The following is a 55,635-nucleotide window of genomic DNA, read 5'->3' on the forward strand; positions in this document are numbered from 1 at the left end:
AGAGAGGTGATCGTCATCGAGAACCAAGATTTCGCACCCGTATTGACGGCAGTACCACTCAACGAACTCAAATCCAAACCGGCAGAGTCGATCCCGGTGAGCGACCACAATTGTTCCGACATCTCCCGCACGGACTCGTTCCAATAAGGCAAGGAACTTTGGTCTTTTGAAGTCGAGACCGCCGCCAACCTCTCCGACCACTTCGGCTCCAGGATAGAGGTTAACCAGTCTTGCAATCTGTCTCTCCAAGTCTGACTTTTGCCCTCGACTGCTGACTCGGGCGTACAAAACGACTCGTTTGTCCTTCTTGGGCGCTCTGATGTAGCTGTCGAGGTCATACCTTCTCGCCCTACCGGATGGTGTACGTGTTGCATGGATCCAGCCCTTCTGTTCCCATCGCCTCAAGGTGTGGAGACATACCCCAAAATAATCCGCCGCTTCTCTCGGTTTTACATATCTAGCCATGCTAAGCAGCCATACTGAACATACTGTACATTATTTTCAGTATAGTCCAGCGTATCATTGACTAGAGTCATGCTCTCAACTCATACTGCTGGCCATCCCAGCCCATCTCTACCCAAACAGGTGTGTCCCAAGCCCAGTTAATCATCAGAGGCTCATTGCCTTTCCCGTTCGACAATCGCAGCTTTCCATTGACGACTTGGATGGCTGAAGACTTCCATTGAACTTTGGAATAGTACCGACGCCGTCGAGGTGGACGGGCGTTGGGGTCGGTTTGGCGGCGTTCTCGCCAGGACTTCAAAGAGGCAAAGAAGCTTTGCACTACCGCGTCTGCACTGTGAGCATGAAGTGTATTCTCAGGGTCGTTGGGAAACCACCGCATTAGCGTGGAAGGTTTCAACCACAGTCCCTTCTTGCGGACAACCCGCCAAAAGTGAACGAGCACCTTTGAGTACAGCTCGCCTGCTGCCCTGCTCAACAGCTGCAGTTGCTCTGAGACGCCTAGCTTGAGCTTGCGGACAAGGTACATGCAAAGTTGCCTTTTCTGTCGAATAGCATCTTACAAAAGCCGCCCTAGAAGGGCGGGGCTTGTAACCCAGTTTTTTTGGTCATCGTTTTTATCCCAGCCGCTGCTCGGTTTCGGGATCGAACAGGTGGAAGCGATCCATGTCGAAGATCACTTCCGCCCACTGGTTGACGCGCAGCTGGGTACGGGGATCCACGCGGGCAATAAACTCCTGCTCGGCCAGGATCCCTTCTCGGTCGGTGGTGCTGAGATGGAGGATCACTTCATGGCCGATCAGCTCGGTGACGGAGACCTTAGCCCGCACCGGGGCAGGTTGGATCCCTGGGGGTTGGTAGTGGGGATCGTGGATGTTTTCTGGGCGGATGCCGAAGATGACCGACTTGCCGACGTATTGCCAATAGGGCTCTGCCTGGTGGGGCGGGATGGCCACGCGGAAGGCGCCGGTATCCACCCAGAGAGTGCCCTCCTGCTCCCGCAGCTTGGCCTGGAAGAAATTCATGGCGGGGCTGCCGATGAACCCGGCCACAAACAGGTTGGCGGGGCGGCTGTAGAGGGCCTGGGGAGTATCCACCTGCTGCAGGCGGCCATCCTTCATGACGGCGATGCGGTTGCCCATGGTCATGGCCTCCACCTGGTCGTGGGTAACGTAGATAAAGGTGGTGCCCAGTTGCATGTGCAACTTGCTGATCTCGGCCCGCGCCTGCACCCGCAGCTTGGCGTCGAGGTTGGAGAGGGGCTCATCCATCAAAAACACCGCCGGATTGCGCACGATGGCCCGCCCGACGGCAACCCGCTGCCGTTGCCCACCCGAAAGTTCCTTGGGCTTGCGGTTGAGCAGGTGTTCGATCCCAAGGCGCTTGGCCACCCCCCTAACCCGGCTTTCGATCTCCGCCCGTGGCAGGCCGCGCAGCTTGAGGCCAAAGGCCATATTTTCGGCCACGGTCATGTGGGGGTAGAGGGCATAGGATTGGAAGACCATGGCGATATCCCGATCCTTGGGGGGGACATCGTTCACCCGTCGATTGCCAATGTAGATGGAGCCGGCGCTCACTTCTTCCAAGCCGGCCAACATGCGCAGGGAGGTGGTTTTGCCGCAGCCGGAGGGACCGACGAAGACGAGAAATTCCCCGTCTTCGATGGCGATGTTCAGGTCGTGGACGGCAGTGGTGTCGCCGTAGCGCTTGGTAACGTGTTCGTAGGTCACGCTGGCCATGCTCTCGCTCCCCAGCCACTTCGCCCTCAAACTTATCCAACCCTAGGGGCAGAGGTCAAATCGGATCCCTGGGCTGGAGTAAGCTGGGGTCGCCCTCACCCCCAGCCCCTCTCCCAGAGGGAGAGGGGAGTTGAGGATCGAAAAGCCAAAAAACCCAAAAAGGTAGGCCACGAGCCTACCTCTGGGATCTGGATCTTGTTAAGCCAAAAGTGGCGCTCGCCTCCCCCCCTTAGGAGACAACGTTCACTTTGACCACTTGGGCTTTTTCGGAGTCCGCCTTGGGCAGAGTCAGGGTGAGGATCCCATCTTTGTATTCGGCTTTCACCTGATCGTGTTTGATCCGGTTCGGCAGCGGGATCACCCGTTGGAAGCGCCCGTAACGGAATTCAGTCCGGGTTACCCCTTTGTCTTCAGAGCGCTTCTCAAATCGCCGTTCCCCAGTGATGGAGACCGCTTCGGCTGTGACTTGGATATCCAAGTCGTTGGGGTTCAAGCCGGGCAGCTCCAGCTTCAGGGTAATGGTTTCGGGATCATCGTGCATCTCCACTGCCGGCATGAAGGCAAAGCCGTCGGCCTCGGTGGTGCGAGGGATCAGCCGGTCGAACATCCGGTTCATTTCCCGTTGAATTTCGTCAATTTCACGAAATGGATCCCAGCGGACAAGAGCCATAGAGCATCCTCCTCCTCTATTACTTTGCTTTTTTGACTTCCAGTTCGAGTTTTTAGCTTAGCTTTCGGGGCTCAACTTTAGAGGTATAAGCAAAACCTCTATGCTTCTAGTGTATTCAAATCCGTTCCGGGAAATGTAGGGTTTTCTGGAATGTTTCTTAGGTGTTTACCCTACAGGTTTATCCATCCAAAACCCTCTGGGACTCCGTATGTTTGGGGCGGCGATGGAGTTTTGTGGGTAACCACATACTGAGACCGGTGGCCACCATCACCAGCAGCCCCAGTCCGTTTAAGAACGGGTAAACCGCTTGCAGATCGAGGGGGCCCCACTGCCCTTTGTGGATTTGGATCAGCCAGTAGTAGTCGAAGTTTTGGTTAAGGCGGGCAATTTGATACAGGGATCCCGTTACCACCGTTACCACCAAGGGCAGAGCCAGGATGGGGGCCAGGGCGCGGTGGATCTGGCGGGCGAGTTTTCGAGGCGGGGCCATCAGGGTTTCTCCAAGGCTAAGGCCACCACCTTGCCATGGTAGCAGGGCAGCCCAAGCTGCCAAGCCCCCCTGGGTCTAGGGACGGATCCCGAGGGCTTCCTCCAGCTTGGGCATTTGCTCGCGGGGGATAACCCGCCCTTCGTCCTCAAAGCCGGGGATCTCGTGGAAGTTGAGGTAGCGGTACAGCTCGCCGGCAAAGGGCTGGATCTTGGTGGCGACGATCTCCCGGTATTCCTCAGGGGTAGGGATCCGGCCCAAGAGGGCGCAGGCGGCAGCCAGCTCGGCGGATCCCAGATAGACCCGCGCGTCTTTGCCCATGCGGTTGTTGAAGTTGCGGGTGGAGGTGGACATAACCGTGGCCCCGTCTGCCACCCGCGCCTGGTTGCCCATGCACAGGCTGCAGCCGGGCATCTCCGTCCTCGCCCCGGCAGCGGCAAAGGTGCCGTACACCCCTTCGGCGCGCAGTTGCGCCTCGTCCATGCGGGTGGGAGGACAGATCCAAAATTGGCGCACCTTGGCCCGCCCCTGGCCTTCCAAAATCTTGGCGGCGGCGCGGTAGTGGCCAATGTTGGTCATGCAGGAGCCAATGAACACCTCGTCAATGTGGATGGGTGTGTCGGGGTTGCCGGCCGCGTGCTGGGCGTGGACTTCGCTCAGGGTCATCACCTTGTCGGGATCGTTGGGGGCACAGACAATTGGCTCGGTGATGGTGCTGAGATCAATCTCGATGACGGCGGCGTATTCGGCGTCGGGATCCGCCTCCATCAGGGTGGGGTTGGCCAGCCAGGCCTCCATCTTGGCGATGCGCCGCAGCAGGGTTCTCGCATCCTGATAGCCGCGGGCGATCAGGTTTTTCAGCAGCACCACGTTGGAGCGCAGGTACTCGGCAACCGTCTCGACGCTCAGCTGGATGGTGCAAGCGGCGCAGTTGCGTTCCGCCGAGGCGTCGGTGAACTCGAAGGCTTGCTCCACCTTCAAGTTGGGCAGGCCCTCGATCTCCATAATTCGCCCGGCAAAGACGTTTTTCTTGCCCTGTTTCTCGACGGTGAGCAGCCCCCGCTGGATGGCCACGTAGGGGATGGCGTGGACAATGTCCCGCAGGGTGATCCCGGGCTGCAGTTCCCCCTTAAAGCGCACCAGCACCGACTCCGGCATATTCAGGGGCATCACCCCCATGGCGGCGGCAAAGGCCACCAGCCCAGAGCCAGCCGGGAAGGAAATGCCCAAAGGGAAGCGGGTGTGGGAGTCGCCCCCGGTGCCAACAGTATCCGGCAGCAGCATGCGGTTGAGCCAGGAGTGGATGATGCCGTCGCCTGGCCGCAGGACGACACCTCCCCGCGAGGCAAAAAAGTCGGGCAGCTCTTTGTGAACCTGGATATCCACCGGCTTGGGATAGGCGGCGGTGTGGCAGAAGCTCTGCAGCACCAGGTCGGCGCTGAAGCCCAGACAGGCCAATTCCTTGAGCTCGTCGCGGGTCATGGGGCCGGTGGTGTCCTGGGATCCCACCGTGGTGATCAGCGGCTCGCAACTGGTGCCGGGGCGCACTCCGGGCAGCCCGCAGGCTTTGCCGACGATTTTCTGGGCCAGGGTATAGCCCTTGCCCGTGTCGGCGGGCGGGGTGGGGCGAATGAACAGGGGGGAGGGATCCAGCCCCAGGGCCTGGCGGGTTTTGTCGGTAAGGGCCCGGCCAATCAAGAGAGGGATGCGGCCCCCGGCCCGCACCTCGTCGGGCAGCGTCACAGGCTGCAGGGAAAAGGTGGTGAGGACTTGGCCATCCTCAGAGCGGATAACGCCCTCGTAGGGGTAGATCGTCACTACCATGCCCGTCTCCAGGCAGGAGACATCGCACTGGATGGGCAGGGCGCCGGCATCTTCGGCGGTGGTGAAGAAAATGGGCGCGATCGTGCCCCCCAGAATCACCCCGCCGGCCCGCTTGTTGGGCACATAGGGAATGTCGTGGCCGATGTGCCAGAGCAGGGAATTAAGGGCGGACTTGCGGGAAGATCCCGTGCCCACCACATCCCCCACAAAGGCCACCGGATGGCCGCGGCGCTTCAGCTCGGCAATGGCTGCTATCGCTCCCGGCGCCCGCGATTCCAGCATGCTCTGGGCATGAAGGGGAATATCGGGGCGGGTGGTGGCGTGGGCGGCCGGGGAGAGGTCGTCGGTGTTGATCTCGCCGGCAATTTTGAACACCGTCGCCGTGATCGCCTCGGCCAGGGGCGGCCTGGCGGTGAACCACTCCCCTTCCGCCCAAGAGTGGAGCACCTGTCGGGCATAGGCGTTGCCCGCTTGGCTCAGCTCCAGCACGTCGTGGAAGGCGTCGAAAACCAGCAGCGTGTGGCTGAGGGCGCGGGCCGCTGCGGCGGCAATTTCCGGTCGCTCATCCTGCAGCAGCTCCAGCAACACCTGGACGTTGTAGCCCCCCAGCATCGTGCCCAAGAGCTCTACCGCCCGCAGGGGGGTAATGAGGGGCGAGTGCACTTCTTCCTTAGCCACAGCGGCCAAAAAGCCCGCCTTCACATAGGCCGCTTCGTCCACCCCCGGCGGGACGCGCTCTGTAAGCAGATGCAACAAAAAGGCCTCTTCGCCGGCGGGGGGATCCTTGAGCAGCTCGCACACCTGGCTGGTCTGGGCGGCGTTCAAGGGCAGCGGCGGGATCCCTTGGGCCGCGCGGGCAGCAGCATGTTGGCGGTACTCGGCCAGCATGGGGAGGATTCCTTAGGTCACTCGATGTGGGTATTCATTCTACCGCCAGCTCGGCAGCAACCAGCTCTGCCGCCTCAGGATAGCTCCGCCAACAGCTCTTTTTGGTATAGGCCAATACAAGCCTGGATCAACTCGTCCAGCTCCCCTTCCAAAATTGGCTCGAGCAGGAAGTTCTGGTTGAGGCGGTGATCGGTAACCCGGTTGTCTTTGTAGTTGTAGGTGCGAATTTTTTCCGAGCGCGATCCCGTTCCCACCTGCATGCGACGGGCGGAGCTGATGGAGGCCTGTTGCTCCTGCAGCTTCATCTCGTAGAGCTTGGCCCGCAAAATCTGCATCGCCCGCTGCCGGTTCTGCAGCTGGGAGCGCTCCTCGGTACAAAACACGCGGATGCCGGTGGGCTTGTGGAGGAGGTCCACCGCCGTTTCCACCTTGTTCACGTTTTGGCCGCCCGCCCCGCCGGAGCGCGCCGTCTTGATCTCGATGTCCTTCGGGTCGATCACCACCTCCACCTCGTCCACTTCCGGCATCACCGCCACCGTGGCCGTCGAGGTGTGGACGCGCCCCTGGGCCTCTGTCACGGGCACCCGCTGCACCCGATGCACGCCGGCCTCGAACTTCAGCTTGCTGTAGACCTGATCCCCGCGAATTTCCAGGATGGCCTCTTTGTAGCCTCCCATCTCTCCTTCCGAGAGGCTGGCCAGGCGCACCGACCAGCCCATCTTCTCGGCGTAGCGGGTGTACATGCGGGCCAAATCCGCCGCCCACAGGGCCGCCTCCTCGCCGCCGGTGCCGGCGCGGATTTCCAACATAATGTTTTTCTCGTCGTTGGGATCCCGGGGCAGCAGCAGCAGGGTCAGCTTTTCCTCCAGTTGTTCTTGGCGGACGCGCAGTTGCTCCAGTTCTGCCCTGGCCATCGCCTCCAGCTCTGGGTCGTCGGAAGCCACCTCCCGCAGCAGCTCTTCCGTCTGCTTCAGCTCGCGAGTGAGCTTTTGCCACTCGTGAAAGGTCTGGACGGTGGCTTCTAGGGAGGAGCGGGCCTTGGCAATCCGCTGCAGCTCAGCCGGATCGGTCGCCACATCGGGATCGGCCAGACGTACCGTCAGCTCCTGAAAGGTGGCTTCAACGTTTTTAAGCTGCTCGATGAGTTGAGCAGAGGCCATAGATCCAGTGTCAGCGAAGACTCACAGCAATGCCCAGCAAGGCAGAAAAGAAACTCAGATTGAAGCTCGGCTACCTAGCTTTCTTGCCGCCCATGCCGTACTTGCGCATGAACTTGTCCACGCGGCCTTCGCTGTCAATGATCTTCTGGCTGCCGGTGAAAAAGGGATGGTTGCCCGACCAAACATCGACCTTCAGCTCCGGCTTGGTGGATCCCACTGTCATCACCACTTCGCCGTTGCAGATGACTTTGGCTTCGGGATACCACTGGGGGTGTATTCCTTTTTTGGGCATGGCAATCTCCTCCTCTGGGCCTGTTCCTATACCCTTGTCTATCAACATCTAACTTGAAAAAGCAATGGCAGGGATCCCTAGCGCTTCGAGTACTGGGGAGCCTTGCGGGCCTTGCGTAGGCCATATTTCTTCCGTTCCACGGCGCGCGGATCCCGTTTTAGGTAGCCCTCTGTCTTGAGGGGGCCGCGGTTAGCCGGATCCACCTCGCAGAGGGCGCGCGCCACGCCCAACTTGATGGCATCGGCCTGACCGTGGACGCCGCCGCCATGAGCCCGCACCAAGATGTCGTAGGAGTTCTCTAGGCCGAGGAGCTCCAACGGCGCTTTCACACTGGCCAGTAGCGCCTCCTGGTATTGCAGGTATTGGTCGCCGGGCCTGTCGTTGATGATCAGCTTGCCGGTGCCGGGCACCAGGCGCACGCGGGCGACAGCCGTTTTGCGGCGTCCGGTTCCCCAGTAGACGGCTCGTTGGCTGCTGGCTGCTTGGGTCATACTTTGGCTCCTGGGATCGTGTGGATGGGGTAAACCTGAGGTTGCTGGGCCTCGTGGGGGTGGTGGGGCCCGGCGTACACTTTTAGCTTGGTGAATTGCCGCCGGCCCAGGCGGGTGTGGGGCAACATCCCCTTCACTGCTTTCTCAATCACCCGCTCCGGCAGGCGAGCTTGCAGTTGGGCAAAAGTCTCGACTTTCATGCCGCCGGGACGGCCAGAGTGGCGGCGGTAGAGCTTTTGGGTGCGCTTTTTGCCGGTGACCACCACTTTCTCGGCGTTGATCACGATCACGTAGTCCCCCGTATCCAGGTGAGGGGTGAAGTTGGGTTTGTGCTTGCCCCGCAGGAGCTTGGCCACAACCACGGCCAAGCGGCCGAGGCGCTGGTTGGCAGCGTCCACCAGATACCAGCGAGGGGTTAGAGTTTCGGGGGGAGGAACGGGAGTTGTGTTCATGGCAGCCAAGGATGACATCAACCGCAGAATGGAATGGACAAGAAAACGCCTAGGCCAGGGAAGAAACACACAAAGCCGCCGACCAATCGGGGGTTTTGGGCAACCCCTGCAGGGGCAAGGCCCAAAAGGGCGGCGAGTGAGCGAAGCGGCGGCCAAAGGGATCCCCAGCATAGCCCACATCCACCAGGCACAGCCCTTGCGGAGGGGCGCTGTAGCGGGTGCGCATCCGGCTCCAGTCGTTGTGTTGCCAGAGGTGGACAAATTGTTGTGGGCTGATCTCGCCACGGCCCACCACCTCCAGGGATCCCACCAGCAGCCGCATCATGCGGTAGAGAAAGCCGCTGGCCTGCACCTCGATGCTGATGAGATCCCCCAGCCGCTGGCAGAGCACCTCCTGCACCTGCACCCGCGAGTGGGGCCGGTCGGATCCCCGGCGGCGAAAGGCTTCTAGGCTGTGCTCGCCCAGAAGAGAGTTGAGGGCCTCCGCCATCGGCTCCACCTGCAAAGGCCAGCGCACCTGCCAGCTAAAGAGGCGCCAGAACACATCCGGCAGCTCCCGGTTCAGGATCAAGTAGCGATAGCGGCGCCAGCGAGCCGAAAAGCGGGCATGCCAGAAATCGGGCACCTGAGCGGAAGCCAATACCACCACATCTTCCGGCAGACAGTCGTTGAGCACCCGCGCCCACTCCGTCGGCGGGATGCCAGAGGTGGTGTCGAAGTGGGCCACCTGGCCCGAGGCATGAACCCCCGTATCGGTGCGACCTGCCCCGTAGAGGGCCACCGGGTGCCCGGCCCGCAACGCAATCGCCTCCTCCAGTACCCCTTGCACGGTGCGGTGGCCCGCTTGCCGCTGCCAGCCGCGAAAGCCGCTGCCGAGGTACTGAATTTTCAGGGCAATGCGACGGCTCTGCATGGGGCCTACACCAACTCGATGACCGCCATTTCTGCCCCGTCGCCCCGTCGACGCACCGTGCGCAGGATGCGGGTGTAGCCCCCAGGCCGATCGCGGTAGCGCTCCGGCGCTTGCTCAAACAGGGAGCGCACCAGCTCCTTGTCATAGATGTAGGCCAGGGCCTGCCGCCGCGCTGCCAGAGAGCCGTCCTTGGCCAGGGTGATCATTTTCTCAGTGGTGGCGCGAATGGCTTTGGCGCGGGCTTTGGTGGTCGTGATCCGCCCTTCCCGCAGCAGGGCCGTGGTCAGCGCCCGCATCAGGGCCTTGCGCTGGTCGGCGGGCTTGTTGAGGTGAGGGGTACGACGGCGGTGACGCATAGTAGCCTCTGCCTTTTATCTTGTGTCCTGTGGAGATGTTGACCGGTTTTGCCGCAGCGAGCCGGCAAGGCTCTACGTCTTGCTCCTTTCGCGGGGCAAGGTTAGGCCTAGGCGGTTCTTCAAAGCTTGCACCACCTCTTCCGCGGATTTTTGGCCGAAGTTTTTGATCTCCAGCAAATCCTCTTCGGTATAAACCAATAGATCCGCCACCGTATTGATTTGAGCGCGCTTCAGGCAGTTGTAAGCCCGTACCGAGAGCTGCAGCTCTTCGATGGGGATCTGGTTCTTCTGGTTATCCTCAGCTTGCCGGGGCTCTGGCGGGGTGTCGAAGCTGACCTCCTGCAGCGGCGAGAACAGGCCCACCAAAATGCGAGCCGCCTGGCTGAGGGCCTCCTGGGGGGTGAGGCTGCCGTTGGTCCAAATCTCCAAAATTAGGCGATCTTTTTCCAGAGATTGTCCCACCCGCGCCGCCTCAACGGTGTAGTTGACTTTGCGCACCGGCATGAAGACGGAGTCGATCTGGAGAAAGTCGATGGCCATCGATTTGCTGTCGGAGTAATCGACGGCACGGTAGCCACGTCCGCGGCCAATCATGAACTCCATTTCCAGGATCGCCCCTTCCGCCAAGGTGGCAATGTGATGGCGGGGGTTGATCACTTCCACCTCGCTGGGCAATTGCAGCTTCTCGGCGGTCACCTCTCCCGGCCCTTGTGCCACCAAACGGCCCACCTGCGTGTCGGGAGCGTTGGAGCGCAGCACCAGCTCCTTCATGTTGAGTAGGATCTCCATCACGTCTTCCCGCACCCCCGGCACCGTGGAAAACTCGTGGGTCACCCCGGCAATGCGTACAGCGGTTACTGCCGTCCCTTCTAGGTTGGAGAGCAACACCCGCCGCAGGGCGTTGCCCACCGTGATCCCTTGACCCCGCTCCAGTGGCCCCAGGGCAAATTTGCCGTAGTGAACGCCATTGGCTTCCTGATGGGATTCGACGCACTCGGTCTGGTAGGGAGCAGCACTAGAAGCGGCTTTGCTGCCCAGATTGTGGAGGGTTCGGCTGGTCTGCATCATAGAGTAGCCCCGTCCGTCTGGCTCAACATCTGTTTGGAGAACTTAGAAGACTGGAGGCCATGCCTCACATCCTGCAGGAGGGCAAGCCTGTCGCCAGCGCTTGGCCCGCCCTGGGGATCCCTTTAGACGCGCCGCCGCTTGGGGGGACGGCAGCCGTTGTGGGGAATGGGAGTGATATCTCGAATCAGGGTGATTTCTAGACCAGTGGCCTGCAGAGCGCGAATGGCGGTTTCCCGACCGGCGCCAGGGCCACTCACCATTACCTCAATCTGGCGCATGCCGTTCTCCATGGCCTGACGCGCTGCGCTCTCTGCCGCCATTTGGGCTGCAAAGGGGGTGCCTTTCTTGGCGCCCTTGAACCCCGTAGAACCTGCGGAGGCCCAAGACACCACGTCGCCATTGGGATCCGTGATGGTGACGATGGTGTTGTTGAAGGTGGACTGAATGTAGGCCACACCGTTGGGGACATTCTTCTTGACCTTGCGTCCGCGCCGTTGCTGCCGAGCCATGACCTGTGCGTCCTTTGAACAACTGTTTACATCCCGTTTTGCAGTTTGGAGAGGGTGGGAAACTCTGCCCGCCGCCCCAGCCGCGCCACTACTTCTTGGCGGGAGCTTTCTTCTTGCCGGCCACCGTCTTCCTGACCCCCTTGCGGGTGCGGGCGTTGGTGCGGGTGCGCTGGCCACGCACAGGCAGGTTCAGACGATGGCGGCGGCCCCGATAGGTGCCGATGTCGATCAGCCGCTTAATGTTCATCGCCTCCTGCCGGCGCAGATCTCCCTCCACCTGGTACTCGCCTTCTACCACTGCCCTCAAGGCGGCCACCTCGGCGTCGGTAAGGTCGCGGGTGCGGGTATCGGGGTTGATGCCGGTCTTCGCCAAAATTTGGCGGGAGCGGGTCAGCCCAATGCCGTAGATGTAGGTGAGGGCGATCTCGACTCGCTTGTCGCGTGGGATGTCAACTCCCGCAATCCGTGCCATGGTCGGTGGTACCTTTCAAACAAACTTAGATAAACTTGCTCCATAGGCCAGGCCGAGGTTGGCGGCGTGGAGCTTTGGCCGGAAGACGTCGCTGTTGAGGTGAAGAACCCAGAGTCTCCTCTCGCAAGAGAGGGGTTGCTTGATCTTCCGCGGCGGCAGCAGGGCCGTTTGGATCTGTTCCCCCCCGTCGGGCGCACTCCTCCATCCGCCCCTCTACCCCTGCCGCTGCTTGTGCTTGGGGTTGGCAGGGCAAATCACCATCACCCGGCCATGGCGGCGGATGACTCGGCACTTTTCGCAGATTCGACGGACGGAGGGCCGCACCTTCATGGTTTATCCTGACGAAACCAGCGAATATCCATTTTAAGGTCGCCGCGGCAGACTGTCAAAAATTGTTTGGGTTTTCTGACGTGAATCCAATAGGGAAGGGCGAGCAGGTTGGCTATGCTGGTTGGGCGCAGAAGCAGAGCAGGCGCGGTTGAGGAGCGAAGAAGGCGATGCGCTGGCAATGGCTGGTTGTGCTGATGAGCGGCGTGCTGGGCTTGGGATCCCCCGTGTTGGGGCAAGGGATCCCTTCGCCGGAAACAGGCTCTCCCGCTTCTGGGGGGAACCTCTCGGCGGACGGGAATGAACTGAGGACAGAGGGGGATTGGCTGTTGCCCTTGCCCAGCTCTGCCGATTGCCTCGATGCGGTGCCGGAGCGGGGCTGGCTGGCGGTGGGACTGTTGGAAGCGCAGGCAGTGGCGCTGCTGGATGGGGCGAGCGGGGATCCCTTGTGGCAGGTGGCGGTGGGGTTTGCCCCCGGCGTGGTGCGGGTGGATGCGGCACGGCAGGTGGTCTATGCCGCCGGCCCCCATGCTCCTGGGGTGGTGGGCCTCGATCTGCTCACCGGAGAGCTGCTGCAGGCCTACGGGCTGCCGGCGGGGGTTCTGGACATGGCTGTGGATGCGGCCAGGGGGCGGGTTTTCGCCTCCCTGCCCGCCGCCCAAAGCTTGGCGGTGATTCCCGCTCCGAACCGCCAACGGCATGGATCGGAGCCGCCGCAGGCCCGCAACTTGCCGCTGCCGGGGCCACCTTTGGCTTTGGCCTATGCCCCAGAGCGGGGATCCCTGTTTGTCGGCCTGGCTGGGGAGGATCCCCTCAGCCTGCTGGTGGTCAACCCCGACAATGGAGAGCTGCTGGCCCGCTGGCGCGGCGGCAACACGCCGGAAGCCATGGTCCTAGATGCGCAACAGCAGCGCCTGGTGGTGCTCAACTCGGGCAGCCAAGATCTGACGGTGCTGGATCTGGATCGCAGCGGCGAGGCTCTGCAGCGGATTGGCTTGGATTGGCGACCGACGCGGCTGGCCCTTTCTCCCGATGGCCGCTGGGCCTACGTGACCTCCCGCAACAGCGACCGCCTGCAAATCGTGGATCTGGAGGCGGGGCGATTGGCCGCCTCGCTGCGGCTGGAGGGGCAGCCAACGGGTCTGGTGAGGCTGGGCGATCGGGATCTGTGGGTGGTGGCGGCAGGGATCCCGGCTTTGCGGCGTCTGGTGGATATTGAGGCTCAAGTTGGCGAGCGCGAGACCGAGGCCCAGATCCCCTCTTCAGGCAACCGCGGGGTGGTGACGGGGCGGGTGCTGGACATTGCCGGCCAACCCGTCCAGACGGGGGTTTTGCGCCTGGCCGCCACCTCTACCCAACCCCAGCAGACGGTTCGCATCGCCGCCGACGGCACCTATGTCCTGCCGGAACTGCCGGCGGGGCTGTACCTGGTGGATGTGGAGGTGCCGGGGTTTCCGCCCACCAGCACCCAGGTGGAGGTGCGGGCCGGTTTTGTATCCAGCCAAGATATTCGCCTGCCGCCGGGGCAGCCGGCCCGCCAGCCGGAGGGCATTGGCCTGTTGCCGGATGAGCCGGTTTACTCGGATGAGCTGGCCCGCCACCTCAGCCTGGCCCTGAAGGAGTTACAGCCGCAGCGACCCGTGATCCTCCTCAAGGGGCCACTGGGGCCGGATCCCCGCTTTGAGCCGCTTTTGCCCCTCGTCCAGGATCTGACACTCTTGGATCGGGATGAGCGCTACACCGCCGACTTGGCCAAGCTGAAGGCCGTTGGCGATGCCCTGGGCTTGCGCTACATCCTCTTGACTCACCTGCAGATCTCGCGGGATTACAACCGCCAGGGCAGCCCGCTGCTGAATACGGCCTTGCGCTTTCTGGCGCCGACGGTGCCGGTGGAAATTCCCAATTTCACCCCCAACCAGTTGCGCAGCCGCGGGGTGGTGGTGGTGGTGGACTTGCAGCGGGATCGACCGGGGGATCGGGCTCGCTACTACGAGGCCTATGGCCGGGACGACGTGGGCGGGGATCCGCTGTTTGAAGATGCGGCGGCGGGCCTGTTTCGGCTGCAGGTGCGCAACATGGTGCCCGTCTTTATCCAACAATGGCAGGCCAACAATCCCTTTGCGGGGTGAGGATCCCTGCAGCAGGATTTTGTCTCTCCAGAACCCACTGCGATTAGGGGATGTCGCCATGCCTTTCTTCTTCCTCACTTCGCTGCGGCGCAGGGTCCGCTTGGGCAGTCTGGCTCTCTGGTGCTGGCTGGCACTGACTCCAGGAGCGCTGGCCCAGGCGCCGGCCACCCCCCTTCCCCGTTTCACGCCGCTGTTTCCTTCTCATAACAGAGATCAAGCGGGATCCCAGGCGCGGCTGGTGGGCCAGGTGAGCAACAGCCTGGGTCAGCCGGTGGCCGGGGCGCAGGTGCAGTTGGAGGGCTTGGAGAACCTCGATCAGCCGATCCAAACGGACGAGCAGGGGGCGTTTGAGCTCAACCAGGCTCCTGCCGGACGTTGGATGTTGACCGTATGGCACCCCGACTACGAAATAGTGCAACAGGAGATCCTGCTGCAGGCGGGCCTGACCACCCCTGTAGATGTGGTTTTGCAGGTGCCCATCCGGCCCCAACCCCGGCGTCGCCTCGGCGTTTTGGGAGTGGGAGGACTGGAGCACACCCAGCTTTTAGGCCAGCGCCTGGCCATGGAGGCAGTGCGCCTGGGCCTGATCCCCAATAGCGAGAAGGTGGTGCCCCTGGACAACCGCCGCCTGCAGCCGATTCTGCGCCAGGTGGGCTGGCCGATCTACGAGCTGTTTGAGTGGGATCGCCGCAAGCCGGAAGCGGTAGGCCAGTTTTTCGATTACCTAGGCCTGGAGGCCATCGTCATCGCCCGCGTCGATGTCCTCACCCGCCCGGCCTCGCCCACGGAGGTGAGCCTGCGCTCCCGCAGCCGCCTAGAGCTGTGGCGGTTTGACGAGCAGGGCAACCTCGTGGCGGAGGTATTGGCGGAGGCCAGCCGCGACCAGGTGGAGCGGGGCAACCTCAACGCCGCTGAGCTGGCGCAGCTCTACCAAATCCAGGTCACCCAAATCGCCGCCGAAATCGGATCCCGCTGGCAAGCCAATCACCCCCTGGCCTCCTACCTAGAACTGGCCCCAGGCGAGGCCCCACCCCCGCCCTCGCGCCTGGATACAGCGGTGGAGCTGGTCATCCCCACCCCTACACCCACTCCCTAGAGCTCGCCCCCTCCCGTAGCCCCAGAAGTGGGGGTTCCAAGCAGCCGCTGTCAGCCCTATGCCCCGCAAAGTCGGAGCAAATGGCTGTTCTCGAGATCCTCCAGCTCTTCTAGGGAAGTCCAAAGAAGGGGAGCAGGGGCTAAAGTAACACTGGGGATCCTCGCCGTTTGTTGTTGGCTGCTGCCCATGAGTTCCGAACCCAACCCTCTTGCCGAAGATCGAGATCTAGGCCCGGAAGGAGATGAGCTGTCGCCAGCGTCTTCCGAGGGCGTTGGTGGAGTGGGATCCGGCGATCCTCCCGCTGCAGCAGAGCTCGCCACTTCCTCGTCCGCTTCTGCCTTGGTCGGGATTTGGCCGGAGGGATCCCGCCGCTGGCTGCTGGGGGGAGCGCTCGCCATCTTTCTGGTGGGCCTGGGGCTGCGCCTGTGGCGACTGGCCGAGTTGCCGGCGCCGGTGTTCGACGAGGTGTACTTTCCCAAGTTCGCCCAGAACTATCTCGACGGCGAGCCCCTCTACGACGTGCATCCGCCGCTGGGGAAGTACTTCATCGCCCTCAGTATCCAGCTTTTTGGCCGCAACGAGTGGGGCTTTCGCCTGGCCACCGCCTTGTGCGGATCCCTGATCCCGCTCTTGCTGACCGGCTTGGCCTACCGCCTCACCTATCACGTGGGCTTTGCCCTGTTGAGTGGGGCCCTGCTGCTCACGGACGGGGTGTTTCTGGTGGAGTCCCGCTTTGGCCTGATTAACGTGTACCTGGTGGCTTTTGGCCTGGCGGCCACCATTCTGCTGCTAAGCGGGCTGGAACGCCGCGGTTGGCAACGGGCCGTTCACCTGACCGGCTCGGGGATCCTCCTGGGGGCGGCGGCTTCCGTGAAGTGGAACGGCCTCTGGTTTGCCTTCATGTTTGCCCTGTTGGGGATCCTTGTTTGGGCGGTGGTCTGGCTGCGCCCGCAGTGGATCCCGCGTCTGGGCATTTTGATCCAAATCCGCCACCTGCGCTGGTGGCACTATGCCTTTTGCTTTGTCCTTGCGCCGCTGGCTTTCTACGCCATCCAGTGGATCCCCCACCTGCAGCTCAACCCGCAGCAGGGGCTAGCCCTGGGTTGGAGCTGGACTGGGATCCAGAATTACTTTCGCTCTCTAGTGCTCATCAATCAGGCGGTTTACAGCGGGCACCTGCATGCCGATCTCGTGGTGGACGAAAACACCCCCGTTCACCCCTACTGCTCCACCAGTTTGCGATCCCTGGTGGCCTGGTTCCCGGCGCTGCGCCCTTGGCTGACCACCCCCTTGGCCTCGGCAGGAGCCTGGTCTTGGCCGATTATGGGCCGCCCGGTGGGCTACTACTTCGCCGCGCAGGGCGACCTGTGGCGAGTGGTCCACGGCCTGGGCAATCCCTGGCTGTGGTGGCTGGGGACGGGATCCATCCTGGTGCTGGTCTGGCGGGGGATCCGCCGCTTCCATGGCGTGGAAGCCTTTATCTTAATTGGCTATGCGGCCAACTACCTGCCCTGGTTTATCGTCAGCCGCTGCGTTTTCATCTACCACTACATGAGCGCTCTGGCATTTAGCACCCTGGCCCTGGCCTGGCTGGTGCTGCTGGGCTGGCAGAGCTATCGCCGCTTCTGGCGCGGGGCGAGCATCACGGCAGTAGCCTTGGTTTTGGCGTCTTTTCTCTTCTTTTTCCCTGTTTGGTTTGGCCTTCCCCTCAGCCCCGGCGGATTTTATGCCCGCATGTGGTTCCGACCCACCCCTGTGCCCCTATTCTGCTTCAGTCCCCAAGCCTGCGAGCGGGCCCCCCTGCGCCTGCCGCCCATTCCCGGCTTGAACTGGATTTGAGGAGGGCATGGTAAGCTTTGTGCAGTTTGTTTCAGGAGTAGCTGCGCTTCGTTGCCCAAAGGCGGGGTGCGGTTTGTCAAGCGCTTGTGGTGGAGGTAGTGGAAACCTATGGCTCGATCCTGCCCGCGTCCTGCCAACTCTCCCCGCCGTTACCCCGGGCAGCCGGTGCCTGTGGGCGTCATTGGAGTCGGCAACATGGGCCAGCACCACGCCCGCGTCTTCAGCTTGATGAAGGATGTGCAGGTCGTAGGGGTAGCCGATATCAATGTGGAGCGGGGTTTGGATGTGGCCAGCCGCCACCGCGTTCACTTCTACGAGGATTACCGCGACCTGCTGCCCCACGTAGCGGCAGTAGCCATCGCCGTGCCGACGGTTTTGCACCACGAGGTGGGCATCGCCTGCCTGGAGGCGGGGGTCCATGTGCTGATCGAAAAGCCCATTGCCGCCAGCATCGCTGAGGCAGAATCCCTGGTGAACCGCGCTGCCGATTGCAATTGCATTTTGCAGGTGGGGCACATCGAGCGTTTCAGCCCCGTTTTTCAAAAGCTGGGCCAAGTTTTGCAAAGCGAAGAGCCGCTGGCCTTCGAGGCCCACCGCCTCAGCCCTTACTCTGACCGGGCCAGCGACGTGTCGGTGGTGTTCGACCTGATGATCCACGACATCGACCTGTTGCTGGAGCTGATCCCCTCCCCAGTAACCCAAATTACCGCCAGCGGCAACCGCGCCTCCAAGCTGGGCTACCTGGACTACGTCACTGCCACCCTCACCTTTGCCAACGGTGCCATCGCCACCCTCACGGCCAGCAAGGTTACCCATCGCAAGGTGCGCAAAATTGCCGTCCACTGCAAAAATGCCCTGGTGGAAGCCGATTTTTTGCACAACGAGATCTCCATCTATCGCCAGGGATCCAGCAGCAGCGACTACGGCCAGGTGTCCTACCAGCGGGACTGCCTCATCGAGAAGGTTCACATCGAACCCATTGACAAGCTCCACGCCGAGCTGGAGCACTTTATCAACTGTGTGCGGGGGGGCAGCCAGCCGTCGGTGGGCGGGGAGCAGGCCCTGAAGGCCTTGAAGTTGGCTTCCGAGGTGGAGCGGATCGCCTTAGATGGATGCGCCTGGAGGGAGGCCAAACCCTGCCGCAGCTTTTTGTCTTAGCTTTGCCGCCGGCCTCCAGGCGGGGGCAGGTGGTATCTTCTGCCAGCCGGTCATGGGTGGGGAGGGCGAGGAGGGCAGAGGCTTTGTGGAGAGGCAAGGTCGGGCAATCGTGGTAGAAGAGGGGTTGGCCTTAGCAATCGGCGGCCTAGCGGCAGGGATCCTGGCCGGTTTTTTGGGCATTGGCGGCGGGACGATCTTGGTGCCCTTGCAGGTGAGCTTGGGGATCCCGCCGCTGCAGGCGGTGGCCACCAGCAACTTTTCCATTCTCCTCACCTCCTTGGCCGGCAGCATCCAAAACTGGCGCATGGGGATGCTGGATCCCAAACGGGTAATTTTGCTGGGGATCCCGGCTCTGTTTACGGCGCAGGTTGGGGCGATCCTCGCCAGTCGCCTGCCCGGCTATCTGCTACTAGCGGCCTTTGGGGTGCTGTTGCTGGCGAACATTTACCTGGTGGAGCTGCGCAAAACCGTGGTCGCCCACGCCCAAGCGTTGGAGAGGCCAGGGGTTGCTGCCGGGGGGACGGACGACGCTGGAGAACTCCGCGACCGCCCTGCTGCCGAGGGGCAGATGCCGCGGTGGCTGGCCCGCACCCTCACCGGTGGCGCTGCCGGCTTGTTGGCGGGGCTTTTCGGCATCGGCGGTGGCGTCATCCTGGTGCCCCTGCAGATCCTGCTGTTGCGAGAAACCCTCAAGGTGGCCATCCAAACCAGCTTGGGGGCAATTGTTCTCACGGCAACTGCTGCTACCCTCAGCCATGCGGGCCTGGGCAACTGGATGGCGAACGCGCTCGGCTTTGGAGATGGCACCATCCGCCAGAATGTGCTCTGGATCCCGGGCCTGATCCTGGGTGCAGGTGGGTTGGTCGGCGTCCAGATCAGCACCCGCACCCTGCCCAAGCTGCCGGATGAGATCGTCGGCCTGCTTTTTCGAACCTTTCTCGCCGGGCTTTCCCTCTACGTTTTTTGGCAAGCCTGGCAGGACTACCAAGCCCTGGACAACCAGTAGCAATTCCCAACTTCGACGCCTCACCCTCCCCTATTCTTTTAGCGTATCTGGGTCTAGGAGGGGAGGGAAAGGCTTCGGGATCCCCGCAGATAGCAAGTCGGGCCTGGCCGGCCTGTCCTATTCTGAGTTGCAAGGACGACGCTCGCTCGGCTTGCTGAGGTCGTGGACGGGGTAGCTGCCGAAAAGCTTCAGGGTTTCTGCGATCGCTTCCAGGGCAGCGATTACCTCTGCATCCAGATAGGGTTGGCCGACCGGATTCTCCAGATCGACAAAAAAGACATAGGTCCCCGCCGATTTCTTGGTGGGGCGCGACTCAATGCGCGACATATTGAGGCCCCGCTCTGCAAAGACTTGCAGCGGCTTTAGCAGCGCCCCTGGCACATTGTGGGGCAGGCTGAAGGCCAAGGAAGTATGGGATCCCCCTGGCGAGGAACGGCGACGGCCCACCACCCAAAAGCGGGTGCAGTTATCCGGGTGGTCGTTGATGGGACAGGCCAAAACCGGCAGTTGGTAGAGCTCAGCGGCCCGCTCTGAAGCAATGACGGCAGCGTTGGGCTGTGCTCGCAGCCGCTCCAATTCTTCGGTGGTGGAGCGGGTTGGAATCAAGGTCGCCCGGGGCAGATGGGATCCCAGCCAAGCCTGACATTGGGCCAAGGCTTGCGGATGGGAATAGACCTGCTCGATCTGCTCCAGCCGGGAGGCGCAGCCGATGAGGGCATGGCGGATGGGCAGGATCAGCGCCTGGCGAATGCTCAGCCCCTCCAGTTGCCAGAGGGCATCCAAGGTCATCGAGACCCCGCCCTCAACGGAGTTCTCCACCGGCACCACCGCCCATTCTTGCTCGCCCGCAGCCACGGCTGCCAAGCAGGCGCTAATGGTGGGGTAGGGCACCAGAGGATGGGACCCCTGGCTATGGAGATGGGGCTGCTCGGGACAGGCGAGCAGAGCGGCCAACTCCGTGTAGGTTCCAACAGGGCCGAGGAAGGCTACCGGCGCAGAGGAGACGATTAAAGCCATTCTTTAGTTTTGTTTGCGAGTGTCGCTAGGAGCCAGCTCTAACTCTACTGCCTCGACGTTGCGCTGCAGCGGGCAATCAGGCTCTGGGCAACGGGGATTTGCCGCCACTATCTCCATAGCCTTCCCCACCTCCCGCCGAATCAGGCTCTGCAACTCTTGATCTGCTTGGATGGCTTCCAGGGTGTATATGGAGCCTTCAAAACTGGTGGTGTAGCGGGGCTGGAGGTTGTTGAGGGCCAAGGCGGCGGCATCGTGACAGAATCTCTCACAGGAGCAGTAGCGCTGCTGGCTTTCCAGGAGCAGCAGCTCGTTCACCATCTCCAGAACAGCCCGCTCCATCTGATTTTCCAACCTCTTCAGAGGTTTGCGTGCCTCCATGGCTGCCTCCCGATGTCACTGATCCCGCCGCCAGTCCTCATTTTCCCAAAAACAGGACGGTTCTCGGCTTACTTCTGAGGCTGCTATATCCTTCACTACTTGACAAGTCAGGAAAAGCTACCCTACGTAAACTACCCGACTCCGACCGCCCCCCAACCCCCTGTATACGGGGGGCAGGGGGGCGGGGGGATATAGGGGGCTCCTGCGGTTTCTAGCTCAACAGGAAGAGAAGTGACCGCAAACCCCCAGGCGCCGACGCGGCCAGCTACAATTTCACCCCAACTCCTCTGCTGGCGGGAGTCAGTTCTCACTTGCTAGCCCCTCTACCAGAATTGAGGGGGGAGGTAGGGATCCGAACCCACGCTTAAAACCTCGCCTGCATTTGCTGCTACCATAAACCGCCCAACAAAAACGTGCCATAGCGTCAACGTCAGCTAGCTTCCCCGAGCACGTTGACCAGCACTCTCGGCAGGCGGGCAGAAAGTCCGCACAGCAGTTCATAGGAAATGGTGCCCAACTGATCCGCCCAATCCTGGATTGAGAAACCCGCACTCGCCAGATGGGGGCCCAGCAGCTCCACCACATCACCCACCTGAATATCCGGCCTCTCGGTGACATCCCACATGCACTGATCCATCGTGATCGTGCCCACCTGCTGGATCAGGCTGCCGCGCACCCACCCCCGCAGCCAGCCGGAAAGCCGCCGTGGGATCCCGTCGGCATAGCCGATGGCCAGTGTGGCAATGCGACTGGGGCGAGAAGTGACGTAGCGATGGCCATAGCTGACGCCGGTGTGGGCGGGTACGGTTTGGATGTGGGTCAACCGCGCTTTGAGGCGCAGGATCGGCCGCAACCCCGGCACCTGCAGGTGCGGGGCAGGAGACAAGCCGTAGAGGGCCAGCCCCAACCGCACGCGGGGATAGTGGAGATGGATTAGGGCGCCGGCGGAGTTATCCAGATGCAGGGGGGGCAGGGGATCCCCGGCCTGGCGGATCTGCTCCACCACCTGGGCGAAGCGGGCCTCTTGCTGGGCCATCACCGGAGAATCGGGCTCATCTGCCGTTGCGAAGTGGGAAAACAGGCTACAGCCTTCCAGCTCGGGGATCCGGCAGATCTGCCCCCACACGGCGGCGGCCTCTTGCCAGGGAATCCCCAGGCGGGTCATGCCCGTATCGACGTTGACGTGGACAGGAACAGGCCGCCCGGCCCAACGGGCCACCTGGCGCATCACGGGGATCTGCTCGGCCCGGGTGAGGCTGACCTCCAGCCGCGCAGCCATGGCCTGCTGCAGCTCGGCCCAGGTATTCAAAGCCCCCAACACCAAAATCGGGGCCTGGAGGCCGGCCTGCCGCAGCTCGATCCCTTCTGCCAGGGTGGCCACACACAACCCCTTGGCACCGGCAGCGAGGGCTATGGGAGCCACCAAGCGAGCTCCATGGCCGTAGGCATTGGCCTTGACCACTGCCCAGATCTCAGTGTCTGGCGACAGGCGCGCCTGCAACAGACGCAGATTTTCTCGCAATTGGGCTGCGTCAATTTCCACCCATGCCCGGCTGGTCAGCAGCTCCAGCTCTGGGTTGAAATCCGGCCAGAACCCCGTCTCGCCGACGGGATCCGCTCCCTGGGATCCCTGGCTCTGGGTCCACGAGGCGGACGCCGTGGCCAGGGGGCTATGCCCTGCCGTCGCCAGCGCAGAAGCGTCGTCCGGCGTGTGATCCACAGCTTCACCCCTCACACCAAGCCTATGATCACTGTCAGGTTTAGCGCAAAGTCCACCCGGGCGCCATCCACAGCAGCGGCACTTCCGGGATCCCGGCCACCTCGTGGCTCCCCAACAGTCGAGCGGGCCAGAGATTTTGCCCTTGCGGAGGCAGTCCTTGGCTCAATAGTCGCTGCAGGGCGCGTTGGAAGGGATCTCTCGCCGTTGCTGGCGACAAAGAGGGATCCCCGGTCATGCGCCGCAGATCTTCCACGGCTTCGGCATATCCTCCCAGGGCATCTACCAGGCCCAACTCCACAGCCTGCGCCCCGGTGAAGATGCGCCCATCGGCCAACTGGCGCACCCGCGCCTCATCCAAGCTTTGCCGTCGGGCGATCATCTCCGCATCCAGCACCTTTTCTGCCCCTTTGTCCGGCAAGCGCTGGCGTCCGCGGGCCACATCGCGAACGAACTGGTCGAGGGTATCCTCCACCAACTCTTGCAGCAGACGTTGCTCTTGGGGGGTGGCAGCCCGGAAAGGGGAAAGAATGTCTTTGTACTCGCCGGTTTTGAAGGTCTGCGGCTCTATGCCGTAGTTGTCGAGCAGTTTGCCAAAGTTGAGGCCGCTGATGATCACCCCTATGCTGCCGGTCAGGGTGCCCGGGTTGGCGTAGATCTTGTCGGCAGCACTGGCTACATAGTAGCCGCCGCTGGCGGCAACGTCTTCCATGACGGCAATCACCGGCTTGCCGGCTTCCCGCAGAGCCGTGACGGCGCGGTAGAGCTCCTGGCTGGATCCCACAGCCCCGCCCGGGCTGTTGATGCGCAGCAATACAGCCTTGACGGCGCGATCCTCGACAGCTTCCCGCAACTGATCTAAGGGAGAGGTGGGCAAACCTACCAAAGTCGAGCCCCGTGGCCCTCCTATCGTTCCCTCGATGGTAACCACCTCAATGCGATTCGCCCCTCGAGGGGCCTCTAGCCCGACGCCACCCCGAACCGACTCTGCGGCAGGTCGTGTGCCGCCAATAACAGCCGCAATCAGGCAGACCACCAGCAAGGAAGCGGCCAAAAGGCGGTTAAGCTGAGATCCCTGTGTCACAAGCCCCCCAATGTCGCTGACTCCGTTCTATCACCCGGCAAGCTCCTGCAACAGAGGGCAGGAGCCAGGTGGATCCAATCTCCACTTTTGCAAGTGGACGCTCCAACCCAACTCTTGACAAGGATCTCCCGTCTATTTAGGATAGATTCCCGTACTTTTCACCGCCAAAGCAGCTTCTACAGGCTAAAATTGTAGTCTGGAGCGGGCATAAATCAATTGCCCAGGCTCTTGCCGGAAGGCTGCATCTTGGGGCTTTAGCTCAGTTGGTAGAGCACTTCAATGGCATTGAAGGGGTCAGCGGTTCGAGTCCGCTAAGCTCCATTGGCCTGATAGCATCCGAGGCCCAGCAAATGGTCACTCCTTCCCTCCGACCGGAGGAGACGGCTTCGGCCATGGGATCCCCGCCTTGCGGGAGGTATCTGAGCCGCCGTGAGGCAACCCGGCCATGGTCGCCCCCCTTTCCCCGTATACGGGGGGAAGGGGGTACGGAGCGGGGCTCCTGCGGCTTCTAGCTGACGCTGCCTCAATCCCTTGCAGATCTGCGCCGATCCCTGGGCGAAGGGCCCCTGCCATTGGACAAAGATGCTCTAAAACGCCGCCTAGGGTGCAACTAAATAAAAAATGGTGCAAACTATTGGTGGTGGCAGGCTGGAGGGATCCCGGGCAGCGATAGTGTGTAGTGCGGGTGAAGCAAGGGGGGCAATCGTAGCAAGCTCTCAAGGCAACCCCAGGCCGCAGCTGACCTCTGGGGGGAAGGGAGACGTCTTCTGGCGAAAAAACGGCCAAACAGAGGTTCCGCTGCCAGCTCAACTCCCTGATGAGGAGCCCCCAAGACAAGAAGGGCGGCCAACAGGCCTCGGAATCGGAAAGAAACCTTACAAGATCCCTCCCCTGGCTTGAACCCACCGGAAAACTTCTCTATACTGCAGGGAACTTTATCCTGTACCTCCCCTTCTTCATCTTCGCTTTAACCTATGCGTGCTCCCTCCTCAGGCGACTCGGATCCCACCTTTCCCGAAGCTCAAGCCGGCCAGTCGGCCAAGGACTCCGTCCCGCTTACGCGAACGGAATCGGATCCCAATCCAGAGCGGCATTCGGCCCTGAGGCAGCGGCAGCAGTTGGAGGCTCGGCTACTCGAAGCCGAAGCGGAGCTGCAGGAGCGGCGTGCCCTTCAGGAAAAGCTACAAGCTGAAGTAGAGGCGCTGCACAGTCAACTGGCCGAGAGGGAACTGCAGTCTCGCAAGCAGCAACAGCAGATAGAGCTCTTGCAATTGAAAGCCCAAACGCCTGCAGACGCTGCTTGGGAAGCCGAATGCCGAGCCCTGCGCCAGAAGGTGGCCGAGCAAGAAAAGGCGCTGCAGGAGCGGGAACATGCCCTGCGCCAGTTGCAACAGACTTTGGCAGAGCAAAAAGTTCAGCTCTCGGAGCAGGAAGCTCAGCTGGCGGCGCGGCAACGCCTCAACGAGCGGCAGCGCCAAGATATCGAAGCCCTACAGGAGCAGATCGAGCAGCTACGGCTGGCCCATGCTCAGGAGCGCCGTCAGTGGGAACACCGTCAGCAGGAGCTACAGGCTTCTCTGGTGGAAGCTCAAGACCTGGCGGAAAAACGGGTGGAGATGTTGCAGCGTTTCAAGGCAGAGCTTTCGTTGGCCCGCACCCAAATTGCAGAAACTCAGGCGGAGCTGAACAGCCTGCGGGCTCTGTACAACGACCAACGGGCAGCCTGGCAAGAACAGCGGGAACATCTCGAGGCGCGTCTGGCGGGCTATGCCGAGACAGAGGCGGAAGCGGAGCAGCGCTGGCAGGAACAACGGCAGGAATTGGAAGCGGCGCTGGCCGATGCCCAGGCGCAACTGGCCGCTTTGCAAGCTCAGCAAGAGCAATGGCGTCAGGACTCCCGGGAGCAGCAACAGCAGTGGCAAGCCCAGGTCGAAGCGCTGCAAGCTGCCCTCGCCCAAGCGCAGGCGGAAATTGCCCATTGGCAGCAGGAGCACCGCCGTCTGGAGGAACGGTACGCCCAGGCCCAGCAGCGCCTCGGCGATCTGGAGCAGCGGCTCCAAGCAGCTCTGGCCCAGCTTGCCGACCAACCCACCTGGCAATCGCAATTGCGCTCTGCCCAGATCGCCGTCACCCATCTGCAGGAGCAAACAGAGGCCTTGGAGGGGCAGGTGAGGGCCCTGCAGGCGGAACGCGCCGCCCTCGCCGAAGAAAACCGCTCCCTGAGAGAGAAGTACGAGCAGCAGCAGATGCACCTGCTCAGCCTGAAGACGGCTTTGGAGCGCAAGGGAATAGACATCCCGCCTCGCGCTGGTGCAGCGGCTCCCAATGCTGCCGACACGCCAACACGGTCTGAGTCTCTCGCTTCGCTCCAGGCCGCCAAGCCCAAGTCTGCCCTATGGACTCCGTCCCGCTTACGCGAACAGTCCCGGCCTTTGCTGGCTCGCCCTGATAAGCGGGCAGTGGATCTGCCGCGGTTCTTGCCCCGACCGTGAGGGATCCGGTGGCGCAGCCTGCTCCTCCCCGCTGGCTGGAGGTGTGGGTGGATCATCCCCACTTGGGGGGCTGCTTCACCTACCGCGTGCCAGAGGGATGGGAGCCAGAAGCGGGCGATCTCCTCAGCGTTCCCTTTGGCCAACAGGTGGCAGGGGCGGTGGCTCTGGGCTGGCGCTCGGAGTTGCCGACAGGAGTAGATCCCCAGTCGGTGCGAGAGATTGAAGCGGTGGTGGCCAAAGGGATCCTGCCCAAGGATTTCTGGCCTCTGCTGCAGCGGGTAGCCAACTACTACCTCACCCCCCTAGCCCAGGTGGTGCGCACCGTTTTGCCGCCGGGCTTGCTGAGCCGCTCCCAGCGGCGGATCCGCCTGGTTGGATCCCCGCCAGGGGAATGTTCGCCGGCTGCCCAGGCTTTGCTGCGGCTGCTGCGGGAGAAGGGAGGGGAGCTGTCTTGGCGTTACCTCCAGCAGCAGGTGCCTGGCGCCGAGGTCGCTCTGCGGGAGCTGCAGCGGCGGGGTTGGGTGGAAAGCTTCTGGCAGGAGCAGCAGGGGGGCAGGGTGAAAACCCAACAGGCGGCCACCTTGGTGGAGGACTCGCTGGAGGGGCTGAGCTTGCCCCAGCAGAAAGCGCTGCAGATCCTCAAGCAAAAGGGGGGGGAGCTGCTGCTGGTCGAGTGGGAGCGCCTGGCGGGGGTGAGCCGGTCAGTGCTGCAGAGCCTAGCCCGCAAAGGCCGGGTGCACCTCTACGAGCGACCCTTGCTGCGGCTGGGAGAGGCCGAGCGGCCTGTGGAGAAAGATTTGCCCAAGCCTCTGACGCCAGCCCAGGCCGAGGCAGTGGCGGCCATCCAGCAAGCCCTGGGGCGAAACCAACGCTTTCTGCTGCATGGGGTCACCGGCTCCGGCAAGACAGAGGTGTACCTGCAAGTCATTGCCCAGGTGCTGCAGCAGGGGCGGTCAGCCTTGGTGCTGGTGCCGGAGATCGGCCTTACCCCGCAACTGACGGATCGCTTTCGGGCGCGGCTGGGATCCCGCGTGTGGACCTACCACAGCGGCCTCTCAGCCGGCGAGCGCTACGACCTCTGGCGGCAGATGTTGGTTGCTGTCCCCCAGGTGGTGATCGGCACCCGCTCGGCGGTGTTTGCCCCCTTGGCCAACCTGGGCCTCATCGTTCTGGACGAGGAGCACGACGACAGCTTCAAGCAGGATCAGCCCCAGCCCTGCTACCACGCCCGTCAGGTGGCGGAGTGGCGGGCTGAGCTAGCCAACTGTCCCCTAGTTCTGGGCAGCGCCACACCGGCAGTGGAAACCTATGCGGTCCACCTGCAGGATCCGCAGCGCTGGGTTCGTCTCCCTTTGCCGCAGCGCATCCCCCAGGCGGGGATCCCGGCCACCCTGCCCCGGCTGGAGCTGGTGGACATGCGCCAGGAGCTGCAGGCGGGCAACCGCAGCATTCTCAGCCGCCGCCTGCATCAAGCTTTGCACGAGACTTTGAAGAGGGGGGAACAGGCCATCCTCTTTGTCCCCCGGCGGGGGCACAGTACCTTTGTCTTGTGCCGCAGTTGCGGCTTTGTCCTCACCTGCGCCCACTGCGACGTCTCCCTTACCTTTCACCTGGAGGGCGGGCAGGAGCTGCGCTGCCACTACTGCGGCGCCCGCCAACCCCACCCCCAGCACTGTCCTGCCTGCGGCTCGCCCTACCTCAAGCACTTCGGCACCGGCACCCAGAAGGTGGTGGAGGTGCTGCAGCAGCACTGGCCGCAGGTGGCGATTTTGCGCTACGACAGCGACGCCACCCGCCGTAAGGGATCCCACCGGGATTTGCTGGAGCAGTTTCGCAGCGGCAAGGCCCAGGTGCTGGTGGGCACCCAGATGCTCACCAAAGGGCTGGACATCCCCCAGGTGACGCTGGTGGGGGTGGTAGCCGCCGACGGGCTGCTGCACCAGCCTGACTACCGCGCTGGCGAGCGCACCTTTCAACTGCTGACCCAGGTGGCGGGCCGGGCAGGCCGCGGATCCTTGCCAGGCCAGGCCATTATCCAGACCTATTTGCCAGAGCACCCCATCTTGCAAGCGGTGCTGGCCCACAACTACGAGGGCTTTGTCCAGGCCGAGCTGCGCCAACGCCAAGAGGGGGGCTACCCTCCCTACCGGGCGTTGATTTTAATTCGCCTGAGCAGCAGCCGCCTGGAGGCGTTAGAGCGCTACTGCAGCCGCCTAGCTGAGGGCCTGCAAGGGATCCCGGCGGAGGTGTTGGGGCCAGGACCGGCCCGAGTGGAGCGGGTTGCCGGCCGCTACCGCTGGCAGATCCTCCTCAAACAGCTTCCCGATCAGCCCTGGGATCGCGCCCAGATCGATACCCACCTGCGCCGCGCCCTTGGACATATTCCCCAGGGGATTCGCGTCAGCCTCGATGTGGATCCGCTGCGGATCCTCTAGGGGCGGCAGTTTTGCCGCAGCTTGGCGTTGGATGGCCCCAACCTGTTTTATAGTCGTTTAAGCTTCGTTTAAGCTCAGGGATCCCCCACGGGCTCAAAGGCCGGCGCTAGGCGGGATCCCGTCAAGCTGCCAGCGTCAATCCTGGGAGGAGAAGGATTTGTGGCCTATCGTGTAACGTTGATCCCCGGCGATGGCATTGGCCCGGAAGTAACCAGGGCAATGACCACAGTCCTGGAGGCCAGCGGGGTGGACTTGGAGTGGATCCGAGTAGAAGCAGGGGTAGAGGTGATTGAGAAATACGGCACGCCTTTGCCACCGCAGGTGTTGGAGTCCATCCGGGAAACCAGAGTGGCCATCAAAGGGCCCATCGGCACCCCTGTAGGCACGGGCTTTCGCTCAGTCAATGTAGCCATCCGCAAAGAGCTGGATCTCTACGCCAACCTGCGCCCGGCCAAGTCCCTCCCCGGCATCAAAAGCCCCTTTCAAGACATTGACCTGGTGGTGGTGCGGGAAAACACCGAGGATCTCTACGCCGGGATCGAGTTCGAGCGAGGCACCCCCGAAGCAGCCCACGCTCGCGAAGAGATGATGCGTCTTTCTGGCAAGTTCATCCGCGAGGGATCTGCCATTGGCATCAAACCCATTTCGGAGTTTGGCAGCCGTCGCATTGTCAAGTTTGCCTTCGAATACGCCCGCCAGAATGGCCGCAAAAAGGTAACGGCCGTTCACAAAGCCAACATCATGAAGTTTACCGACGGCCTGTTTTTGCAGGTGGCACGGGAGGTGGCCCAGGAGTACCCCGACATCGAGTTTGAAGATCTCATTGTCGACAACATGTGCCTGCAACTGATGCAAAAGCCCCAGCTCTACGATGTGCTGGTGCTCACCAATCTTTATGGGGATATTATCTCCGACCTGTGCGCCGGGATGATCGGCGGGCTGGGGGTGGCGCCAGGGGCCAACATCGGCGATGGCATTGCGGTTTTTGAGGCTATCCACGGCTCAGCGCCCAAGTATGCCGGCCAAAATAAGGTCAACCCCTCTGCCCTCATCCTCTCCGGGGCCATGATGTTGCGCTACCTGGGCGAGCGGGAAGCCGCCGCGAGGGTAGAAGCGGCAGTGCAGTCGGTCATTGCCGAAGGCAAATACGTCACCTATGACCTGGCGCAAGGGGAGCCTGTGGGCACCCAGGAGATGGCCGAGGCCATCGCCGCCCGCGTCCAGGAGATGGCTCCTCCCCAGGATCCTATTCCCATCGAGTCCTAGATCCCTGCTTCCCTCGGGAGAGGGTGAGGGCTCAGTAACCTAGAACCGGATCCACCACCCCCAGCAAGGGTTCTCCCAGCCGAAAGCGGCTCACATTTTCCCGCACCCGCTCGGAGAGGGCAGGGACAATCATGGCGTCGGTGATGGCCGTGTGGGGGGTAATTAGGCAATTGGGCAAGCGCCAGAGGGGATGTCCATCGGGCAGCGGTTCTGGATCCGTAACATCCAGGGCGGCACCCCGGATGATCCCCTCCTGCAAGGCGGCCACCAGGTCAGGGGTGACGATATGTTTGCCGCGCGCCACATTGACCAACCAACAGCCGGATCCCATCTGCTCCAGCTCTGGCCAGGCGATGATCCCCTCTGTCTCGGGGGTGAGGGCCAAGGCCAGGATCACCACATCCGCTCCTGCCAGCACTGCCTGCCGCTCCGCCAACGTCACCACCCGGCTGGCTCCCGGCAAGGGATCCGCCCTGCGCCGCACCACCTCAACGGAACACTGGAAGGGCTGCAACAAGCGGATCAGGGCCTGGGCAATGCCCCCCGCCCCGAAGATGACCACGCGGCTGCCCCAGAGGCTGGTGCCGGATCCCGGCTGCCAAGTCTGGGCCAGAGCGCGGTGCTTGAGATCCCGCAGGCCGGCCAAGGTGAGGGCCAGGGCATGCTCGGCCACCGCTTGGGCATAGACCCCCTTGCCGCAGGTCCACACATAGGCGGGATCCAGGATCCCTGCCTGGGCAAAAGGCTCCACGCCCGCCCAGGGCAACTGCACCCAGCGGATCCCCTTTCCTTCGGCAAGACACTGCTTGAGCTTGGGCACGTCAAAGGCATCGGCCCACACCAGAGCCTCCGCTTCCGCCAGCGGCACCAGTTCGCCACCCCCCGCCAGGACTGCCTCTTTTAACCAGGGTCGGAGGTGGTCGGGTTCGACGGCTATGCGTCTGCCTTGGATGCCCATCAGAGCTCTCGAAGATGACTTCCCCTTTGCCAGGATATCGCTGGCAGAAGGGGGTGGGAAAAGCCTCAGAACTGTTAAGGGATCCCAAAGGGAGGATGGGAAGGGATGCCGGAATCGCTAGGTTAGGAGCTGTAGCCTCTGCCTCTTCTTCTCGTCTTCAGCCCATGACCCTTTCTGAGTTTTTGACCTTGGTGCTGCTGCTTTTTCCGGGCATTCTGCTGTCTTTGATTTTGATGGCCACTTTTGCCGCCGGCGGATAGGAGCTGCCAAGCTTGCTCAAAGCCAAAAACTTGCCCTCTTCCTGCCAGATGCAGTTTCCCAACTTGGCGCCTTGGGTGGTGCCGGCAAGGTGGGTCTCTTGGTCCAAAGCTGTGGCCTGGGCGGGGGCAGCTCTCCTCTTGCTCAGCAACCTACCTGTCCCTGCCCAGACGCTCCTCAACGGGCAGCCTGTGCGGGTAGTAGAGGGGATCCCTTTGTACCAAAGGATGGTTTGGCTGGAGGATCGACGGATCCTGGTTTCCGTCGTGGCAGTTTCCCTAGCCGCCGGCCAGTTGCGCCCCATTTGGGCCGACCCTGCCAGTCTAGTGGGCCTGGGGGAGCTGCCCGCTTTTAGCCGCGAACGGGGAGCGGTGGCTGCTATCAACGGCGGCTTCTTTAACCGCAATACCCGCCAGCCGCTGGGGGCCATTCGCCTGGAAGGCCGCTGGATCTCCAGCCCCATCTTGGGCCGAGGGGCGATTGCCTGGTTTGACGCCGCCAATTCTCCCCCTGGCTTGGAGCCGGTGCGCTTTGCCCGCCTGCGGATGCAAATAGAGCTGCGCAACGACTTGGGGGATCGGATCCCCTTGGTCGGCATCAACAGCGGCTACATCCTGCCCGGGATCGCCCAGTACACCCCTGATTGGGGATCCACCTACACCACCCAGACGGACGACGAAGTTCTCCTCATTGTGCAAGAAGACCGGCTGCAGCAGATCCTGTCGGCAGGCGTGGCCGGCAAAGTGACGGTGCCGATCCCTCCCAAAGGCTACATACTGGCAGCACGAGGGCTAGAGGGCGCTCTAGAAGCCGGCAAGCTGATCCCAGGAGATCGCCTCCGGCTGGACTGGACGGTGGATCCGCTGGAGCTGGAAGCCTACCCCCACATTCTGGGGGCAGGGCCGCTCTTGCTCTTGGACGGCCAGGTGGTCCTGGATGCCGAATTGGAGGGGTTTCAGCCTCTCTTCCGCCGGCAACAGGCTGCCCGCAGCGCCATCTGTCTGCGGCAGGGGCAACCGGACAACAGGGATCTGCTCCTGGTGGCCGCCGGCAATGCCCAGGAAAACCAAGGGCTCACCCTGTTGGAGATGGCGCAGTTGTTGCGGCAGTTGGGCTGTCGCCACGCTTTGAACCTAGATGGAGGCCGCTCTTCCACACTGGTGCTGGGGGAAGAAGCCGTCAATCTGGAGCCAGAGATCGGACTAGCCGACGGCGAGACTGATCCCAATACAACGAGATCTCGGCGGCGCCTACCCCGGGTTCACAATGGCTTGGGTTTTTTCTGATACATTTACGCTGAACACTGCTGAGCATTACTGCTCAGCGGTGAAGCGATAGCATTCTGTCCGTTTCCGTTGTCACTACGCGACGCTGACGCGACCGCGCTACTCGGACGGAGTCCAAACAGAAAGGCGGTATCCCGCAAAGCCCTGAGCATAACACCCAGAGCGCCTTGCCAATCTCGTGGTAGCCTATGGTTGCACTTTGGGCATCTAAACACCTTTGCGCCACCCAACTTGGTGTGGATGTGCCCGCACTTGGTACAGGTTTTGCTGGTGTACGCTTCCGATACTTCCACGACAACCACGTTTTTCTTCTTGGCTTGAAACTTCAGGAACTGCTTGAACCGATAGTGCGCCCAGGTGAGCATCGCCCTTGCTGTCTTGCTACCAAACTTCCTCCCTGCCTTGGCAACCATCTTGGCTGACTCGAAAGTGGGGAGGAATATCAATCGGTAGTTATCCGTTAGGAACGCCGCTACCTTGCGATGGCACTCGTCCACCAAGTTCCTGATTCTCTCCCGCAGACGAAACGCCGCTTGCCGCATTCGCCTACGCTTGGGTCTCGGTGCTTTACTCAGCCTAGATTGCAGATCGTCTAGGTGGTAGCACAGCCGAACGATCCTGCCAAAGTCTCCCTTGGCGATATCTACAAAGCCCGCCCCATCAAACCCTGTAAGGAAGCTTCTTACTCCAGGGTCAAGCGCAACAACCCCCTTTGCTAACGAACACTGCTCGTTCACGGGCTCAGGAAAGATAGCATACCATCTGTCTTTCACCCGCATTAGCTCAGTTCCACGTGCCCATTCTCTGGGCATCTCCTCGGATGCACGGAACGCCAAACCTCGGGTGAGTTTCGGATACCACGTCCCATTGCGAAAGTTGCCGGCGTTGAATTGCAGCGTATGCGACCTGTCCCGCACACTGCGAAACCTCGCGTCTTTGCTTCGGCGGAACGCCAACCACGCCTCGACGACCGCGTTCTGCTTGATGTGGCAGGGGGCGTCCTTCACCCACCCGGGCAGGTCGGAGCGCAGGATGATGTCCCGCAGCTTTCTGGCCGTTTTTGGGGCACCATGCTGACGCTGATAGGCAATCGCTTGGTTGTAGCAGTACCGGCACGCCGCTTGCCACCGCTTCCAAACTTTAGCCAGCGCTGGCTCCGGATAAATCCGTATCTTTCTCGATTGCAGCCCGGTATTTTCTGAGTCCGTAGAGCCGACTGCTGAAGCAGTGCAGGATGGTGAGGATATCCTCAACCAGTTCCTGCTGGGGAGAAAGGTGATCGTCATCGAGAACCAAGATTTCGCACCCGTATTGACGGCAGTACCACTCAACGAACTCAAATCCAAACCGGCAGAGTCGATCCCTGTGAGCGACCACAATTGTTCCGACATCTCCCGCACGAACTCGTTCCAATAAGGCAAGGAACTTTGGTCTTTTGAAGTCGAGACCGCCGCCAATCTCTCCGACCACCTCGGCTCTAGGATAGAGGTCAACCAGTCTTGCAATCTGTCTCTCCAAGTCTGGTTTCTGCCCTCGACTGCTGACTCGGGCGTACAAAACGACTCGTTTGTCCTTCTTGGGTGCTCTGTTCGCGTCAGCGGGCCGGAGGCCAATGTAGCTGTCGAGGTCATACCTTCTCGCCCTACCGGATGGTGTACGTACTGCATGGATCCAGCCCTTCTGTTCCCATCGCCTCAAAGTGTGGAGACACACCCCAAAATAATCCGCCGCTTCTCTCGGTTTTACATATCTAGCCATACCAAGCAGCCATACTGAACATATTGTACATTATTTTCAGTATAGTCCAGCATATCATTGACTAGAGTCATGCTCCAACCTAAGTCGCTAGCGGCAAACCAAGACAACTCTTCCGGCAGCAGGATACGGTTCTTTTGATGTACGGCTCGAGCGTCGGATCCCCATCTGCTTTCTGGCTACTTTTTAATCAGCTTGACACTCCCTCTGCCTGAAGGCGCAGTCCACAAACGAACTCGTAGAGGCGTTGTCAAGCCACCCCTAGACAGCCCCTTGAGGCAGAGCCCCAAGGTTCTACTTACTTTTCTGAGACTAAAGGAGGCTTCTCAGAGAAGAAAGAGCCTTGCCCCCCTTGCGCCATAGGATCCCGGCAACATCGGTACCCAAGGATCTGGAGCGCGGAGTGACCGGCTTCAAATGGGATCCAACCCCAGCTTTTTCCGGCAACCCTGACGGGAGCCGCTACGGATCCGTTCCTTGTCTGCAGCGATCCTGCTTGCCTACAGAACCCTCATAAAGTTGGCAAAAACCCAATAGAAATTCCCATTCATTTGATCAGGAAACAGCGACGCAATCTATATAGAAATACTGAAGTTTAATTCAACAGAAAAACTATCAAACAACCAACTGTACGAAAAATTGGTCTTGCAATAAGTTTTACATTATTTTCCAATTAACCGCCGATCCTGATAGACCTTATCAAAAGACCATCTTTATGACGGCAGTAAACAATCTGCGTTTATCGACCTAAGAAAGTAGACCTTCTGGCTCTGTGGTCGCAACCTTTCTCAAATGAACTACTTTGGAATGCACACAAGTTCTTCGACTTCCAATCAAGCGGATTAGTCTATAGTCTATGCCGAGCAAGGCTCCTGGGACGCCTCAAGTCTCTTTTCTATTGAGTTGAGCAAGCCGCCGTCATTGGCCTTCTCATGTATTGAGAGTTAATCTTATCTAGAAAAAGTGATCTTTTGCTTGCATCTTTTTGGGGCACATTTTCGTGATTAAGCAAGATGGCTAGACGCTTAAGCTTTTACACCTCGGCGGAAGTTTTATTAAGATCTCATCCAAAAGCTTTTCTTCTCGCCCATCGCCTCCGCCTGGCAAAAAGCTAGGATGGGCAAGGATTATACTTTCTAACACCGTATTCGGGGCGATTTGTGTGTCGACGGGAAACAGAACTGACTCGTTGACGAATAGGCACAGGTGGTGTTTCATGGAATCCGTAGTCAATGTTTTCCACCACTTGTAAGCCTTGCGTCCCATCAGTTGCCGTTTGCCTTGGCAGGCGGTAGTTGCTTGTGGCTCTCCTTCGCGTCTCCGCAACGGTGACGGATAGGGCTTTTGTTCCTCGGCAAAGCCGCCCAGACCAAGGGCCTTGTCCCCTAGCCCCCTCACGAGATAAAACCGTGGTTCGCACTGCCTCACCCAATCCTATGCCCTCCCCCAAGGATGCCGTTCCTGTTGCCCGCATCAAACAGCCTGCAGCCCAGGCCAACCCTGCTGCCGGCGACCGCTTTTTCCAGCGGGACGGAGCCTTTTCTGCCCAGCTGATCCCCCAGGGATCCCTGCAGCTCTACACCCATCCCAGCCGGGGCATGTTCACTCCTGTGATGGCTCAGGCACTGCGCTTGGCCGGCCAGGGGACGCGGGTGTTGATCGTGCAATTTCTCAAGGGCGGGATCAACCAGGGGCCGGAAAATCGTCTTTTGCTGGGCAGCTCGCTGGAGTGGGCCCGCTGTCGTCTGCACCGCTGCATCGATACGCCTCACCTGGAGCCGGAGGAGCGGGTGGCTCTGGACGAGCTGTGGCAATTTACTCAGGAGGCGGTCAGGAGTGGCCGTTATGGCTTGGTGGTGCTAGACGAGTTGGGCCTGGCCATCAAGCTGGGCCTGATCCCGGAGGCGCAGGTGCTGGATTTGATCGATCAGCGCCCAGTCTGGATGGACATGGTGATCACCGGGCCGGAGATGCCGGATTCTCTCCTGGAGCGCGCCGATCTGATCACCCAGCTACGTCCACGGCGGGATCCAGTCCTCGTTCCTCCTTCCCCAGAGAGCGGCCCCCCGCCGAGAATGGATCCCTAGCGGGTCAGCAGCTCGTAGCCTTGCCAGCAGCGACTGCGCTCTCTTCTCCAAACTCTCTGGCCTGTCGGGCAGCCTGTTGCAGCCATGTTAAAAAACGACCGCTGGATCTACGAGCAAGCGCAACGGGGGATGATCGAGCCGTTTTGTCCTGAGCTGGTGCGCCGCGTGGAGTGGAACGGCCAGATGCGGCCCGTCTTGAGCTACGGGCTCTCGTCCTACGGCTACGACATTCGCCTGTCACCGGTGGAGTTCAAGATCTTCCGCCACGTGCCCGGCACGGTGGTGGATCCCAAGCGGTTTAACCCCAAAAACCTGGAACCTGTGGAGCTGCACCACGACGAGATGGGGGACTACTTCATCATCCCCGCCCACTCCTACGGCCTGGGCGTCTCCCTAGAACGGCTGCAAGTCCCGGATAACATCACCGTCATCTGCATTGGCAAGTCCTCCTACGCGCGGGTAGGGCTGATCGCCAACCTCACCCCAGCCGAGGCGGGGTGGCGGGGCTATCTCACCTTGGAGTTCTCCAACGCTTCCAGCGCCGACTGCCGCGTGTATGCCAATGAAGGGGTGGTGCAGCTCCTCTTCTTGGAAGGGGATCCCTGCCAGACCACCTACGCCGACCGCCAGGGCAAGTACCAGGATCAACCCCAGCGGGTGGTGGTGGCCAAGGTCTAGGTGGCACACCCTCCCCCCAATCCCTCCCGGACAAAGCCTCTGGCAACCGGCATCCGTCGGCTATGCTGGAGGCGTGCTGCTGTGTTTGTCCATGAGCCATTCTTTCCTACTGGCTGCTTCTGCTGGCCAAGCCGAACCCGGCCAGCTTCTTCCAGGGAGCGTTGGAGAGCTCAACCCGGATCTCCTAACGGCTAGCTACGACTACTCCCTGCCCCCTGAGCGGATCGCGCAAGCCCCTGTGGAGCCACGGGATCAGGCGCGAATGCTGGTGGTGTACCCAGATAGGCACGAGCACCGCCGCTTCTGCGACCTCCCCGACTACCTGCAGGCCGGGGATCTGCTGGTTCTCAACGACACCAAGGTAATCCCAGCCCGGCTATGGGGGGCTAAGGTTTTGCCGGGAAAGGACGCTTCCGGGGCACGGGTGGAGGTTTTGCTGCTGGAGCCCATCCCGGCCAACACCTCCAAGCAGGAGCAAATCTGGCGGGTCTTGGTTAGGCCAGGCAAACGGGTCAAGGTGGGGGATCAAATCCGGTTTTGGGATCGCCAGGGATCCCCGGCTGAACTGGGGGCCACAGTGCTGGCCGTGGACGCGGAGACGGGTGGCCGGGTGGTGCAGTTGACCTGGGAAGGGGCGGATACCTTTGAGCAGATCCTGGGGCGGGTGGGGCGGATCCCGCTCCCTCCCTATCTGAAAGCTGCCCACGCCCTTGATCCGACAAGCGCGGGAGTCCGACCTGAAGACTATCAAACGGTCTGGGCCAGACACCCGGGCTCGGTGGCCGCCTCCACCGCCGGGCTGCATTTTACCCCCCAGCTCTTGGAGCGGCTGGCCCAAAAGGGGATCCAAACTGCCTACATCACCCTCAACATCGGCCTGGGCACCTTCCGCCCGGTGGAGGCGGAGCGAGTAACCGACCACCGCTTGCACAGCGAGTGGCTCAAGGTGCCAGCGGAAACGGTGGCCACTATTCGCGAAACCCAGGCCCAGGGAAGGCGGGTGATTGCCGTGGGGACAACGGTGGTGCGGGCACTGGAAACGGCAGCCCTCTGCGGCACCCTGCAACCCTGGCAGGGAAAAAGCGACCTCTTTATCTACCCCGGCTACTCCTGGCGGGTGGTGCAGGGGCTGATCACCAACTTTCATCTGCCCCGCTCCAGCCTGATGATGCTGGTGGCAGCCTTGATCGGGCGAGAGCGTTTGCTGGATCTCTACCAAGAGGCCATCCGGGAGGGTTATCGGTTCTACTCCTTTGGGGACGGCATGCTGATCCTGCCCTAGGGAGAACCCTGCCCTTTGGCTAAGGGTTTGCCAGGAGGGTCGGCAGGACGGTCTTGGCCAGTGGCAAACCAAGTTTGGAGGCGCTCCCATTCCACTTGGGGGTAACCATCCACCGCCCAGTTGGCCCGCCGCTGCAACATGTGCAGCGGGAAGAAGGTGGCTAGGGCCAAGACCGGGATCCCTTGCGAGCGAGCTGCTTGAATGCCGGCGTAGGTGGCTTCAAAACTCAAGCACTCCTGAGGGGAAAGCCCCATCCGCTCTAAAAGCAGACGGTGCAACTGCCCCGGTGATAGGGCGGGATCCCCTGCCTCGCCGGTTACGCGGTAGCGAAAGTCATGAGTCAGCCGCGCCAGAGCTGGACAGGGGAAGCGCTCCAAAAAAGCCTCCACCTCAGCAGCGGCGTGGCCGCTCACTAGGCCCACCTTGAGCTGCAGCCGCTCCAGCTTCTCTAGGGCCTCTGCCAAACCGGGGACAAGAAGGGATCCCTTCTGCTCCTGCAGAGCCTGTTGATAGTAAAGGGCCTTGCGGCGCAACAACTCTTCTCGTTGCTTGGGGCTGAGCACCCGTCCCTGGGCTTGCCAAAGCGCCGGCAGGCGCTCCCAATCCGGTCGGCCCAGATAGTGCAGCCGGTAGAGCTCCTTTTGCTCCCGGGATCCCAGATCCCAGGGACGCAGGTTCTCCTCCAGCAGCACTTGGTTGATGGCGTGGAGGTGCAGCCCCTCGTCGTCGGCCACCACACCGCTCCAGCTTAGGATCACCCCTTGCAGCGCCATTGGACAGCCTTACCCCCCACTCCTTGCTCTAGGCAGCACGGGCAGGGGGGGCCATGAAGCTGGGGGGGATGGGTTCGGGGACATGCCTTTGCAGGATCGCGTCGATGGCCTGCATTGCCTCCGCCTCCAGCGACCAGCCCCACACGCCGGCTAGGTCCTCCAACTGCTGGCGCTTGCGCGCTCCCCACAGGATTGCACTTACTCCCGGCTGATCCAAGAGCCAGCGCACCGCCAACTGGGGCAGGGTTTTGCCGTAGCGCTCTCGCGCCAGCCGGCTCAGCTCTTCCGCTGCTTGCAAGTAGTGGGAGTAGCGAGGCTCCGCAAACTTGGGATCGATGCCGCCGCGCAGATCTCCAGGCGGAAACTGGGTTTGCGGCGTCAGCCGTCCCCCCAACAGCCCTCGACAGAGGGGGCTGTAGATCAGCGTGGCAATACCGTTGGCACGACAGTAGGGCAGGACATCTGCTTCGATCTGGCGCTCAAACAGGTTATAGGGCGGCTGGACGGTATGCAGGGGAGCCACCTGACGGAAACGCTCCATCTGCGGAGGAGAAAAGTTGCTCACCCCAATGGCGCGGATCTTGCCCTGCTGCAGCAAGCGGCCGAAAAAGGCAGCCGTCTCCTCCAGGGGCTCCAAGGGATCCGGCCAATGCACCTGGTAGATGTCGATCACATCCGTCTGCAGGCGGCGGAGGGAGTTTTCCAGATCCTGAGCCAGCCAACTTAGGCTGCAGTTGCGCACCACCTTGCTGTTAGTCCACTGCAGGCCGGCCTTGGTGGCAATGACTACGCGATCCCGACAGCCGGCATCCCGGATGGCCCGTCCCAAGAGCTCTTCCGAAAGGCCGCGGCCATAGGCCGGAGCCGTGTCAAAGAGCGTAATGCCCAGGTCAATAGCCTTGCGGAGGGTGGCATACGCTTCCTGGGGATCCGCTGGCCCCCACCAATCCCCGGTCATGCTCCAGGTGCCCAGCCCCACGCGGCTAAGTTTTAGCCTCGTCTCGGCAAGCGTAACAAACTCCATGGCAACGTCTGCAGACAGGATCCCGTTTCAGGATGCTAACAGGCGCCAGGGGAGGACAAAGCCGGTTGCGCAGACAACCCACGTGCCTAGCTGCTGGTGGAAAAAGAGTCCGGGCTTTTGCCTCTACTTTCCTAACTAGAGGCTCAGTAGAGTGGGGATTGAAAAATTCACATCGGCATGGCTCTATGAAGTCCATTTTCCGTCTCTGCCTGGGCGGCGTTGTAATCTGGGGATTCCTGCCTTCTGCCCAGGCGCAGGTGGTCACCCCCCTTTTTCCAGAACCTGCCAGAACCCCGATTCCAGTCGAGCCGCTGCCCCCTAGCCAGGATATTCCCACTCTGCCGATTGTGCCAGATCCGCGGCCTGTGCCGCCCACACCCCCCCGGCCAAGGCCGCTGCCGACGGGGACTTTTGAGGAAATCAGCCGCTACTTCCGCGATCTCAACCGGGCCAAGAACTTGGCCCGCCAAGCGGCTGAAATTGCCAACGGGGGCTTGCAGCGCTACCGCGCCGAAGCTGCCATGCACGGGGCGGCCATCGACGCGCCCTTTGAAGAGTTGGAAGATGCCTGGATCTTCACCTTCCGCGGCGGCGAGCCCGGCTTCGTCCAGCCCAGCATCGAAACCCAGGTGCGGGTGGATCGGCGCACCTTCCAGACCACCATCCTCTACAACGGCCCCATCCGCTCTCGGCCCTAAGGAAGCCCTGGGATCCCTGGCATAATCAGAAGAGGGCAAGGGATCGGGGGTATGGCCAAGTTTGTCTTCATCACCGGCGGAGTCGTCTCCAGCATTGGCAAGGGGATCGTGGCAGCCAGCTTGGGGCGTCTGCTCAAGTCCCGCAACTACACCGTGTCGATTTTGAAGCTGGATCCCTACATCAATGTGGATCCCGGCACCATGAGCCCCTACCAGCATGGGGAAGTGTTCGTCACCGACGATGGCGCCGAGACAGACTTGGACTTGGGCCACTACGAGCGCTTCACCGACACCAACATGTCCAAGCTCAACAACGTCACCACCGGCGCCATCTACCAGGCGGTGATCTACAAAGAGCGGCGGGGGGATTACCAAGGCAGCACGGTGCAGGTGATCCCCCATGTTACCCAGGAGATCAAAGAGCGCATCCGGCGGGTGGCCCGCGAGACCAACCCCGACGTGGTGCTGGTGGAGGTGGGGGGCACGGTGGGGGATATCGAGTCTCTGCCCTTTTTGGAGGCCATCCGCCAATTTCGCAAAGATGTGGGCCGGGCCAATGTGGCCTATGTGCATGTTACCCTGGTGCCTCTCATCAAGGCGGCGGGGGAAATGAAAACCAAGCCCACTCAGCACTCAGTCAAGGAGCTGCGCTCGATTGGGATTCAGCCAGATGTGTTGGTGTGCCGCTGCGAGCAGCCCTTGCCCCGCAGCATCAAGGAGAAGATCTCCGAGTTTTGCGACGTGCCGGTGGAATGTGTTATCCAGGCCCAGGATGCCCCCAGCATCTACGATGTGCCCTTGGTGCTGGAGCAGGAAGGGTTGGCGCAGCGGGTTTTGCAGATCCTCAACCTGGAGCCGCAGCAGCCGGATCTGCGCGAGTGGGAGCTCCTGGTGCAGCGGCTGCACCACCCTCAAGAGCAAGTGGAGATCGCCATTGTCGGCAAATACGTGCGCCTTACCGACGCCTACCTCTCGGTAGCGGAAGCCCTGCGCCATGCGGGCCTGGCTCTCAATGCCGGCGTTACTTTGCGCTGGATCTCTTCTGAGGAAGTCGAGGAGCGGGGGCCAGAAGCCCTGCTGGCCGATGTAGACGGCGTGGTGGTGCCGGGTGGGTTTGGCAGCCGCGGCATCGAGGGCAAGGTGGCCACCATTCGCTACGTGCGCGAGCGGGGCATTCCCTTTCTGGGGCTGTGCCTGGGCATGCAGTGTGCGGTGATCGACTGGGGATGCAACATTGCCGGCCTGGAGCGGGCCAACAGCTATGAGTTCGATCCCGACACCCCCCACCCCGTCATCAGCTTGCTGCCGGAGCAGAAAGATGTGGAGCACCTGGGGGGAACCCTGCGCCTGGGCCTCTACCCCTGCCGCATTCTGCCCGACACCCTGGCGGCCAAGCTCTACGGTGAGTCAATTGTCTATGAGCGCCACCGCCATCGCTATGAGTTCAACAACGCCTACCGCAGCCTATTCCTCGAGTCCGGCTACGTGATTAGTGGTGTCTCGCCCGATAACCGCCTGGTGGAAATTATCGAGCTGCCCAGCCACCCCTTTTTCATCGCCACCCAATTCCATCCCGAGTTTCGCTCCCGCCCCAACCGTCCCCATCCCCTCTTTTTGGGGCTGATCGAGGCTGCTTTGCGCAGCCGTTCCCGGCCGCAAGCCCTGCAGTTGCAGAACACAGGCTAGGGCATTGGGGTTAATTCAAGAGTTGTCGTTTCTAGCGCGCTATGCCCCGCCACCGAAAAAAGTCGGATTTGCCCAGCAAAATCTGTCTCACCTGCGGCAGGCCCTTCACCTGGCGCAAGAAGTGGGCCGACTGTTGGTCAGAGGTGAAATACTGTTCTGAGCGGTGTCGCAACCGTCGCCCCAAGGGATCTCTTCCAGCTAACGGTTAGGGCAGATAATGGGATCCCGGACGCAGGGGGGAAGGGTTGTCGATGCGGTTTCTCAAGTGGCTGTTGCACAATCCTCACGAAACCGAAGAGGAGGATCCCTTTTTGCGGGCCATCACCCGCATCGAAAGCCTGATCTCGAAGCTGCTTTCCATCTTGATGATCGGCCTGATTGTGGTGGCCGTGGTGGATTTGGCCCGCTTCCTGGTGGCCGATCTGCTGCGGGAGCCAACCGGGTTTTTCTCCACTACTTTGATCGAGATTTTCGGCCTTTTTTTGAATATCCTGATCGCGCTGGAGATTCTGGAGAACATTACCGCCTACTTGCAAAAGCAGGTGGTGCAGGTGGAGCTGGTGATTGTTACCTCTTTGATCGCGGTGGCGCGCAAGATCATTATTTTTGATTTTGAGAAGCTGGGGGGTCTAGATCTCATTGGGCTGGCAGCGGCAACGCTAGCCCTCTCCGTTAGCTACTGGCTGGTGCGGCGGGCCAAACCCCCATTCCGGTCGGGGGATGAGTAAGGCCGGACGGATCCTGGTAGGATAGGGGCGGAGCTTTCTGGCAAGAAACGTGCGCGTGCCCTCTGGCATCACCCACCTGTTCAAGCTGGCTTTGCTGGCAGTGCTGCTTTGGGTGGGATCCGGCGTTGTTTCGGCTCTGGCCCGCCCGCATTCTTCTTACGATTTGCTCCTGGCACAACAGTTGGGCAAAACCGTGAAAACCTACAACAGTCCTCCCCCCATGGTGATCGACCCGGCCAAGTCCTACACGGCCACGCTGGAGACCACCGCCGGCACGATGGTTTTGGAGCTGTTCCCGCAGGAAGCTCCCCTTGCCGTCAACAATTTTGTCTTTTTGGCCCGGGATCACTTCTACGATGGCGTCATCTTTCACCGTGTCATTCGGGGCTTCATGATTCAGGGCGGGGATCCCACCGGCACGGGGCGAGGCGGGCCGGGGTACCGCTTTCCCGATGAGCCGGTGCAGCGCCCCTACACGCGAGGAACCTTGGCCATGGCCAATGCCGGCCCCAACACCAACGGCAGCCAGTTTTTTATCATGCATGCCGACTATCCCCTGCCGCCCAACTACACCATCTTTGGGCAACTAATCGAGGGGGAGGACGTGTTGGATAAAATTGCTACTGCACCCACCGGCCCGCAGGATCGTCCCCTCAAGCCGGTGGAGATCAAGTCTGTTCGCATCTCGGAATCGAACTAGGTTGGGCCAATCCGGCAAAACAGTTTGGTTAAATTAACTTGGCCTCTGGCCCCATTTTTGCAACTTGCTCTATGGGGGACTCAGGTATGGAGTTCGCTAGGCCCCGGCGAATGTCCCCCCGCATTTTGGCTCTGGATTTTGATGGTGTGCTCTGCGACGGGCGGGCGGAGTATTTTGCCTCTTCCTGTCGGGTCTGCGCCCAGGTGTGGGGCCTTGCTCCTGCCCAGTTGGAGTCGTTGCGCCCTGCCTTCGACCGCCTGCGCCCGCTGATCGAGACCGGCTGGGAGATGCCCCTGCTGCTGTGGGGGCTGCAGCAAGGGATCCCCGAAGACGCTTTGCGCCAAGACTGGCCCGGCTGGCGGCAGCGGTTGTTGCAGGGAGCGGGGATCTCCGAGCAGGCTTTAGCCCAAAGGCTGGATGAGGTGCGGGATCGCTGGATCGAAGAAGATCTGCAGGGCTGGCTGGGGCTGCACCGCTTTTATCCGGGAGTGGCGGCTTGGATGCGCCAGATCCAGGCTGCTGGCGAGCCCCGCCTGGCCATTCTCAGCACCAAGGAGGGGCGGTTTATCCAGCAGCTTTTGCTCCGCGAAGGGATCCAGCTGCCGCGCCACCGTATCCTGGGCAAGGAGGTGCGCGCCCCCAAGGCCACCACCCTCCGGCGGCTGCTAGCAGCGACCCAGGTAGCGCCTGAGGAACTCTGGTTTGTCGAGGATCGCCTGCAGACGCTGCGCCAGGTGCAAAGGGTGCCGGACCTGGAGCAGGTGCTCTTGTTTTTGGCTGCCTGGGGCTACAACCTGCCCGAAGAGCGGCAAGAGGCGGCGCGGGATCCCCACCTCCATTTGCTTAGCCTGGAACAGCTCTTCCAGCCCTTTGAGCAGTGGTTGGCTGCTCCTTCCCCCCGCCTTGCTATCAGCCCGGCCAGCCCGGAAGACTTGAGCCGGGCCCGGCTCACCCCTGGCCGGAAACGCCCGGAAGCCGGTTTGGCCTCGCTGGTGCTGACCTTGGTGGAGCTGCTGCGGCAGTTGATGGAAGCGCAAGTGGTGCGACAGATGGAGGCCAACCGCCTTTCTGCCGAGCAAATCGAGCGGGCCGGCAGCAGCCTCCAGGCCCTGCGGCAGCAAATTCGGCAACTCTGCGCCCTGCTGGAGATCGACCCGGCAGAGCTCAACCTAGATCTGGGGGATCTGGGCTCTCTCTTGCCCCGCCAGGGGGACTACTACCCCGGCCAACCCCACGGCGAGGGATCCCTGCTGGAACTGTTGGATCGGCTGATCAACACCGGGATCGTCATCGACGGCGAGATCGACCTGGGCTTGGCCGACTTAAGCCTCATCCACGCTCGCCTACGATTGGTGCTCACCTCCAGCGCCAAGCTTTCTTGAAACCAGGAAGTGTCGATGGAGACAATTGGGAGAAGAAATGCCAGAAGCAAGCTAGGGAGGCCGGAAATCGCGGTATGCTGGCTTTGGATCCCCGTTAATCTCTCTTCATAGTCTTCCCCTATGGATGTCTTCGCCCCAACCGGAAACCTGCATGCCGGCGCCATTTGGCCGGAGGTGGTGGTTACCCTCACGCTGTTGATCGTCCTGGTGGTGGATTTGGTGGGTGGGTCGGCGGCGCGCAAAAGTCTTCCGGCCCTCTCCCTCTTTGGTTTGCTTGGGGCCTTGGTGACCTTGGTGTTGCAATGGCAGCAGCCCCAGTTGGAGAGCTTCTTGGGCAGCTTTGCCGCGGATCCGGTGAGCATTCTCTTCCGCGGCCTGGTGGTGGCGACGGCAGCCCTGACGGTGATGATGGCGGAGCGCTACTTCCTCCAGGCAGGCGCGCCCACGGGCGAGTTCTATGTGCTGCTCCTCACGGCCACCTTGGGGGGCATGTTCCTCGCCGGGGCGACGGATCTCATCATGGTGTTCGTCTCCTTGGAAACGCTGGGCATCGCCAGCTACCTGATGGCCGGCTACACCAAGCGGGATCCGCGTTCTTCCGAGGCGGCCCTGAAGTATCTGTTGACGGGGGCCAGCAGCACCGCTATCTTCCTCTACGGCATGTCGCTGCTTTATGGCCTGTCGGGGGGGCAGACCCAGTTGGCGGCTATTGCGCCCTACCTGGCCAATGCCGGGCTGGTGGGGATCCTCGCTTTGGTGTTCTGCCTGGGCGGCATTGGCTTTAAGCTGGCGGCGGTGCCTTTCCACCAGTGGACTCCTGATGTCTATGAGGGATCCCCAACGCCGGTGGTGGCCTTCTTGTCGGTGGGATCCAAGGCGGCAGGCTTTGCCCTGGCCATTCGCTTTTTGGCCACCGTCTTTCCGGCGATGACAGAAGAGTGGCGGGCGGTGCTCTCGGTGCTGGCCATTTTGACCATGGTGCTGGGGAATGTGGTGGCGATTGCCCAAACCCGCCTCAAACGACTGCTGGCCTATTCTTCTATTGGGCAGGCGGGCTTTGTCTTGATCGGTTTGGTGGCGGGCACCGAAGCGGGCTATGCCAGCTTGATTTTTTACCTGATGGTCTATTTGGCCATGAACCTAGGGGCTTTTCTGTGTGTCACCCTCTTCAGCCTCAAGACTGGCACCGACGAAATCAACGAGTACAGCGGCCTCTATCAGAAGGATCCCTTTCTCACCCTTTGCCTGAGCATTTGTCTGCTCTCCCTGGGCGGGTTGCCGCCGCTGGCCGGCTTTTTCGGCAAGCTCTATCTCTTCTGGGCCGGCTGGCAGGCAGGAGAATACACGCTGGTGCTGGTGGGCCTGGTGACTAGCGTCATCTCCATCTACTACTACGTGCGGGTGGTGAAAACCATGGTGGTAAAAGAGCCGCAGGAGATGTCGCTTTCGGTGCAAAACTACCCCCCAACCGACTGGCAGGCCGAGGGCATGCCGGCTTTGCGGGTGGGCATGGTGGTGACGCTGGTGGCCACCATCTTCGCTGGCATCCTCTCCAATCCTCTATTTACCCTCTCCACTCAGGCGGTGGAGCAAAGCCCGTTTTTGGGGTTCCCGACAGCCCAGGCTTTTGCTCCAGGGTCGGCCAGCCCTTCTCTGGCCGTTGCAGGATCTGCAGCTTTGCCTAGCCGCGGTTCCTAGACCTTCCTCAAGGGCGCCGCAAGGCACGGGTCCCTTACCCCCAGCCCTTCTCCCTTCGGAAGGGGAAATTTACTGGGACAATTGACCCGATGTTGTTGAGACGGTTTCTGGGCTATCTCAATTCCTGGGATCCCTGACCAGCAGCCGTCCACAACCAAACAGAATCTCAAATACCTTCTAGGCTGACATTGAGAAAGCGGGCGATCTCAGCGGCTTGGTTTTCGATCTCGGCCAGGGGAGGGGGCTGGCCGACGCCGGTGAGGGGGATGTCGCCGCGTCCTTTTATGCGCAAGTAGATGGCGCGGCGAGGGTTGAAGCCCTCTCGCAGCTCCACCCGCAGGCTTTGCACCTCGGCAAAGTCGTATTCTAGGCGCACCTCGCGGTTTTTGCCCGGAAAGCCCTGCCGCACCAGGGTTATCTTCTGGGTGCGGCGGTCGAACTCGTTGTAGCCGCCCCCCAGGTTCCAGTACAGGCTCAGCCATTGATACAGCCCCGCCAGGGATCCGAGCACGCCGTAGAAGAGCATGGCAATGCCCTGGGGAATGAACACCAGGCTGGCGGGATCGGAAAAGGGGAGCAAGTTGCGGTGGAAATAGCTGGAAAGACCCGCCAGGGTAAAGCCCAGCCCACCCCCTGTCAGCGCCACCGCCCAAAAGTAGACGCTGGGCCGCCGCGACCCGATTACGGTGTAGCGCAGCAGGTTTTCCGAGCGAATTTCGGGAACAGTCGCAGACACAGACGGGATCCCTGTCGATTTTCCAAGTTGGCTTCTCCCATTTTATAGGCGGGGAGGAGCTTGCCCTGTGGAGCAGCAAGAGAGTTAGCATTTTTCCGCCGCCAACAACAAGAGCAGCCAGGGGGTTGGTCCTTTTGCAATCCAGCCTCAGGGGGGCGAAGCAGGAGAGGGGGTTAAGCGCTGCGGCCCTCTCCGCTTCTACGCTGGGATCGCCCTCAATTTAGGGCTGAGGCTCGCGCGGCGTCACAATTTCCCCTGCCCCTGGGGTGACGGCTGGAGGTTTAGAGTTGCCAGTGGCGCTGGGAGAGGGGTCGCCCTCAGGGGTGGGAGGAGGGGAAGGGGTCTGGTCTGGCTCGGCAACAGGAGGAGAAGGCTCAGGGTCGGGGGGCTCGGCTGCGGGAGTTGGGGTTGGCAAGGCAGCTTCCTGAGCCGTTCGCTCCCCAAAGGCCGAAAGGGCAATCGCCGCTTCCCCGCGGCTGACCGGCTCAAAGGGGTTAAACGTGCGGATGGGGCCGAAGGTGCGCAACACCGTGGAGGCATTCTCCAGGCTGCGATCCGCCACCAGGGGGGCAACGGCCTCGTCGGGGATCTGGGCCGCATCGGTAAAGCCCCAACGCTCCTCCAGCTCTGCTCGGGATCCCTTGATCTGGCCGGGCGGCAAATCCAGAGGTGCCTTCATGCGGATCAGCTCTGCCCGCGACAGCAGGCTGTTGGGGCGGAACTCGCGGTTGGCATCGCCGACCACCAGGCCGGCAGCTCCCAGGGCCTGGATGTAGCGAAAGTTGGGATCCTCCTCCGGCACATCCAAAAACAAGGGGCGCTCGCCAGCGGATCCCAAACGGATTTGGCGGCTGGGCTGGTCGGCGTGAATGACGTTGTTGGCCAGCACCAACCAGCGGGCAAATTCGCCGCGACGAACGCTACGCTGCGGCTGAAACTCACTGCCAACAATATCGGCAAAGACACCCAGCCGATCCAGATCAGAGACAGCACGGGCCACCAGGGATCCGGGCTCCAGATCCGTGAAACGGCTGCTGACCTGGCTGGGCGGGGGCGTGAAGGAAGCAGGGGGGGTGGCAGGAGCAGAGGGGGAGCGGGATCCCGGCAGAGGCGTGGGCGTCTCCGGTCGGTCGGCGGAGAGAGGGGGAGGCAGGCCCACCGGTCGCACCGCTCTTTGCAGCCGCTCTCCCCACTCGGTTCCCTGACAGGCCGACAACAGCCCCAGCAGCAAGGCAAAACCAGCGGCCCTGAGCCAGGTGCCGGCTGGAGGCAGCGACCGCCTAGACTGCTTGAGCCGATTGAGCTGATGCTGCAATGCTTTCTCCCCCTCTACTGAGCCCATTTGCGGCTGAACTCCTCCAGCACATCCAACAAGTTCAGCAGGCTTTGCATCGGCAACAGATCCGCCAGGGGCAATTCTTTGCGCCCACCCCCCACTTTTACCGGGATCCGTTGCAAGATCTCCGTGACCGCGTCCTCATCCACCTTGCCTGCCCTCACCTGGGGGGCCAGTTGTTCTGCCAAGAGGGTGTGCAGATGGGCATCCCGCAGGTAGAGGTGCCAGCGGGCTACATCGATGTAAACTTCCTCGCCAATGGCAGCGGCCAACTGCTCGATCTCTGGGTTGCTGGGCACTTGGGCCATCGCTCAGCTCCGTCAGTGGTTGCCCTCTGCCGATCATAACTTGGGCCCACCTCAGGGAGAGCTGGCGGCAGAGCGGGCCGGTAGAGGCAGGGCGAAGTTCTCTTGCAACTGCCGCAGCAGCAACAGGTGTTCCAGCGCCAGGCGATCCCGTTCTGTGCGCAACTGGCTCAGTTGGGCCTGAATTTGACGGATATCGGCCTCGTCAGAGTCCCAGGTTTGCAACAGGCGGTAGAGGCGCTCTTGTTGGTTGGCAATCTGCCGGTTCAGGCGGGCCAAGCGGCGGCTGAACTCCCTATCCATTTCCTCGGCCAGCTCGAGGTCGGGCAGCAGAGCCAGGCGATCCCAATGGATGCCCAGGTCGGCCAAGGTGGGGAGGGGCGGATCCAACTCCTTAAGGAGGGGGAAATCGGGAAAAGGCGATAGCTCTATCTCGGGAGAGGCCGGTTGGTTTTGGGCGGGGGTGGAAGCCTGAGAGCCGGCCAGCGGTTGGGTGAGACGGGATCTGGGTGAGGGCAGGTTGGTGGGCTCCAGGGCATGGGGATAAGGACGTGAGTCCTGCGGCGCTGCGAAATGGCTGCCACTGGGGTCAGCCTGGGCCGACAAGGATCCCAGACTAACTAGCCAAAGGCAAACTGCCAAACCGCAAGCTCCGCGAACTGCTTTTTCCACCCTCCACTCCTCAATCTTTCTCAAGCCTGCTCAGAATCATTCCCAGCTCACCTCGTCGCCGAGGTTCGGCGTTGTCTCAAACAAAATTGAGTAGGCATCTTGTTTTTGCCCCGGCTCGAACAGATAGCGCTGGGCAACCCGGGCAGAGGCAGGCACGATGGCCACCCGCACCGGCGGCTCCTCTAGCGACACCAACGGCTGGGGATGCGACCAACGCCAGCCTGCCCAGCCGGCTCCCGCCAAGGCCACCCCAGCCGCTGCCACCCGTCCCCAAGGGGTGCCCCTGCACCGCCGCCAGCTCAGATCGAGCGCCGGCCTGCGGTCCAGCTCCTCGAACACGCGGCTGATCAGCAGCTCTGTTTGGCCAGGATCCAAAGTTGGGGCCTTGAGGTTGGCCAAGCCGGCCTGCAAGGCTGCCAGTTGGCTGTACAGTTGCCGCGCTTGGGGATCGCTGGCCAGCCAGTCTTCCACCTGCCGCGCCTCTTGGGGCGACAATTCCCCATCCAGGTAGGCGCTCAACTGTTCAAAGCGCTCCTCCACCAGCGGCAGTTCTGGCTGGGAGTCCTCGCGGTCGGGGTTAAGGTTGCCGCGAACCATGGTCATTCACCATCGAGGTAGGGTTTTAGGGTGGATTGTAAGCGGGCGCGGGCGCGGGCAATGCGAGACTTAACGGTGCCCAAAGACACTCCTGTGATCTCGGCAATTTCCTCGTAGGCCATCCCCTGAATTTCCCGCAGCAGGATTGTCTGGCGAAAAACCTGAGGCAGGTCGCGGACGGCTTGGTGCAATTGCTCGTAAAACTCGCAGGTGGTGAGGTGCTCATGGGGGCTAGGGCTCTCGCTGGGCAGCTCCCATTCCACCTCACTGTCCCGCATCGAAATCGGGGCATCCAAAGAAAGGGGCTGCTGCTGCCGTTTGCGCTTGCGCAGCTCGTCATAGAACAGGTTGGTGGCAATCCGCCCCAACCAACTGCGAAACTTCGCCGGCTCCTGCAGCCGCTTTAGGTGGCGGTAGGCCCGGATCCAGACTTCCTGGGCCAGGTCGTGCCGGTCAGGCCAGTCGGGGGCCAGGTGGTAGAGCACCTTGTCCACATAGGCCTGGTGACGGCGTATCAGCTCAGCGAAGGCCTCGCGGTGGGGCCGGGATCCCTGCTGGCAGAGCAGCACCAGATCCACGTCAGCGAGCTTTTCGGGCCGCACAGGCACGTCCTTCACCCAGACCGACCAGCGCTGGCCACTGATGTCGCTGAGGGCAGCATCCATAGGTACCCATAGATTATCGAAGGACAACGACGGAGGGATCCCCTCCCAAGCAGAACCTCTGTTAGCTAGACGATAATGGCGCAGTTTGAGTTCCTCCCGCTCGGCCCCCACTCCCCAAACTCAAGGCAGCTGCAAAGGTTCCAGAGGCCGCAGCGGCTACAAGCTCTCGGATTTTGGGGCAGGGGACCCGACCTAGGGCGAACACTCTGCAGGATAGCCCTTGAGCCGGCGACTGGGCTACAGTGGGCTTGCGCTAGGGTCAACCGGCATGAATTCTGATGTCTCTGCTGCCCTCCTCTCCGAGCTCAAGGCGGTGCCGACGCTGGCCCAACTCTCAGCAGCCTCTCTGCAATGGTTGGGATCCCAGGTCAAGCTGCGGGATATCCCGGCGGGACAGGCCCTCTTTATGCAAGATGCCTGGGGCAGCGTAGTTTATCTGATCCTCGCCGGCTGGGCTAAGGTGCGGCGGGCTTTGCGGGCGCAAGACAGCACCAAAACCCTTGCCTTGCTCGGGCCGGGCGCTTGGGTGGGGGAAATGGCGGTGCTGGACGAAGCCCCCCGCTCGCGGGATGTGCTGGCCCTGACCCCGCTGCGGGCGGCCGGGATCCCGGCGGCAACCTTCAAAGCGCTGATGTTGCGGGAGCCGCAACTGTGTTACCAGCTGGCCTGCAGCCTCTCCCGTCGCCTGCGCCTGGCCAATTTGCAGGCCGATCTGGATCGACAAAGCCCCCCGCTGCGGGTGGTGCATGCGCTGGTACAACTGGCAGAGGCCTTTGGCGAGAAAACCGAGCAGGGCGTGCGCATTGTTTACCCTCCCCTCCAGGATTTGGCCGATATCAGCCAGGTCAGCCGGGAGGTAGCGGCGGCGGTGCTGGGCCGCCTGCAACAGCAAGGGGTGATTCAGGTGTTGCCGGAGCACCAGTCTCTGCTGCTGGTGCAGTACGCCAAACTGGTAGAGGCCACCCGCCTGCTCTAGGTGCATCCGTCCTGTTTTGGAGACTGCCCATGCGCCCCCGGCCCATCCCGCCCCGGCCCGGACAAGAATCCGTCTGGGACTACCCGCGCCCGCCCCGCCTGGAGCCAACCGCCGAGCGGGTGGAAGTTTTCTTTAATGGCGAGCTCATCGCCCACAGCTGCCGCTGCTACCGCATCCTGGAAACCAGCCACCCGCCCACCTACTACATCCCCCCCGCCGATGTGCGGCTGGAGTATCTCCGCCCCAGCGCCCGCACCTCCTTCTGCGAGTTCAAAGGATCTGCCCGCTACTGGACGGTGCAAGTTGGATCCCAGGTGGCCGTGGATGCCGCCTGGAGCTATCCGGATCCCAGCCCGGAGTTTTGGCCCATCCGCGACCACCTCGCTTTTTATGCGGGCCGCGTGCAGGAGTGCCGGGTGGATGGAGAACGAGTCCGGCCCCAGCCGGGAGATTTCTACGGCGGCTGGATTACCTCCAAGGTCGTAGGCCCCTTCAAGGGGGAGCCGGGGAGCTGGGACTGGTAGGCTCTAGGCAAGAGGGGATCCCTTTTGCCGAGGAAAAGGACTACAGTTAAGTCGATAGGGGTCAGGTGTCCAAAGACGCCTTGACGCGAGCAGGAAAGCGGACAAAAGCCATGACGGTGCGGGTGCCCCTCGACTACTACCGGGTTTTGATGCTGTCACCACGGGCGGACGAGCATCAGATCGAGCAGGCCTACCGAGAGCGGCTCGATCCCAAGCCGGGCGAGCGCTCTTGGCTGCTGGGGTTTTCGCCGCAGGCCGTGGAAGCTCGCGCTCAGCTTATTCAAGAGGCAGCCTCGGTGTTGCTTAACCCAGAGGCGCGACAAAACTACGACGAACACCTGACACCGGCGGATCCCACCCTGACGGTGGAAGAGCCCCTCTTGCCAGGAGTGCTGTGTTTGTATTGCGAAGTCGGAGAGTACCAAGCGGCCTTAGATTTGGCTCAACAGATGCTGGAGCAGGGCCACCCTGCCCGTTCTGACGCCATTTTGGCGCGGGCCATCGCCCGGTTGGAGCTGGGCCGGGAAGCCTGGCAACAGGGATCCTACGAAGAGGCGGCGCGCTCTCTGCAGGCGGGCCTGGCGGAGCTGGAGGAGTATCAGGCTTTTCCGCAGCTGCAAGCAGAGCTCCGCCTTGATCTGGGCAAGCTGCGTCCCTACCGCATTTTGCAGCTCCTCAGCCTTGAGACTAGCGCCCCCGCCCAAATCGGCAAAGAGGCGCTTGCCGATCCTGTCCTGGCGCGGCAGCAAGGGCTTGCCCTCCTGAAAGCCATGCTGGACGAGCGGGGTGGCATTGAAGGAAGTGGGCAGGATGGCTCTGGCCTCAGCACAGAAGATTTCTTGCGCTTCATCCAGCGGGTGCGCCGTCACCTTACTCTCCAAGAACAGCAGGAGCTGTTTGAGCGAGAGGCCGAGCGTCCCTCGCTGGTGGCCGCCTACTTGGCCGTGCAGGTGTTGCTGGCAGCAGGCTATCTGGAAAAACGTCCGGCCTTGGTGCGGCGTGCCCGCGGCTACTTGGCCCGCCTGGCCCAGCGGCAGGATGTCCATCTGGAGCAGGCCATCTGCAGCCTGTTGCTGGGGCAGACCGAGGAGGCGCTTGACCATCTGCGCTCCAGCCAAGAAACAGAGGCCCTGCAGTTTATCGAAGAACACTCCGCCGGCTCCCCTGACCATCTGCCGGGTCTGTGCCGCTTCACAGAAAGGTGGTTTCAAGAGGAGGTGTTCCCAGAGTTTCGCGGCCTGGAAACTGCCCAAGCAACCTTGCAAGCTTACTTCGACAACCCCCAGGTTCAGGCTTACCTGGACGAGATGCCCAGTCGCGAGAGCTCGCCGGCGGGGACGCTATCTCCCCCATCTTTCCACCCCGCACCCCATTTGCCTGCTATGGTGGGTGGCCCACGCCTAACTGAGCAAACACAAGAATCGCCTCGCCCGCCCGCCCCCTTTCCGCGGGGAGGGACAGCGCCTCCTCCAGAGCCCCCGCGTATGTCCGATTTGCCCGCCTACCGGCGCGGCGAGGGGCCGGCCAAGCCCCCCTTCGAGGAAGGGATCCCACACGCCCACGAGTGGGGATCGCAGGAGGTGGAGCGTTACCGCCGCAGCCGCCTGGGATCCCGCCGTGGTCGGGGTGAGCGCCCTGCCATTCCCCTCGGCATCGGCTTGGCCGGAGTGGTCGGCGTGGGCATCCTCTCCCTGCTGGTGATCTGGCAGATGCTGAGGAGCCTGTTCACGCCGCCAGCGCCGCCGCTGGAGCAGCCCCAGGTGCAACTGGAGCAGCCGCCGGTTGCCATCGACGCTCCGGGCCAGCCAGAACCCACGCCTGAGCCTGAATTGACCGGCCCTCTGGCCGAGTGGCGGGGTGTGCGACAGGTGCGGGTGATTGCCAATGAGGGCATTAACATTCGCCAGCAGCCCAGCCTGACTGGGGCTATCGTCGGGGCCGCCCCGCGCCAAGCTTTGCTGCGGGTGGTAGAGGTGCAGGCTGGCGAAGGACAGGTGCCTGTCTGGTTGCGCGTTGAGCGAGAGGGGGCCCCAGGGGGATGGGTCGCTGCCCAATCCGGCTCAACCCGTCTGGTGGAGCGACTCTAAGCCTTTCCTGCTGCCAGCTTCCGTTCTCCTTTTGGGGGATAACCTGTCTCCCGTTTGCCTGCAGTGGATATTCTGCGCAATGCCCCGCTGGGAATCTACCTGGAAGAGCCGCGCACCTGGCTGCACCGCCTCGATCCGCGCGTGAAGCTGGCCTGGCTGCTCAGCTTTCTGCTCAGCCCAATTTTGGCTGGCAATGGCTGGCGCCTGGCCGTGGTGGCGGTTCTGTTGTTCTTGACGGTGGCAGCCCGCCTGCCGCGTCGGGTCTGGTCGGGCCAGCTCTCGCTGGTGTTAGCCCTCAGCCTGCTCACTTTTGGGATCACCAGCTTCGCTCCCGATGGGTTGGGGGTTTTCCCGCAGCCGCAGCGGCAGGACGCGCAGGTGGTGGGCTATGGGCTCATCCCCGGCTATGACGGGGGGGTGGAAGAGGGATCCCGCGCAGCAGCCAAGCGGGCCTGGCGGGAGCAAACCCGTGCCTGGCCGACTCCCTACCGCTACCGCTTGCTGCAGGTTTCCCTAGGGGAGCGAACCTTTCAGGTGTCCCGCCGTTCCCTGTCGGTGGCTTTGCGGCTGGGCACCCTCATCTTTACGCTGCTCTACGCCACCAATTTGTTTTTGCTGACCACAGCCCCAGAAGAGATCACAGAGGGGATCGGCCACCTGGTGCAGCCTCTAAAACGCTGGGGATGGCCAGTTGCGGAGGTGATCCTCACTCTCACCTTGGCGCTGCGCTTTCTGCCGCTGGTGATGGAGGAGGTGCAAAACCTGGTGCGGGCGGTGCGCACCCGCGATGTCCGCTGGGGATCCCTCAGCTTCCGGGGCGGGATCCAAACCCTGCTGGCTCTGGTGGAGCGCTTTTTTGAAAACCTGCTCCTGCGAGCAGAGCAGACAGCCATGGCCATGCAGGCGCGTGGGCTGACCGGCCCCGACCACCCCTTGCGCTGGCACCGCCTACACCTGCGGCAGCTAGATCGCGGGGCGCTGGCCCTGCTGCCCCTGTTTTGGCTGCTGAGGGCCTTG

Annotated in this window: 54 protein-coding genes and 1 tRNA gene (3 of these 55 running past the window's edge); 24 read left to right on the top strand and 31 right to left on the bottom strand. The window is 61.9% G+C overall.

Features of this window, described 5'->3' with window-relative positions; genetic code table 11:
* The 15 genes from CYA_RS14100 to rpmJ all read right to left on the bottom strand — a co-directional run.
* Positions 1-465 carry the 5' portion of an IS607 family transposase gene (locus CYA_RS14100; protein ID WP_011430285.1) on the bottom strand. 129 nt of this gene lie to the left of the window's left edge, so only the first 465 of its 594 coding nucleotides appear in the window; it begins with the start codon at positions 463-465; the stop codon falls past the left edge of the window.
* Positions 466-1,079: 614 nt separating this feature from the next.
* On the bottom strand, positions 1,080-2,201 hold the full coding sequence (locus tag CYA_RS06795) for an ABC transporter ATP-binding protein (protein ID WP_011430287.1): 1,122 nt from the start codon (positions 2,199-2,201) through the stop codon (positions 1,080-1,082).
* Positions 2,202-2,430: 229 nt separating this feature from the next.
* Positions 2,431-2,871, bottom strand: coding sequence for an Hsp20/alpha crystallin family protein (locus tag CYA_RS06800; RefSeq protein ID WP_011430288.1), 441 nt, complete (start codon positions 2,869-2,871; stop codon positions 2,431-2,433).
* A 178-nt stretch (positions 2,872-3,049) separates the two neighbouring features.
* A complete protein-coding gene (locus tag CYA_RS06805; protein WP_011430289.1) occupies positions 3,050-3,361 on the bottom strand; it encodes a PepSY domain-containing protein in 312 nt (103 codons plus the stop codon).
* Between the two features lie 75 nt (positions 3,362-3,436).
* Positions 3,437-6,070, bottom strand: a complete 2,634-nt coding sequence (gene acnB / locus CYA_RS06810) for a bifunctional aconitate hydratase 2/2-methylisocitrate dehydratase (RefSeq protein ID WP_011430290.1) — start codon at positions 6,068-6,070, stop codon at positions 3,437-3,439.
* A gap of 74 nt (positions 6,071-6,144) precedes the next feature.
* Positions 6,145-7,230 carry a peptide chain release factor 1 gene (prfA, locus tag CYA_RS06815; RefSeq protein ID WP_011430291.1) on the bottom strand — a complete coding sequence of 362 codons (1,086 nt, stop codon included), beginning with the start codon at positions 7,228-7,230 and terminating at the stop codon, positions 6,145-6,147.
* A gap of 70 nt (positions 7,231-7,300) precedes the next feature.
* A complete protein-coding gene (gene rpmE / locus CYA_RS06820; RefSeq protein ID WP_011430292.1) occupies positions 7,301-7,522 on the bottom strand; it encodes a 50S ribosomal protein L31 in 222 nt (73 codons plus the stop codon).
* A gap of 77 nt (positions 7,523-7,599) precedes the next feature.
* The gene (rpsI, locus tag CYA_RS06825) at positions 7,600-8,013 is read right to left on the bottom strand and encodes a 30S ribosomal protein S9 (RefSeq protein WP_011430293.1); all 414 of its coding nucleotides are present in this window, start codon (positions 8,011-8,013) and stop codon (positions 7,600-7,602) included.
* Entirely contained in the window at positions 8,010-8,465 is a 456-nt protein-coding gene (rplM, locus tag CYA_RS06830; protein ID WP_011430294.1) for a 50S ribosomal protein L13, read from the bottom strand. The genes rpsI and rplM overlap by 4 nt, the downstream gene beginning before the upstream one ends.
* 49 nt (positions 8,466-8,514) lie before the next feature.
* Positions 8,515-9,378 carry a tRNA pseudouridine(38-40) synthase TruA gene (truA, locus tag CYA_RS06835; protein WP_011430295.1) on the bottom strand — a complete coding sequence of 288 codons (864 nt, stop codon included), beginning with the start codon at positions 9,376-9,378 and terminating at the stop codon, positions 8,515-8,517.
* 5 nt (positions 9,379-9,383) lie between these two features.
* Positions 9,384-9,734: a 50S ribosomal protein L17 gene (gene rplQ, locus CYA_RS06840; RefSeq protein ID WP_011430296.1), complete on the bottom strand. Its 351-nt coding sequence runs from the start codon at positions 9,732-9,734 to the stop codon at positions 9,384-9,386.
* Between the two features lie 72 nt (positions 9,735-9,806).
* Positions 9,807-10,802: a DNA-directed RNA polymerase subunit alpha gene (locus CYA_RS06845; RefSeq protein ID WP_011430297.1), complete on the bottom strand. Its 996-nt coding sequence runs from the start codon at positions 10,800-10,802 to the stop codon at positions 9,807-9,809.
* A gap of 122 nt (positions 10,803-10,924) precedes the next feature.
* Positions 10,925-11,311, bottom strand: coding sequence for a 30S ribosomal protein S11 (rpsK, locus tag CYA_RS06850; RefSeq protein ID WP_011430298.1), 387 nt, complete (start codon positions 11,309-11,311; stop codon positions 10,925-10,927).
* 88 nt (positions 11,312-11,399) lie between these two features.
* Positions 11,400-11,783 carry a 30S ribosomal protein S13 gene (gene rpsM, locus CYA_RS06855; protein ID WP_011430299.1) on the bottom strand — a complete coding sequence of 128 codons (384 nt, stop codon included), beginning with the start codon at positions 11,781-11,783 and terminating at the stop codon, positions 11,400-11,402.
* 213 nt (positions 11,784-11,996) lie between these two features.
* Positions 11,997-12,113, bottom strand: coding sequence for a 50S ribosomal protein L36 (gene rpmJ, locus CYA_RS06860; protein ID WP_011430300.1), 117 nt, complete (start codon positions 12,111-12,113; stop codon positions 11,997-11,999).
* 167 nt (positions 12,114-12,280) lie between these two features.
* Here rpmJ and CYA_RS06865 point away from each other — a divergent pair, with 167 nt between their 5' ends.
* The 5 genes from CYA_RS06865 to CYA_RS06885 all read left to right on the top strand — a co-directional run bounded on the left by CYA_RS06865 (position 12,281) and on the right by CYA_RS06885 (position 19,338).
* Complete coding sequence (locus tag CYA_RS06865; protein ID WP_099834889.1) at positions 12,281-14,239, top strand: carboxypeptidase regulatory-like domain-containing protein; 1,959 nt, start codon at positions 12,281-12,283, stop codon at positions 14,237-14,239.
* 58 nt (positions 14,240-14,297) lie between these two features.
* A complete protein-coding gene (locus CYA_RS06870; RefSeq protein ID WP_011430302.1) occupies positions 14,298-15,335 on the top strand; it encodes a carboxypeptidase-like regulatory domain-containing protein in 1,038 nt (345 codons plus the stop codon).
* A 186-nt stretch (positions 15,336-15,521) separates the two neighbouring features.
* The gene (locus CYA_RS06875; RefSeq protein ID WP_099812116.1) at positions 15,522-17,174 is read left to right on the top strand and encodes a phospholipid carrier-dependent glycosyltransferase; all 1,653 of its coding nucleotides are present in this window, start codon (positions 15,522-15,524) and stop codon (positions 17,172-17,174) included.
* Between the two features lie 108 nt (positions 17,175-17,282).
* Positions 17,283-18,332, top strand: coding sequence for a Gfo/Idh/MocA family protein (locus tag CYA_RS06880; protein ID WP_011430304.1), 1,050 nt, complete (start codon positions 17,283-17,285; stop codon positions 18,330-18,332).
* A 52-nt stretch (positions 18,333-18,384) separates the two neighbouring features.
* On the top strand, positions 18,385-19,338 hold the full coding sequence (locus CYA_RS06885; protein WP_011430305.1) for a sulfite exporter TauE/SafE family protein: 954 nt from the start codon (positions 18,385-18,387) through the stop codon (positions 19,336-19,338).
* 117 nt (positions 19,339-19,455) lie between these two features.
* Here CYA_RS06885 and pheA read toward each other — a convergent pair whose 3' ends face one another.
* The 4 genes from pheA to sppA all read right to left on the bottom strand — a co-directional run bounded on the left by pheA (position 19,456) and on the right by sppA (position 23,534).
* Positions 19,456-20,355 (bottom strand): prephenate dehydratase, encoded by a 900-nt coding sequence (gene pheA, locus CYA_RS06890; RefSeq protein WP_011430306.1) that lies wholly within the window; start codon positions 20,353-20,355, stop codon positions 19,456-19,458.
* Positions 20,356-20,358: 3 nt separating this feature from the next.
* A complete protein-coding gene (locus tag CYA_RS06895; RefSeq protein WP_041438331.1) occupies positions 20,359-20,733 on the bottom strand; it encodes a late competence development ComFB family protein in 375 nt (124 codons plus the stop codon).
* A gap of 430 nt (positions 20,734-21,163) precedes the next feature.
* Positions 21,164-22,468, bottom strand: a complete 1,305-nt coding sequence (alr, locus tag CYA_RS06900) for an alanine racemase (RefSeq protein WP_228375196.1) — start codon at positions 22,466-22,468, stop codon at positions 21,164-21,166.
* A gap of 25 nt (positions 22,469-22,493) precedes the next feature.
* Complete coding sequence (sppA, locus tag CYA_RS06905) at positions 22,494-23,534, bottom strand: signal peptide peptidase SppA (protein WP_011430309.1); 1,041 nt, start codon at positions 23,532-23,534, stop codon at positions 22,494-22,496.
* Between the two features lie 248 nt (positions 23,535-23,782).
* Between sppA and CYA_RS06910 the strand changes: the two genes are divergently transcribed.
* The 4 genes from CYA_RS06910 to CYA_RS06925 all read left to right on the top strand — a co-directional run bounded on the left by CYA_RS06910 (position 23,783) and on the right by CYA_RS06925 (position 29,727).
* Positions 23,783-23,855 (top strand) — tRNA-Ala (locus CYA_RS06910).
* Between the two features lie 653 nt (positions 23,856-24,508).
* The gene (locus CYA_RS06915) at positions 24,509-26,026 is read left to right on the top strand and encodes a hypothetical protein (protein ID WP_011430310.1); all 1,518 of its coding nucleotides are present in this window, start codon (positions 24,509-24,511) and stop codon (positions 26,024-26,026) included.
* Between the two features lie 41 nt (positions 26,027-26,067).
* Positions 26,068-28,461, top strand: coding sequence for a primosomal protein N' (priA, locus tag CYA_RS06920; RefSeq protein WP_011430311.1), 2,394 nt, complete (start codon positions 26,068-26,070; stop codon positions 28,459-28,461).
* A gap of 159 nt (positions 28,462-28,620) precedes the next feature.
* On the top strand, positions 28,621-29,727 hold the full coding sequence (locus CYA_RS06925) for an isocitrate/isopropylmalate dehydrogenase family protein (protein WP_011430312.1): 1,107 nt from the start codon (positions 28,621-28,623) through the stop codon (positions 29,725-29,727).
* 31 nt (positions 29,728-29,758) lie between these two features.
* Here the strand turns inward: CYA_RS06925 and CYA_RS06930 are convergent, their stop codons facing one another.
* Positions 29,759-30,685, bottom strand: a complete 927-nt coding sequence (locus CYA_RS06930) for a D-isomer specific 2-hydroxyacid dehydrogenase family protein (protein WP_011430313.1) — start codon at positions 30,683-30,685, stop codon at positions 29,759-29,761.
* Between the two features lie 308 nt (positions 30,686-30,993).
* Here CYA_RS06930 and CYA_RS06935 point away from each other — a divergent pair, with 308 nt between their 5' ends.
* The gene (locus tag CYA_RS06935; RefSeq protein WP_011430315.1) at positions 30,994-32,229 is read left to right on the top strand and encodes a phosphodiester glycosidase family protein; all 1,236 of its coding nucleotides are present in this window, start codon (positions 30,994-30,996) and stop codon (positions 32,227-32,229) included.
* Between the two features lie 5 nt (positions 32,230-32,234).
* On the opposite strand, the gene CYA_RS06940 is transcribed toward CYA_RS06935, so the two are convergent.
* Together CYA_RS06940 and CYA_RS14105 are read right to left on the bottom strand one after the other, a co-directional pair.
* On the bottom strand, positions 32,235-33,482 hold the full coding sequence (locus CYA_RS06940) for an RNA-guided endonuclease InsQ/TnpB family protein (RefSeq protein ID WP_148203189.1): 1,248 nt from the start codon (positions 33,480-33,482) through the stop codon (positions 32,235-32,237).
* On the bottom strand, positions 33,370-33,987 hold the full coding sequence (locus CYA_RS14105; protein WP_011430317.1) for an IS607-like element ISSoc2 family transposase: 618 nt from the start codon (positions 33,985-33,987) through the stop codon (positions 33,370-33,372). The genes CYA_RS06940 and CYA_RS14105 overlap by 113 nt, the downstream gene beginning before the upstream one ends.
* A 1,433-nt stretch (positions 33,988-35,420) precedes the next feature.
* Here CYA_RS14105 and CYA_RS06950 point away from each other — a divergent pair.
* The 3 genes from CYA_RS06950 to queA all read left to right on the top strand — a co-directional run bounded on the left by CYA_RS06950 (position 35,421) and on the right by queA (position 38,031).
* Positions 35,421-36,071: a cob(I)yrinic acid a,c-diamide adenosyltransferase gene (locus CYA_RS06950; protein WP_011430318.1), complete on the top strand. Its 651-nt coding sequence runs from the start codon at positions 35,421-35,423 to the stop codon at positions 36,069-36,071.
* An 84-nt stretch (positions 36,072-36,155) separates the two neighbouring features.
* Positions 36,156-36,749: a dCTP deaminase gene (dcd, locus tag CYA_RS06955; RefSeq protein ID WP_011430319.1), complete on the top strand. Its 594-nt coding sequence runs from the start codon at positions 36,156-36,158 to the stop codon at positions 36,747-36,749.
* 91 nt (positions 36,750-36,840) lie between these two features.
* Positions 36,841-38,031, top strand: a complete 1,191-nt coding sequence (gene queA, locus CYA_RS06960; protein WP_011430320.1) for a tRNA preQ1(34) S-adenosylmethionine ribosyltransferase-isomerase QueA — start codon at positions 36,841-36,843, stop codon at positions 38,029-38,031.
* Here the strand turns inward: queA and CYA_RS06965 are convergent.
* Together CYA_RS06965 and CYA_RS06970 are read right to left on the bottom strand one after the other, a co-directional pair.
* Positions 38,028-38,804 (bottom strand): HAD family hydrolase, encoded by a 777-nt coding sequence (locus tag CYA_RS06965; RefSeq protein WP_011430321.1) that lies wholly within the window; start codon positions 38,802-38,804, stop codon positions 38,028-38,030. The two genes, queA and CYA_RS06965, sit on opposite strands and share 4 nt — an antisense overlap.
* Positions 38,805-38,832: 28 nt before the next feature.
* On the bottom strand, positions 38,833-39,828 hold the full coding sequence (locus tag CYA_RS06970) for an aldo/keto reductase (RefSeq protein ID WP_011430322.1): 996 nt from the start codon (positions 39,826-39,828) through the stop codon (positions 38,833-38,835).
* A 185-nt stretch (positions 39,829-40,013) separates the two neighbouring features.
* On the opposite strand from CYA_RS06970, the gene CYA_RS06975 reads away from it, so the two are divergent.
* The 7 genes from CYA_RS06975 (at position 40,014) to CYA_RS07000 (ending at position 46,720) form a co-directional block, all read left to right on the top strand.
* A complete protein-coding gene (locus CYA_RS06975) occupies positions 40,014-40,526 on the top strand; it encodes a hypothetical protein (protein ID WP_041438337.1) in 513 nt (170 codons plus the stop codon).
* Positions 40,527-40,577: 51 nt separating this feature from the next.
* On the top strand, positions 40,578-42,212 hold the full coding sequence (locus CYA_RS06980) for a CTP synthase (RefSeq protein ID WP_011430324.1): 1,635 nt from the start codon (positions 40,578-40,580) through the stop codon (positions 42,210-42,212).
* 41 nt (positions 42,213-42,253) lie between these two features.
* Positions 42,254-42,421: a DUF2256 domain-containing protein gene (locus tag CYA_RS14110; protein ID WP_071813515.1), complete on the top strand. Its 168-nt coding sequence runs from the start codon at positions 42,254-42,256 to the stop codon at positions 42,419-42,421.
* A gap of 42 nt (positions 42,422-42,463) precedes the next feature.
* Positions 42,464-42,940 (top strand): phosphate-starvation-inducible PsiE family protein, encoded by a 477-nt coding sequence (locus CYA_RS06985; RefSeq protein ID WP_011430326.1) that lies wholly within the window; start codon positions 42,464-42,466, stop codon positions 42,938-42,940.
* A gap of 220 nt (positions 42,941-43,160) precedes the next feature.
* The gene (locus CYA_RS06990; RefSeq protein ID WP_011430327.1) at positions 43,161-43,640 is read left to right on the top strand and encodes a peptidylprolyl isomerase; all 480 of its coding nucleotides are present in this window, start codon (positions 43,161-43,163) and stop codon (positions 43,638-43,640) included.
* A gap of 110 nt (positions 43,641-43,750) precedes the next feature.
* Complete coding sequence (gene gvpJ, locus CYA_RS06995; protein ID WP_228375199.1) at positions 43,751-45,022, top strand: gas vesicle protein GvpJ; 1,272 nt, start codon at positions 43,751-43,753, stop codon at positions 45,020-45,022.
* 120 nt (positions 45,023-45,142) lie between these two features.
* The gene (locus CYA_RS07000) at positions 45,143-46,720 is read left to right on the top strand and encodes an NAD(P)H-quinone oxidoreductase subunit N (protein WP_011430329.1); all 1,578 of its coding nucleotides are present in this window, start codon (positions 45,143-45,145) and stop codon (positions 46,718-46,720) included.
* A gap of 166 nt (positions 46,721-46,886) precedes the next feature.
* Here the strand turns inward: CYA_RS07000 and CYA_RS07005 are convergent, their stop codons facing one another.
* The 6 genes from CYA_RS07005 to CYA_RS07030 form a co-directional block, all read right to left on the bottom strand.
* A complete protein-coding gene (locus CYA_RS07005; protein WP_011430330.1) occupies positions 46,887-47,456 on the bottom strand; it encodes a photosystem I assembly protein Ycf4 in 570 nt (189 codons plus the stop codon).
* 220 nt (positions 47,457-47,676) lie between these two features.
* Entirely contained in the window at positions 47,677-48,798 is a 1,122-nt protein-coding gene (locus CYA_RS07010) for an S-layer homology domain-containing protein (RefSeq protein WP_011430331.1), read from the bottom strand.
* Positions 48,786-49,100: a DUF3181 family protein gene (locus CYA_RS07015; protein ID WP_011430332.1), complete on the bottom strand. Its 315-nt coding sequence runs from the start codon at positions 49,098-49,100 to the stop codon at positions 48,786-48,788. The genes CYA_RS07010 and CYA_RS07015 overlap by 13 nt, the downstream gene beginning before the upstream one ends.
* Positions 49,101-49,151: 51 nt before the next feature.
* The gene (locus CYA_RS07020; RefSeq protein WP_228375200.1) at positions 49,152-49,739 is read right to left on the bottom strand and encodes a hypothetical protein; all 588 of its coding nucleotides are present in this window, start codon (positions 49,737-49,739) and stop codon (positions 49,152-49,154) included.
* A 66-nt stretch (positions 49,740-49,805) separates the two neighbouring features.
* Entirely contained in the window at positions 49,806-50,372 is a 567-nt protein-coding gene (locus tag CYA_RS07025; protein ID WP_071813516.1) for an anti-sigma factor family protein, read from the bottom strand.
* Positions 50,369-51,031, bottom strand: a complete 663-nt coding sequence (locus CYA_RS07030) for a sigma-70 family RNA polymerase sigma factor (protein ID WP_011430335.1) — start codon at positions 51,029-51,031, stop codon at positions 50,369-50,371. The genes CYA_RS07025 and CYA_RS07030 overlap by 4 nt, the downstream gene beginning before the upstream one ends.
* 268 nt (positions 51,032-51,299) lie before the next feature.
* Here CYA_RS07030 and CYA_RS15630 point away from each other — a divergent pair, with 268 nt between their 5' ends.
* The 4 genes from CYA_RS15630 to CYA_RS07050 all read left to right on the top strand — a co-directional run.
* A complete protein-coding gene (locus tag CYA_RS15630; protein WP_011430336.1) occupies positions 51,300-52,007 on the top strand; it encodes a Crp/Fnr family transcriptional regulator in 708 nt (235 codons plus the stop codon).
* A 29-nt stretch (positions 52,008-52,036) separates the two neighbouring features.
* Positions 52,037-52,531, top strand: coding sequence for a DUF427 domain-containing protein (locus CYA_RS07040; protein ID WP_011430337.1), 495 nt, complete (start codon positions 52,037-52,039; stop codon positions 52,529-52,531).
* Positions 52,532-52,596: 65 nt separating this feature from the next.
* Complete coding sequence (locus CYA_RS07045; protein ID WP_228375202.1) at positions 52,597-54,618, top strand: SH3 domain-containing protein; 2,022 nt, start codon at positions 52,597-52,599, stop codon at positions 54,616-54,618.
* A gap of 63 nt (positions 54,619-54,681) precedes the next feature.
* Positions 54,682-55,635, top strand: the 5' portion of a protein-coding gene (locus tag CYA_RS07050; RefSeq protein WP_011430339.1) for an energy-coupling factor transporter transmembrane component T family protein. It continues 9 nt past the right edge of the window; only the first 954 of its 963 coding nucleotides appear in the window; it begins with the start codon at positions 54,682-54,684; the stop codon falls past the right edge of the window.
* On the bottom strand, positions 55,582-55,635 hold the 3' portion of the coding sequence (locus tag CYA_RS07055) for a GAF domain-containing sensor histidine kinase (protein WP_011430340.1). 2,874 nt of this gene lie beyond the right edge of the window; 54 of the gene's 2,928 nt are visible here — the last part of the coding sequence; its start codon lies beyond the right edge, outside the window — the gene reads right to left on this strand; the stop codon is at positions 55,582-55,584. The genes CYA_RS07050 and CYA_RS07055 overlap by 63 nt on opposite strands.

The organism is Synechococcus sp. JA-3-3Ab (assembly GCF_000013205.1).
Taxonomy (GTDB): Bacteria; Cyanobacteriota; Cyanobacteriia; order Thermostichales; family Thermostichaceae; genus Thermostichus.

What these genes read in the sequence shown, in the direction of transcription:
- CYA_RS06795 (WP_011430287.1), bottom strand. Translation starts at nt 2,201, where the DNA reads ATGGCCAGCGTGACCTACGAACACGTTACCAAGCGCTACGGCGACACC.
- CYA_RS06800 (WP_011430288.1), bottom strand. Translation starts at nt 2,871, where the DNA reads ATGGCTCTTGTCCGCTGGGATCCATTTCGTGAAATTGACGAAATTCAA.
- CYA_RS06805 (WP_011430289.1), bottom strand. Translation starts at nt 3,361, where the DNA reads ATGGCCCCGCCTCGAAAACTCGCCCGCCAGATCCACCGCGCCCTGGCC.
- acnB (WP_011430290.1), bottom strand. Translation starts at nt 6,070, where the DNA reads ATGCTGGCCGAGTACCGCCAACATGCTGCTGCCCGCGCGGCCCAAGGG.
- prfA (WP_011430291.1), bottom strand. Translation starts at nt 7,230, where the DNA reads ATGGCCTCTGCTCAACTCATCGAGCAGCTTAAAAACGTTGAAGCCACC.
- rpmE (WP_011430292.1), bottom strand. Translation starts at nt 7,522, where the DNA reads ATGCCCAAAAAAGGAATACACCCCCAGTGGTATCCCGAAGCCAAAGTC.
- rpsI (WP_011430293.1), bottom strand. Translation starts at nt 8,013, where the DNA reads ATGACCCAAGCAGCCAGCAGCCAACGAGCCGTCTACTGGGGAACCGGA.
- rplM (WP_011430294.1), bottom strand. Translation starts at nt 8,465, where the DNA reads ATGAACACAACTCCCGTTCCTCCCCCCGAAACTCTAACCCCTCGCTGG.
- truA (WP_011430295.1), bottom strand. Translation starts at nt 9,378, where the DNA reads ATGCAGAGCCGTCGCATTGCCCTGAAAATTCAGTACCTCGGCAGCGGC.
- rplQ (WP_011430296.1), bottom strand. Translation starts at nt 9,734, where the DNA reads ATGCGTCACCGCCGTCGTACCCCTCACCTCAACAAGCCCGCCGACCAG.
- CYA_RS06845 (WP_011430297.1), bottom strand. Translation starts at nt 10,802, where the DNA reads ATGATGCAGACCAGCCGAACCCTCCACAATCTGGGCAGCAAAGCCGCT.
- rpsK (WP_011430298.1), bottom strand. Translation starts at nt 11,311, where the DNA reads ATGGCTCGGCAGCAACGGCGCGGACGCAAGGTCAAGAAGAATGTCCCC.
- rpsM (WP_011430299.1), bottom strand. Translation starts at nt 11,783, where the DNA reads ATGGCACGGATTGCGGGAGTTGACATCCCACGCGACAAGCGAGTCGAG.
- rpmJ (WP_011430300.1), bottom strand. Translation starts at nt 12,113, where the DNA reads ATGAAGGTGCGGCCCTCCGTCCGTCGAATCTGCGAAAAGTGCCGAGTC.
- CYA_RS06865 (WP_099834889.1), top strand. Translation starts at nt 12,281, where the DNA reads ATGCGCTGGCAATGGCTGGTTGTGCTGATGAGCGGCGTGCTGGGCTTG.
- CYA_RS06870 (WP_011430302.1), top strand. Translation starts at nt 14,298, where the DNA reads ATGCCTTTCTTCTTCCTCACTTCGCTGCGGCGCAGGGTCCGCTTGGGC.
- CYA_RS06875 (WP_099812116.1), top strand. Translation starts at nt 15,522, where the DNA reads ATGAGTTCCGAACCCAACCCTCTTGCCGAAGATCGAGATCTAGGCCCG.
- CYA_RS06880 (WP_011430304.1), top strand. Translation starts at nt 17,283, where the DNA reads ATGGCTCGATCCTGCCCGCGTCCTGCCAACTCTCCCCGCCGTTACCCC.
- CYA_RS06885 (WP_011430305.1), top strand. Translation starts at nt 18,385, where the DNA reads ATGGGTGGGGAGGGCGAGGAGGGCAGAGGCTTTGTGGAGAGGCAAGGT.
- pheA (WP_011430306.1), bottom strand. Translation starts at nt 20,355, where the DNA reads ATGGCTTTAATCGTCTCCTCTGCGCCGGTAGCCTTCCTCGGCCCTGTT.
- CYA_RS06895 (WP_041438331.1), bottom strand. Translation starts at nt 20,733, where the DNA reads ATGGAGGCACGCAAACCTCTGAAGAGGTTGGAAAATCAGATGGAGCGG.
- CYA_RS06915 (WP_011430310.1), top strand. Translation starts at nt 24,509, where the DNA reads ATGCGTGCTCCCTCCTCAGGCGACTCGGATCCCACCTTTCCCGAAGCT.
- CYA_RS06930 (WP_011430313.1), bottom strand. Translation starts at nt 30,685, where the DNA reads ATGGGCATCCAAGGCAGACGCATAGCCGTCGAACCCGACCACCTCCGA.
- CYA_RS06935 (WP_011430315.1), top strand. Translation starts at nt 30,994, where the DNA reads ATGCAGTTTCCCAACTTGGCGCCTTGGGTGGTGCCGGCAAGGTGGGTC.
- CYA_RS14105 (WP_011430317.1), bottom strand. Translation starts at nt 33,987, where the DNA reads ATGGCTAGATATGTAAAACCGAGAGAAGCGGCGGATTATTTTGGGGTG.
- CYA_RS06950 (WP_011430318.1), top strand. Translation starts at nt 35,421, where the DNA reads ATGCCCTCCCCCAAGGATGCCGTTCCTGTTGCCCGCATCAAACAGCCT.
- dcd (WP_011430319.1), top strand. Translation starts at nt 36,156, where the DNA reads ATGTTAAAAAACGACCGCTGGATCTACGAGCAAGCGCAACGGGGGATG.
- queA (WP_011430320.1), top strand. Translation starts at nt 36,841, where the DNA reads ATGAGCCATTCTTTCCTACTGGCTGCTTCTGCTGGCCAAGCCGAACCC.
- CYA_RS06965 (WP_011430321.1), bottom strand. Translation starts at nt 38,804, where the DNA reads ATGGCGCTGCAAGGGGTGATCCTAAGCTGGAGCGGTGTGGTGGCCGAC.
- CYA_RS06970 (WP_011430322.1), bottom strand. Translation starts at nt 39,828, where the DNA reads ATGGAGTTTGTTACGCTTGCCGAGACGAGGCTAAAACTTAGCCGCGTG.
- CYA_RS06975 (WP_041438337.1), top strand. Translation starts at nt 40,014, where the DNA reads ATGAAGTCCATTTTCCGTCTCTGCCTGGGCGGCGTTGTAATCTGGGGA.
- CYA_RS06980 (WP_011430324.1), top strand. Translation starts at nt 40,578, where the DNA reads ATGGCCAAGTTTGTCTTCATCACCGGCGGAGTCGTCTCCAGCATTGGC.
- CYA_RS14110 (WP_071813515.1), top strand. Translation starts at nt 42,254, where the DNA reads ATGCCCCGCCACCGAAAAAAGTCGGATTTGCCCAGCAAAATCTGTCTC.
- CYA_RS06985 (WP_011430326.1), top strand. Translation starts at nt 42,464, where the DNA reads ATGCGGTTTCTCAAGTGGCTGTTGCACAATCCTCACGAAACCGAAGAG.
- CYA_RS06990 (WP_011430327.1), top strand. Translation starts at nt 43,161, where the DNA reads ATGGTGATCGACCCGGCCAAGTCCTACACGGCCACGCTGGAGACCACC.
- gvpJ (WP_228375199.1), top strand. Translation starts at nt 43,751, where the DNA reads ATGTCCCCCCGCATTTTGGCTCTGGATTTTGATGGTGTGCTCTGCGAC.
- CYA_RS07000 (WP_011430329.1), top strand. Translation starts at nt 45,143, where the DNA reads ATGGATGTCTTCGCCCCAACCGGAAACCTGCATGCCGGCGCCATTTGG.
- CYA_RS07010 (WP_011430331.1), bottom strand. Translation starts at nt 48,798, where the DNA reads ATGGGCTCAGTAGAGGGGGAGAAAGCATTGCAGCATCAGCTCAATCGG.
- CYA_RS07015 (WP_011430332.1), bottom strand. Translation starts at nt 49,100, where the DNA reads ATGGCCCAAGTGCCCAGCAACCCAGAGATCGAGCAGTTGGCCGCTGCC.
- CYA_RS07025 (WP_071813516.1), bottom strand. Translation starts at nt 50,372, where the DNA reads ATGACCATGGTTCGCGGCAACCTTAACCCCGACCGCGAGGACTCCCAG.
- CYA_RS07030 (WP_011430335.1), bottom strand. Translation starts at nt 51,031, where the DNA reads ATGGATGCTGCCCTCAGCGACATCAGTGGCCAGCGCTGGTCGGTCTGG.
- CYA_RS15630 (WP_011430336.1), top strand. Translation starts at nt 51,300, where the DNA reads ATGAATTCTGATGTCTCTGCTGCCCTCCTCTCCGAGCTCAAGGCGGTG.
- CYA_RS07040 (WP_011430337.1), top strand. Translation starts at nt 52,037, where the DNA reads ATGCGCCCCCGGCCCATCCCGCCCCGGCCCGGACAAGAATCCGTCTGG.